The 56147-nt window shown below is 68.3% G+C and carries 51 protein-coding genes and 3 pseudogenes; 26 read left to right on the forward strand and 28 right to left on the reverse strand.

What is annotated here, in order from left to right:
* From Q664_RS58865 to Q664_RS06410, 7 genes and pseudogenes are all read left to right on the forward strand, one after another.
* Positions 1-503, forward strand: a 503-nt coding sequence (locus Q664_RS58865) for a hypothetical protein (RefSeq protein WP_160174351.1), incomplete at its 5' end; no start/stop codon positions are given.
* 37 nt (positions 504-540) lie between these two features.
* Positions 541-1937: pseudogene (locus tag Q664_RS06385) on the forward strand (VWA domain-containing protein).
* A gap of 11 nt (positions 1938-1948) precedes the next feature.
* On the forward strand, positions 1949-2455 hold the full coding sequence (locus tag Q664_RS06390) for a hypothetical protein (RefSeq protein WP_043390974.1): 507 nt from the start codon (positions 1949-1951) through the stop codon (positions 2453-2455).
* A 93-nt stretch (positions 2456-2548) separates the two neighbouring features.
* Positions 2549-3928 (forward strand): tRNA (N6-isopentenyl adenosine(37)-C2)-methylthiotransferase MiaB, encoded by a 1380-nt coding sequence (gene miaB / locus Q664_RS06395; protein ID WP_043390975.1) that lies wholly within the window; start codon positions 2549-2551, stop codon positions 3926-3928.
* Between the two features lie 117 nt (positions 3929-4045).
* A pseudogene (locus Q664_RS06400) lies at positions 4046-4560 on the forward strand (gamma carbonic anhydrase family protein).
* Between the two features lie 38 nt (positions 4561-4598).
* Positions 4599-5054 carry a Crp/Fnr family transcriptional regulator gene (locus tag Q664_RS06405; protein WP_043390977.1) on the forward strand — a complete coding sequence of 152 codons (456 nt, stop codon included), beginning with the start codon at positions 4599-4601 and terminating at the stop codon, positions 5052-5054.
* 271 nt (positions 5055-5325) lie between these two features.
* Complete coding sequence (locus Q664_RS06410; protein ID WP_043390979.1) at positions 5326-6099, forward strand: DedA family protein; 774 nt, start codon at positions 5326-5328, stop codon at positions 6097-6099.
* A gap of 36 nt (positions 6100-6135) precedes the next feature.
* Here Q664_RS06410 and Q664_RS06415 read toward each other — a convergent pair whose 3' ends face one another.
* On the reverse strand, positions 6136-8880 hold the full coding sequence (locus Q664_RS06415) for a TIGR02266 family protein (protein ID WP_235216579.1): 2745 nt from the start codon (positions 8878-8880) through the stop codon (positions 6136-6138).
* A gap of 139 nt (positions 8881-9019) precedes the next feature.
* Here Q664_RS06415 and guaB point away from each other — a divergent pair, with 139 nt between their 5' ends.
* On the forward strand, positions 9020-10477 hold the full coding sequence (guaB, locus tag Q664_RS06420; RefSeq protein WP_043390981.1) for an IMP dehydrogenase: 1458 nt from the start codon (positions 9020-9022) through the stop codon (positions 10475-10477).
* Positions 10478-10512: 35 nt separating this feature from the next.
* Here guaB and Q664_RS06425 read toward each other — a convergent pair whose 3' ends face one another.
* Complete coding sequence (locus Q664_RS06425) at positions 10513-11127, reverse strand: hypothetical protein (RefSeq protein ID WP_043390983.1); 615 nt, start codon at positions 11125-11127, stop codon at positions 10513-10515.
* Positions 11128-11228: 101 nt separating this feature from the next.
* Here Q664_RS06425 and guaA point away from each other — a divergent pair, with 101 nt between their 5' ends.
* Positions 11229-12782, forward strand: coding sequence for a glutamine-hydrolyzing GMP synthase (gene guaA / locus Q664_RS06430; RefSeq protein ID WP_043390985.1), 1554 nt, complete (start codon positions 11229-11231; stop codon positions 12780-12782).
* Positions 12783-12882: 100 nt separating this feature from the next.
* On the opposite strand, the gene Q664_RS06435 is transcribed toward guaA, so the two are convergent.
* Positions 12883-14967, reverse strand: a complete 2085-nt coding sequence (locus Q664_RS06435; RefSeq protein ID WP_043390987.1) for a S46 family peptidase — start codon at positions 14965-14967, stop codon at positions 12883-12885.
* Positions 14968-15378: 411 nt separating this feature from the next.
* Between Q664_RS06435 and Q664_RS06440 the strand changes: the two genes are divergently transcribed.
* Positions 15379-15921, forward strand: a complete 543-nt coding sequence (locus tag Q664_RS06440; RefSeq protein WP_326938673.1) for a hypothetical protein — start codon at positions 15379-15381, stop codon at positions 15919-15921.
* Position 15922: 1 nt separating this feature from the next.
* On the opposite strand, the gene Q664_RS06445 is transcribed toward Q664_RS06440, so the two are convergent.
* The 11 genes from Q664_RS06445 to Q664_RS06495 form a co-directional block, all read right to left on the reverse strand.
* Complete coding sequence (locus tag Q664_RS06445; RefSeq protein ID WP_043390992.1) at positions 15923-17035, reverse strand: serine/threonine-protein kinase; 1113 nt, start codon at positions 17033-17035, stop codon at positions 15923-15925.
* A 141-nt stretch (positions 17036-17176) separates the two neighbouring features.
* Positions 17177-18061: a ribonuclease H-like domain-containing protein gene (locus Q664_RS06450; RefSeq protein WP_043390993.1), complete on the reverse strand. Its 885-nt coding sequence runs from the start codon at positions 18059-18061 to the stop codon at positions 17177-17179.
* Entirely contained in the window at positions 18061-18477 is a 417-nt protein-coding gene (locus Q664_RS06455) for a (deoxy)nucleoside triphosphate pyrophosphohydrolase (protein ID WP_043391037.1), read from the reverse strand. The genes Q664_RS06450 and Q664_RS06455 overlap by 1 nt, the downstream gene beginning before the upstream one ends.
* Positions 18478-18488: 11 nt before the next feature.
* Positions 18489-19649 carry an outer membrane protein assembly factor BamB family protein gene (locus Q664_RS06460; protein ID WP_200883668.1) on the reverse strand — a complete coding sequence of 387 codons (1161 nt, stop codon included), beginning with the start codon at positions 19647-19649 and terminating at the stop codon, positions 18489-18491.
* A 10-nt stretch (positions 19650-19659) separates the two neighbouring features.
* The gene (locus Q664_RS06465; protein WP_235216580.1) at positions 19660-20463 is read right to left on the reverse strand and encodes a tetratricopeptide repeat protein; all 804 of its coding nucleotides are present in this window, start codon (positions 20461-20463) and stop codon (positions 19660-19662) included.
* A 79-nt stretch (positions 20464-20542) separates the two neighbouring features.
* Positions 20543-22006, reverse strand: coding sequence for a ribosome biogenesis GTPase Der (gene der, locus Q664_RS06470; protein WP_043390996.1), 1464 nt, complete (start codon positions 22004-22006; stop codon positions 20543-20545).
* Positions 22007-22017: 11 nt separating this feature from the next.
* Complete coding sequence (gene era / locus Q664_RS06475; protein WP_043390997.1) at positions 22018-22965, reverse strand: GTPase Era; 948 nt, start codon at positions 22963-22965, stop codon at positions 22018-22020.
* 144 nt (positions 22966-23109) lie between these two features.
* A complete protein-coding gene (locus Q664_RS06480; RefSeq protein WP_043390998.1) occupies positions 23110-23670 on the reverse strand; it encodes a peptidylprolyl isomerase in 561 nt (186 codons plus the stop codon).
* A gap of 80 nt (positions 23671-23750) precedes the next feature.
* Positions 23751-24575: a ribonuclease III gene (gene rnc, locus Q664_RS06485; protein WP_052517745.1), complete on the reverse strand. Its 825-nt coding sequence runs from the start codon at positions 24573-24575 to the stop codon at positions 23751-23753.
* A gap of 28 nt (positions 24576-24603) precedes the next feature.
* Complete coding sequence (locus Q664_RS06490; protein ID WP_043390999.1) at positions 24604-25749, reverse strand: acyl-CoA dehydrogenase family protein; 1146 nt, start codon at positions 25747-25749, stop codon at positions 24604-24606.
* A 35-nt stretch (positions 25750-25784) separates the two neighbouring features.
* Positions 25785-27314 carry an acyl-CoA carboxylase subunit beta gene (locus tag Q664_RS06495; RefSeq protein WP_043391000.1) on the reverse strand — a complete coding sequence of 510 codons (1530 nt, stop codon included), beginning with the start codon at positions 27312-27314 and terminating at the stop codon, positions 25785-25787.
* 248 nt (positions 27315-27562) lie between these two features.
* Here Q664_RS06495 and Q664_RS06500 point away from each other — a divergent pair, with 248 nt between their 5' ends.
* The gene (locus Q664_RS06500) at positions 27563-27910 is read left to right on the forward strand and encodes a YtxH domain-containing protein (protein ID WP_043391044.1); all 348 of its coding nucleotides are present in this window, start codon (positions 27563-27565) and stop codon (positions 27908-27910) included.
* A gap of 77 nt (positions 27911-27987) precedes the next feature.
* Here the strand turns inward: Q664_RS06500 and Q664_RS57395 are convergent, their stop codons facing one another.
* Together Q664_RS57395 and Q664_RS06510 are read right to left on the reverse strand one after the other, a co-directional pair.
* The gene (locus tag Q664_RS57395; protein ID WP_043391002.1) at positions 27988-29274 is read right to left on the reverse strand and encodes a hypothetical protein; all 1287 of its coding nucleotides are present in this window, start codon (positions 29272-29274) and stop codon (positions 27988-27990) included.
* Positions 29275-29407: 133 nt separating this feature from the next.
* Entirely contained in the window at positions 29408-30538 is a 1131-nt protein-coding gene (locus Q664_RS06510; RefSeq protein ID WP_052517746.1) for a hypothetical protein, read from the reverse strand.
* Positions 30539-30710: 172 nt separating this feature from the next.
* Between Q664_RS06510 and Q664_RS06515 the strand changes: the two genes are divergently transcribed.
* The 9 genes from Q664_RS06515 to Q664_RS06555 all read left to right on the forward strand — a co-directional run bounded on the left by Q664_RS06515 (position 30711) and on the right by Q664_RS06555 (position 40252).
* Entirely contained in the window at positions 30711-31358 is a 648-nt protein-coding gene (locus Q664_RS06515) for a hypothetical protein (protein ID WP_043391050.1), read from the forward strand.
* Positions 31359-31689: 331 nt separating this feature from the next.
* Complete coding sequence (locus Q664_RS58870; protein ID WP_043391003.1) at positions 31690-32694, forward strand: hypothetical protein; 1005 nt, start codon at positions 31690-31692, stop codon at positions 32692-32694.
* A gap of 164 nt (positions 32695-32858) precedes the next feature.
* Positions 32859-33521, forward strand: coding sequence for a trypsin-like peptidase domain-containing protein (locus Q664_RS58875; RefSeq protein ID WP_043391004.1), 663 nt, complete (start codon positions 32859-32861; stop codon positions 33519-33521).
* A 15-nt stretch (positions 33522-33536) separates the two neighbouring features.
* Complete coding sequence (locus Q664_RS06530; RefSeq protein ID WP_043391006.1) at positions 33537-35885, forward strand: hypothetical protein; 2349 nt, start codon at positions 33537-33539, stop codon at positions 35883-35885.
* A gap of 214 nt (positions 35886-36099) precedes the next feature.
* A complete protein-coding gene (locus Q664_RS06535) occupies positions 36100-36741 on the forward strand; it encodes a DUF2239 family protein (RefSeq protein ID WP_043391007.1) in 642 nt (213 codons plus the stop codon).
* A 132-nt stretch (positions 36742-36873) separates the two neighbouring features.
* Positions 36874-38145, forward strand: a complete 1272-nt coding sequence (locus Q664_RS06540) for a sensor histidine kinase (RefSeq protein WP_063934667.1) — start codon at positions 36874-36876, stop codon at positions 38143-38145.
* 135 nt (positions 38146-38280) lie between these two features.
* Positions 38281-38655 carry a hypothetical protein gene (locus Q664_RS06545; RefSeq protein ID WP_043391009.1) on the forward strand — a complete coding sequence of 125 codons (375 nt, stop codon included), beginning with the start codon at positions 38281-38283 and terminating at the stop codon, positions 38653-38655.
* A gap of 71 nt (positions 38656-38726) precedes the next feature.
* The gene (locus tag Q664_RS06550; protein ID WP_043391054.1) at positions 38727-39377 is read left to right on the forward strand and encodes a TetR/AcrR family transcriptional regulator; all 651 of its coding nucleotides are present in this window, start codon (positions 38727-38729) and stop codon (positions 39375-39377) included.
* Positions 39374-40252, forward strand: a complete 879-nt coding sequence (locus tag Q664_RS06555; protein WP_235216581.1) for an alpha/beta fold hydrolase — start codon at positions 39374-39376, stop codon at positions 40250-40252. The genes Q664_RS06550 and Q664_RS06555 overlap by 4 nt, the downstream gene beginning before the upstream one ends.
* Before the next feature lie 28 nt (positions 40253-40280).
* On the opposite strand, the gene Q664_RS06560 is transcribed toward Q664_RS06555, so the two are convergent.
* The 4 genes and pseudogenes from Q664_RS06560 to Q664_RS06570 all read right to left on the reverse strand — a co-directional run bounded on the left by Q664_RS06560 (position 40281) and on the right by Q664_RS06570 (position 44311).
* On the reverse strand, positions 40281-40787 hold the full coding sequence (locus Q664_RS06560; RefSeq protein WP_052517747.1) for a permease: 507 nt from the start codon (positions 40785-40787) through the stop codon (positions 40281-40283).
* Positions 40784-42976 carry a PEP/pyruvate-binding domain-containing protein gene (locus Q664_RS62075; RefSeq protein ID WP_052517748.1) on the reverse strand — a complete coding sequence of 731 codons (2193 nt, stop codon included), beginning with the start codon at positions 42974-42976 and terminating at the stop codon, positions 40784-40786. Before Q664_RS62075 ends, Q664_RS06560 begins: the two co-directional genes overlap by 4 nt.
* A 19-nt stretch (positions 42977-42995) precedes the next feature.
* A pseudogene (locus Q664_RS62080) lies at positions 42996-43544 on the reverse strand (PEP/pyruvate-binding domain-containing protein); the annotation flags it as partial.
* Positions 43541-44311 carry a TetR/AcrR family transcriptional regulator gene (locus Q664_RS06570; protein WP_043391011.1) on the reverse strand — a complete coding sequence of 257 codons (771 nt, stop codon included), beginning with the start codon at positions 44309-44311 and terminating at the stop codon, positions 43541-43543. The gene Q664_RS06570 and the pseudogene Q664_RS62080, both read right to left, overlap by 4 nt.
* A 172-nt stretch (positions 44312-44483) precedes the next feature.
* Here Q664_RS06570 and Q664_RS06575 point away from each other — a divergent pair, with 172 nt between their 5' ends.
* Complete coding sequence (locus tag Q664_RS06575; RefSeq protein WP_043391059.1) at positions 44484-45104, forward strand: TetR/AcrR family transcriptional regulator; 621 nt, start codon at positions 44484-44486, stop codon at positions 45102-45104.
* A 2-nt stretch (positions 45105-45106) separates the two neighbouring features.
* The gene (locus tag Q664_RS06580; protein WP_152621944.1) at positions 45107-45595 is read left to right on the forward strand and encodes a VOC family protein; all 489 of its coding nucleotides are present in this window, start codon (positions 45107-45109) and stop codon (positions 45593-45595) included.
* Between the two features lie 36 nt (positions 45596-45631).
* Here the strand turns inward: Q664_RS06580 and Q664_RS54600 are convergent, their stop codons facing one another.
* From Q664_RS54600 to Q664_RS06595, 3 genes are all read right to left on the reverse strand, one after another.
* Positions 45632-46384, reverse strand: coding sequence for an Imm52 family immunity protein (locus Q664_RS54600; RefSeq protein ID WP_075207358.1), 753 nt, complete (start codon positions 46382-46384; stop codon positions 45632-45634).
* Positions 46385-46393: 9 nt separating this feature from the next.
* Positions 46394-47851 (reverse strand): Tox-REase-5 domain-containing protein, encoded by a 1458-nt coding sequence (locus tag Q664_RS51665; protein ID WP_052517749.1) that lies wholly within the window; start codon positions 47849-47851, stop codon positions 46394-46396.
* 263 nt (positions 47852-48114) lie between these two features.
* Positions 48115-48297 carry a ribbon-helix-helix protein gene (locus Q664_RS06595; protein WP_043391018.1) on the reverse strand — a complete coding sequence of 61 codons (183 nt, stop codon included), beginning with the start codon at positions 48295-48297 and terminating at the stop codon, positions 48115-48117.
* Positions 48298-48533: 236 nt separating this feature from the next.
* On the opposite strand from Q664_RS06595, the gene Q664_RS06600 reads away from it, so the two are divergent.
* Positions 48534-48722 carry a hypothetical protein gene (locus Q664_RS06600; RefSeq protein ID WP_043391021.1) on the forward strand — a complete coding sequence of 63 codons (189 nt, stop codon included), beginning with the start codon at positions 48534-48536 and terminating at the stop codon, positions 48720-48722.
* Positions 48719-49201 carry a hypothetical protein gene (locus Q664_RS06605; protein ID WP_043391023.1) on the forward strand — a complete coding sequence of 161 codons (483 nt, stop codon included), beginning with the start codon at positions 48719-48721 and terminating at the stop codon, positions 49199-49201. Before Q664_RS06600 ends, Q664_RS06605 begins: the two co-directional genes overlap by 4 nt.
* Here Q664_RS06605 and Q664_RS06610 read toward each other — a convergent pair.
* From Q664_RS06610 to Q664_RS06620, 3 genes are all read right to left on the reverse strand, one after another.
* Positions 49164-50504 carry a hypothetical protein gene (locus tag Q664_RS06610; RefSeq protein WP_043391025.1) on the reverse strand — a complete coding sequence of 447 codons (1341 nt, stop codon included), beginning with the start codon at positions 50502-50504 and terminating at the stop codon, positions 49164-49166. The two genes, Q664_RS06605 and Q664_RS06610, sit on opposite strands and share 38 nt — an antisense overlap.
* On the reverse strand, positions 50501-50977 hold the full coding sequence (locus Q664_RS06615) for a hypothetical protein (protein WP_043391027.1): 477 nt from the start codon (positions 50975-50977) through the stop codon (positions 50501-50503). The genes Q664_RS06610 and Q664_RS06615 overlap by 4 nt, the downstream gene beginning before the upstream one ends.
* A gap of 61 nt (positions 50978-51038) precedes the next feature.
* Complete coding sequence (locus Q664_RS06620) at positions 51039-52259, reverse strand: RCC1 domain-containing protein (RefSeq protein ID WP_084609568.1); 1221 nt, start codon at positions 52257-52259, stop codon at positions 51039-51041.
* Positions 52260-52580: 321 nt separating this feature from the next.
* Between Q664_RS06620 and Q664_RS58880 the strand changes: the two genes are divergently transcribed.
* Positions 52581-52730 (forward strand): hypothetical protein, encoded by a 150-nt coding sequence (locus Q664_RS58880; RefSeq protein ID WP_160174352.1) that lies wholly within the window; start codon positions 52581-52583, stop codon positions 52728-52730.
* Between the two features lie 13 nt (positions 52731-52743).
* On the opposite strand, the gene Q664_RS06625 is transcribed toward Q664_RS58880, so the two are convergent.
* Both Q664_RS06625 and msrA read right to left on the reverse strand, forming a co-directional pair.
* On the reverse strand, positions 52744-53091 hold the full coding sequence (locus tag Q664_RS06625) for a hypothetical protein (protein WP_043391030.1): 348 nt from the start codon (positions 53089-53091) through the stop codon (positions 52744-52746).
* 369 nt (positions 53092-53460) lie between these two features.
* Positions 53461-54084 carry a peptide-methionine (S)-S-oxide reductase MsrA gene (gene msrA / locus Q664_RS06630; RefSeq protein ID WP_200883670.1) on the reverse strand — a complete coding sequence of 208 codons (624 nt, stop codon included), beginning with the start codon at positions 54082-54084 and terminating at the stop codon, positions 53461-53463.
* 149 nt (positions 54085-54233) lie between these two features.
* Between msrA and Q664_RS06635 the strand changes: the two genes are divergently transcribed.
* The coding region (locus tag Q664_RS06635; RefSeq protein ID WP_043391032.1) for a S8 family serine peptidase at positions 54234-56147 on the forward strand (1914 nt) is incomplete at its 3' end.

Consider the following 56147-nt stretch of genomic DNA (forward strand, 5'->3'; position numbering starts at 1 on the left):
AGACAAAGGAGCATCGCGTAGGTGCTCTTCGTCTTCTCGACAAAAAGGTGCGTGCCATCCGCCGTGGCGAAGTAAAATCTATTCCTGCCAATACCCGTATTTTCCCAGTTCTCATTACCTTCGACGAGCTTTGTGAGAATCCGGCCCTGTATCAATGGATTGAGAAGCGATGTTCCGAAATGGGGATCCTGCAGCCCCCAGACACTGCGGCTGTTACTCTGGTGACCCTTGATGAGTTCGAGGCCATGATGTCACTGGCCTCAAAAGGACATCCCGTCTCCTCTTTTCTAGCAAAAAAGACATCGAAGGACTGGAGGTATGCAACTACACAGGCGCTTTTGCGTGATCTGAGCCCCGATGGCAGCCTCCTGCGGCTCAAGCACTTGCAGGAACGGTTCAATCACATCTGTGATCGTGCCCAGGAGCGTTTGTTTGGACTCAAAACGGAAGTAGATATCCTCAAGTCCGACGACGTTCCTGATCTTCCAGGCAATAAGTCCTGATTTTCAAACTCGTTTAGCACTAGGAATACCTGCGCACATGGACGCACGCATCGTCGAATTCGCCGAGGTCCTCCGTCAGAACGGGGTGCGTGTGAGCACGTCCGAGGTGACGGACGCGGCGCGTGCCACCGCCGAGGTGGGCCTCGAGGACAAGGCCATCTTCCGCTCGGTGCTGCGGACCACGATGGTGAAGCGCCACCAGGACGTGGACGTCTTCAACCGGGCCTTCGACTTCTTCTTCTCGGGGGCGGCCAAGACGTTCGAGGCGATCGACAAGTCCCTGGCCCAGCAGATCCAGGAGCAGGGGCTCATCGAGGGCGACAACCTGACGATGCTCCTGTTCCAGATGAACCAGCTCTTCCCCGAGCTGTCCCCGCTGGCCCAGGCGGCCCTCATGGGGGACCGGGCGCGGCTGGCGCAGATCTTCCGCTCGGCCACGCTGCAGCTCGACTTGTCGCAGATGCAGAGCTCGATGCAGACGGGCTTCTTCTCGCGGCGGCTGATGGTGGCGGCGGGGATGGATCGGGCGCGTTCGGAGCTGAAGGCGCTGGAGGAGGAGCTGCGCAAGCGGGGCCTGCCGGCGGAGGGCGTGGAGATCGTCTCCCGGCACGTGGCCGAGGCCATGCGCAAGGTGGAGGACGCGGCGCGGCGCGAGGTGAAGCGTCAGGCCGAGGCGCGCATCCGCAAGCCCACGGGCGGGGTGGTGGACAAGCCGCTGCACCAGCTCAGCCAGGCCGAGGTGAACCAGATGGAGTCCGCGGTGAAGACGCTGGCCGAGAAGCTGAAGGCCCGGCTGATCCGCAAGGCGCGCTCGAAGCGGAAGGGGCGCTGAACGTGCGCCGCACGCTGCGCCGCAACCTGCCGTGGGGGGGTATTCCCATGGTGCCCCAGTTCCGCGCCCGCCGCCCCGAGCGCCCCGAGGTCGTCGTCCTCTGTGACGTCTCGGACTCGGTGCGCAACGCCTCGAGGATGATGCTGCTCTTCACGTACACGCTGCAGTCGCTCTTCGTGCGCGTGCGCTCGTTCGTCTTCGTGTCGGACGTGGGCGACGTGACGCAGTACTTCAAGGAGCAGGAGGTGGACAAGGCGATCGACCTGGCCACCATGGGGCAGGCCGTGTCGCTCACCGCCAACTCCAACTACGGCCGGGCGCTGGCCATGTTCACGAGGGATCAGCTCGGCAGCATCACGCGCCGCACCACGGTGATGATCATCGGGGACGGCCGCAACAACTACAACGCGAACAACGCCTGGGCCCTCAAGGACCTGAAGCAGAAGTGCAAGCGGCTCCTGTGGATCTGCCCCGAGGACCGTCCCAACTGGGGCTTCGGGGACAGCGAGATGCTCACCTATTCGAAGGAGTGCCACCAGACGGTGGTGGTGAACTCCGTGGCCGATCTGTCCCGCATCGCGGAGCAGCTCGTCCCCGCCTGAGAGAGACAGCCATGTCCCGTTCCATGTTCGATGATCTCGATGTGTCGCAGGCCAGTGCCATGGGAGCCGCCGACTCCCGCACGCTGCGATTCGCCGCCCACGCCCTCACCGAGGCCGATCTGCAGGGCCTCCTCCGCTACCAGGAGGCCTTCCTCGCCCACGTGGAGCAGGCGCGGCCAGGGGAGCCCCATGCGCTCACCACCGCACACGAGCTCGGCCTGAAGGCGTCCGGATTGGCGGTGAAGGTGGTGGAGCTGGGCAACTCCATGCTGCGCGCCTATGCCGGCCAGCGGTGGACGGCGCGCCGGCTGCGCACCCGGCTGGCGGAGCTGGAGCAGCAGGCGGATGCCACCGCGGCGGAGAAGGCCGGCAGGGCCCGGGACGAGCTGCACCGCATCGAGGACCTGGAGCCCCTGGCCCGGCGCTACGGCCAGGAGGCGATCGACCTGCTCAACCAGCACGAGGAGCAGCTGGTGGCCCTCCATACCCGGATGCAGAAGGCCCTCACCCGGGCCTAGGGGGGCTCGCCCTCCTGCCCGCCAGGGCGCTGGAACCGTTGCAATCCGCCGGGGCTCGTCGGATAAGAGCCCGTTCTCCGTACGGAAAGACCCATGAAGCGCTACTTCATCCACACCTTCGGCTGCCAGATGAACGTCAACGACTCGCTCCGCATGAGCGAGGTACTCGGCAAGCTGGAATACCGGCCCACGCCGGTTCCGGAGGAGGCGGACCTCATCATCCTCAACACCTGCTCCATCCGGGAGAAGGCCGAGGACAAGATGCTGTCGGCCCTGGGCCGCTACCGCACGGTGAAGCTCGCCCGGGGCACGCTGCTGGGCGTGGGCGGGTGCGTGGCGCAGCAGGAGAAGGACAAGCTCCTCAAGAAGGTGCCCTACCTGGACTTCGTCTTCGGCCCGGACTCCATCGCCAAGCTGCCGGACATCATCGGCCGCGTGCAGGGCGAGCGCGAGCGCGTGGTGGAGACGGCCTGGGTGGACTCGGAGGAGTACGTCTTCCCTCGCGCGGACCCCGAGACGAGCCGCGGCAAGGTGACCGAGTTCGTCACGGTGATGAAGGGCTGCGACAACGTCTGCTCCTTCTGCGTGGTGCCGCACACCCGTGGCCGCGAGGTGAGCCGGGCCTTCCCGGAGGTGCTCGCCGAGGTGGCGGACCTGGCGAAGGTGGGCGTGCGCGAGGTGACGCTGATCGGTCAGAACGTGAACTCGTACCGGGGCGGCATCAGCTTCGCGCAGTTGCTGCTGCGGACGGCGGAGGTTCCGGGCATCGAGCGCGTGCGCTTCACCACGAGCCACCCGCATGACCTGTCGGACGAGCTGATCGAGGCGTTCCGGACGCAGCCGAAGATCATGCCGCACTTCCACCTGCCGGTGCAGAGCGGCTCGAATCCGGTGCTGAAGCGGATGCGGCGCGACTACACGGTGGTGCAGTACCTGGAGCGGCTGGAGAAGCTGCGGGCGGCGCGTCCGGGCATCGCGGTGACGACGGACATCATCGTGGGCTTCCCGGGTGAGACGGAGGAGGACTTCGCGCTCACGCTCGAGCTGACGGAGAAGGTGCGCTACGAGAACCAGTTCTCGTTCATCTACAGCCCCCGGCCGAAGACGGGCGCGGCGCTGAAGGAGGACGAGTGGGGCGCGGTGCCGCACGAGGTGAAGATCGAGCGGCTGGAGCGGCTGCAGAAGATCCAGCGGCGCATCAGCGGGGAGCACACGGCGTCGCAGGTGGGGCAGGAGGTGGAGGTGATGGTGGAGGGCCACTCGCGCTACAACGCGGCGAAGCGTTTCGGGCGGACGCCGGAGAACCGCACGGTGAACTTCGACGGCGACGCGCCGGCGGGGGCGTTCGTGAAGGTGCTGGTGGAGAGCGCGACGCCGAACCAGCTGTCCGGCAAGCAGACGGCGGTGCTGAGCCAGCCGGTGGTGGTGCCGCCCGCGGATCTCCCGAGCCCCGAAACCTGCGTCGTGGCCTGACCAGCTCATCCCAAGAACCCCCTGAGCATCCCTCCCTCTCCCCTCGGGAGAGGGTCGGGGTGAGGGTATCCGTTCCGAGCTGATTCCCCCCTCTCGTTCCCCCCCACTGGAGCACCCATGGCCCTGCGTCGTTTCCGAGATCAAACCCCGCGTGTCCACCCGAGCTGCTTCGTGGAGGACTCGGCGCAGGTGATCGGGGACGTGGAGCTGGGGGAGGACTCCTCGGTGTGGTTCAACTCGGTGCTGCGGGGGGACTGAACCCCATCCGCATCGGCCGGAGGACCAACATCCAGGATCTCACGATGATCCACGTCACGAGCCACCGGTACTCGACGACGGTGGGAGACGACGTGACGGTGGGGCACCACGTGGTGCTGCACGGGTGTACCGTGGGCAACCGGGTGCTGGTGGGGATGGGCGCCATCGTGATGGACGGGGTGGAGATCGGCGACGAGTGCATCATCGGCGCGGGTACCCTGCTCACGCCGGGGACGAAGATTCCGCCGGGCTCGCTGGTGGTGGGCTCTCCGGGCAAGGTGAAGCGGGCCATCACCGAGGAGGAGCGGAGCTTCCTGCTCGAGTCCGCGAAGCACTACGTCCGGACGGCCGCCGACCACCTGACCAGCCGTTAACGTGACGCCCGCCAGCGTGCGTGTTAGGACCACCTCGCATGGAGGTTGCAGCCGCACTCAAGGCATCCCCGCTCTTCAAGGATTTCACCGACGTCGGCATCCAGATCTTCGCCGCCATCGGAGTGGCACGGGCTTTTCCCAAGGGCTCGGCCCTGTTCCTGGAGAACCGGCCCGGCGAGTCCCTCTTCATCGTCGGGGACGGCACGGTGCGGCTGAGTGCGAAGAACACCGCGGGCGAGGAAGTGACGCTCGGGGATGTGGTCGCCGGGGAGCCCCTGGGTGAACTGACCCTCATCCAGAAGGGCGAGCGGCTGTGCACCGCCGTGGCCATGACGGACGTGACGGCGGTGGAGATCCGCCACGCGGACTTCCAGAAGCTCACCATCCAGAAGCCCCAGGCCTGCATGAAGCTGCTGATGGGGATCGTGAGCCACTTTGGCCAGAAGGTCCGAGACAACCGGGAAGCCATGAAGTCGCTCGTGGGAAAGACTTGAAGCACCCCCCCTTGCGCGCCGTGCTACCTTCCTCGCGGACGATGCGACGGATCTTCGAGACACCCACAGAATCCTACCTGGAGCGGCCGGGCATTCGAACGAAGGCCCGGGCGTTCGCGGTTCGAGCAGCGGACGCGCCAGGGGATTATGAGTCGGCGCATGGGGGCTCGGAGTTTTGACGACGCGTACCCGGTTGATGCGGGGGCGCTGGAGGCCAGGGCTCGGATGACGATGCCTGCCAGGTCTCCCCGGACGTGACAGAGAGACGAGCGTGCAAGAATTCCTCACCAACCTGCTGGGCAGTACCCACGGCTTCTTCGCCTATGCCACCGTTTTCGGCATCCTGGTGGCGTGTGGGCTCGGCGTGCCACTGCCCGAGGACATCTCGCTCATCCTGGGGGGCTTCCTGGCCCACAAGGGCGCGGCCAGCCTGTCGATGATGATGCTGGTCGGCTTCCTGGGCATCCTCGTGGGTGACAGCCTCATCTTCTACGCCGGCCGTCGGCTGGGCTCGAAGGTGGGGCGCTCTACCACTCCCTCCGGCTTTCTGGGCAGGTTCATCACCCCCGAGAAGCGGGCCCGGGTGGAGGGGCTGTTCGCGCTGCACGGGCAGAAGATCGTGATGATCGCTCGCTTCATGCCCGGGGTGCGAGCGGTGACGTACTTCAGCGCCGGTTCAGCGGGCATGTCGTATTGGCGCTTCCTCTTCTGGGACGGGCTGGCGGCGCTGCTGTCCGCGCCGTTCTTCGTGTGGCTCGGCTTCCACTTCGGGGACAAGCTGGACTACGCGATCGATCGGATGAAGGAGGGGCAGCTGGTGGTGTTCGGCAGCCTGGCGGTGGTGGGGCTCGGGGTGTTCCTGTGGCGGAAGAGGATCGCGGCCGTGCGTGGGGCGACGCTGGATGCGGCGGTGAAGGCCTCGCCGGTGCCCGCGCACCTGCTGACAGGCGCGGCGGCGGCTTCCGACGTCCAGCCGGCTCCTGCGCCCGTGTTCGAGATGGCGGAGAATCCCTCCGGTACGGATCGTCTGCCGGTCCGCGACTGAGCCCAAATCCCCTCTCGCGGGGTCCCCCTCTCCGGCTCACGCGCGTCCGAGGATCCGCTTCAACCAGCCGACCAATCCACCGGGGGCCACGTCGCGAGCGGTCGCGGCGATGGCGATGGGCAGGGCCACGGGCTGAGCCGCGGTGGGTTTCTGCACGGCGGGCATGCCGGGCAGCGACTGCCTGCGAGGCATGGGCGGCGGCTCGGGCTGACTCGGGTGGTTGGGCCCGAGCTTCGCCTTCACCTGCTCGGGGTTGTCGCGGGTGGAGAAGGCGTTCATCACCTCGATGCCGCTGGTCTGCTCGCGGGCGGTGACGGTGAGGATGCACTCGTTGTCCACGGCGAAGGTGACGGAGACCTTCACCGAGCCGCGAGGCCCACCAGGCAGCCCGGAGATCTTCAGCGTGCCCAGGTACTCGTTCTCCACGGCGCGCTCGGAGTCGCCCTGCAGGATGATGAGATCGAGCTCCTGCTGATCATCGCGGCTGGTGGAGATCTGGTAGCCCTTGTTGGCGGGCAGGGGAGCGTTGCGCTCGAGCACGGGCTTGAAGCGGCCGCCGGGCAGGCCCACGCCGATGGCCATGGGCAGCACGTCGATGAGCTGCACGCCGTCGTTCTGGGCCAGGCTGTGGGCGAGCAGGGCGGCGCCGAGCGCCACGGCCTCGTCCGGGTGCACGTTCTTGGTGGGCACCTTGCCGAAGAACCAGTTGATCTTCTCGTGGACGAGCGGCGAGCGGCTCTGGCCGCCCACGAGGATGACCTCGTCGATGTCCTTGGGGGTGAGGCCCTTGGCGTCGAGCACGTCGGCGCAGACCTGGAGGGTGCGGTTGACGAGCTCCTCGGTGAGCTCGACGAGCTTCTCGCGGGTGAGCTGGACGTCGAGGTCCACGGGCTTGCCGTCGACCATGGCGAGGAAGGCCACGTGGACGCGGACCTGTGAGCGCTCGGAGAGGGAGCACTTGGCGCGCTCGGCGGCGTCCTGGATGCGCTGCATGGCCACCCGGTCCAGCTGGATGGTGAGGCCGGTCTGCTGGCGGAACTGCTCGAGCAGGTACCCGACGATGGCGGTGTCGAAGTCGATGCCACCGAGGAAGGTATCGCCGCCGGTGGAGACGACCTCGTAGAGGGTGTCCTTGAGCTCGAGGACGGAGGCATCGAAGGTACCGCCGCCGAGGTCGTAGACGAGCACGCGCTGGGTGAGCTTGCGGCCGAAGCCGTAGGCGAGCGCGGCGGCGGTGGGCTCGTTGAGGATGCGCTCCACGTGGAGCCCGGCGAGCCGTCCGGCCTCGCGCACGGCCTGGCGCTGGTTGTCGTTGTAGTAGGCGGGGACGGTGACGACGGCGCGCGAGACGGGCTGGCCGAGCTGGTTCTGGGCGACCTCCCTCACCTCGCGGAGGATGAGGGCGGAGATCTGCTGCAGGCTGTAGATGCGATCTCCGAGCCGCACCGCCGCTTCGCCGTTGTCGCCGGGGGCGATCTCATAGGCGAAGCGGTCCTTGATCTGCTGGACGATGGGGGACTCGTAGGGGCGGCCGACGAGCCGCTTGGCGCCGTAGACGGTCTGCCGGGGGTTGGTGAGCATCTGCCCCTTGGCGGGGTGGCCCACCACGAGTTTGCCGCGGGCGTTGAGGGCGAGGATGGAGGGGACGGTGTTGTGCCCTTCGCGGCTGTGGAGGACGGCCGGCTTGCTCTGGCGCACGTAGCCGGCGCAGGAGTTGGTGGTACCCAGGTCGATGCCGATGATGGGCCCGGTGCGCTTGGGCTCCTCGGTGGGGGCCTCGAAGGCAGGGGCGCTCGGGACCATGGGCGTGGCCGACGAGGAGAGCGTCTGGGTGGGCTCACGAGGAGGCGCGGGACGGCTCGATGCCACCGGGGGCGCGGGAGTCCTGGGCGCCGCTACCTGCTGAACGGCCGGGGTCTCCCCGGAGGGGCGCGGGGGAGGCGGCGGGGAAGCCATGACCGCGGGCCGCGCAGCGGCGGGCGCTGCCTCGATGGGCTCGGCCTCATCGATATCGATGGGTTCGGCATCGATGGGCTCGGCCTCATCGATATCGATGGGCTCGGCCTCGGACTGGAGCGCAGGGGCGGGTTGCTCGACGGCGGGCGAGGACTGGGCCGTGGGCGCGGCCTCGAGCGGGAGCGCAGGCGCGGGCGGCTCGGCGGCGGGCGAGGACTGAGCCGTGGACGCGGCCTCGAGCGGGGGTGCCGGCGCGGGCGGCTCGGCGGCGGGCATGGGACTGGACTGGGGCGCGGGAGGCGGGGTGAAGGCGGCGATGGTCCCGGGCCATGGGGTGTGGGCGGGGACCAGCATCTCCTGCGCGGGGTTGGGAGCGGGCGCGGGGGCGACCGCTGGCGCATCCGTCAGCGGCGGAGGCTGCGGCGCTCCGGCGGGGACCGTGTAATCCGCCGGTCCCACCCCTGCTGGGAGTGGGGGAAGGGAAGACTGGGCGTGCGGAAGGGGAGCGATCGCCGAGTCGAGGAACTGCCGGGTGGCGGGGTCCACGGTGAGGAAGCGGAACCCCATGCCGGAGGCTCCCAGCCCGTTCTGCCCGGTGACGAAGTGGATGACGGCAGTGCCGTGGATGATGCGGGAACCATCGGCCAGCTTGAGATCCAGGGTGACCGTGGAACCCGGTGGCTTCACCGTCTTGGCGCGCAGGTAGATGCCGCCGCGCGTGACGTTGGCTCCGTACTTGGCGACGAATTCCTCGGGGGTCGCGAAGGGCAACTTGACGACCAACCCGATGGCTTCTCCCTGGGTCGTGCTGTGTGGCTGCGTCACGAGGTAATCCTAACACCAATCGCCTGCACGCCAGGGAGACGGCCGGTGAAAAGGCGGTTTTGATCGTTGCGCCCCTGGCTTTCACCCCTTATGGAAGCGGCTTCACCGCGGGCATGACCCGCTGCTCCCGGGAGCCCCCATGCTGCCTTCTGAAGTCCGGCTCGCGTTGACCTTCGATGACGTGCTCCTCCAGCCAGCGGAGAGCGCGATCCTGCCCAAGGACGCCGATCTCTCGACCCGTTTGACCCGCAACCTGCGGCTCAACATCCCGCTGCTCTCCGCGGCGATGGACACCGTGACCGAGGCCCGCACCGCCATCGCCATGGCGCAGGAGGGCGGTATCGGCGTCATCCACAAGAACATGACCCCCGAGCAGCAGGCGCTCGAGGTCACGAAGGTGAAGAAGTTCGAGAGCGGGATGGTGGTGGATCCCATCACCGTCGAGCCGCAGGTGCCGCTGGCCCGGGCCATCGAGCTGATGCGGCAGTACAACATCTCGGGCATCCCGGTGGTGCAGGGCCGCAAGCTGGTGGGCATCGTCACCAGCCGCGACGTGCGTTTCGTCACGGATCTGGGACAGAAGGTGGAGGCGGTGATGACGCGCAAGCTCGTCACCGGCCGCGAGGGCATCAACCAGACGGATGCCCAGAAGCTCCTGCACGAGCACCGCATCGAGAAGCTGCTGATCGTCGACGAGCAGTTCGAGCTCCGGGGCCTCATCACCATCAAGGACATGGAGAAGCGGCGGACCCGGCCCAACGCGGCCAAGGACGCCAAGGGCCGGCTGCTGTGCGCCGCCGCGATTGGCGCCTCGGCGGACCGTGAGGCCCGCATCGACGCGCTGGTGAAGGCCGGCGTGGACGTGATCGTCATCGACACGGCCCATGGTCACTCCAAGGGCGTCATCGACGCCGTGCGCGACACGCGGAAGAACTTCCGCGGCTTCGAGCTGATCGCCGGCAACGTGGCCACCGCGGCGGCGACGCGGGCGCTCATCGAGGCGGGCGTGGACTCGGTGAAGGTGGGCATCGGCCCCGGCTCCATCTGCACCACGCGCGTGGTGGCCGGCGTGGGCGTGCCCCAGCTCACGGCCATCGACGACTGCGCGCGCGAGGCGGACAAGCACGGCGTGCCCGTCATCGCCGATGGCGGCATCAAGTACTCCGGTGACATCGTCAAGGCGCTGGCCGCCGGGGCGAGCACGGTGATGATCGGCTCGCTCTTCGCCGGCACCGAGGAGGCGCCGGGCGAGGTGATCCTCTACCAGGGCCGCAGCTACAAGAGCTACCGCGGCATGGGCTCCATGGGGGCCATGAAGCAGGGCGCCAAGGACCGCTACTTCCAGTCGGACGTGGAGGCGGTGAAGCTGGTGCCCGAGGGGATCGAGGGCCGCGTGCCGTACAAGGGCAGCCTGAGCATGAACATCCACCAGATGCTGGGTGGCCTGCGCAGCGGCATGGGCTACGTGGGCTGCGGCACCATCGAGGAGCTGCGCACCAAGGCGGAGTTCGTGCGCATCACCTCGGCCGGGCTCAAGGAGAGCCACGTGCACGACGTGATCATCACCGAGGAGGCGCCCAACTACCGGGTGGAGTAGGGCGCCCGGGCCGGCCGGAGGGCCGTGAGCGCCGGCTACTTGCCGCGCTTGCGGCCGGTGTTGGAACCGCCGGTGGGCTCCTCAGCCGCGGCCGGGGCCACCTTCTTCTCCGCGTTGAGTACCTTGCCCAGGAGCTGCTCCTTGTCATCCGGGTTGAGCGTCTCGATGGCCTGGCGCAGGGTGGTGAAGTCCAGCCGGGCCACGGTGACGGTGTTGCCGCCCTTGACCTCCTGCACGGTGGGCAGGTCCACCAGCTCGCGCACGTAGGTCTCGAACTCCACCTTCACGTCCGCGGTCTGCTGGATGCAGTTCTCGCGGGCGGCGACCAGCTTCTGGCTGCCCTCGGTGTAGTTGAGGTCCGGGTTGCGGTTCATCGCCTCCTCGAAGGTGGCGTTGCGCTTCATCAACGAGGTGTAGAGGTCGATGTAGCTCATCACCCGGTCGGCCTCCGGCCGGTTGACGTTGCGGGCCTGGGTGAGGGCGTCGCCGGTGTCGTCGCAGTGCACCTTGGCCAGTGCTTCGGCGTCCGGGGTGTCTCCGGCCGAGGAACGGCTCGGCGATTCGCGCTCCAGACGCTCTTCCGAGGAGATCTCCTTCAAGCAACCGGTGGCGGACAGCAGCAGGACGGTTGCAACGGCGGGCAGGCGCATCCAGGACCTCTTCGAGTTCGAGCGGGACTTAATGGTTGATTTCCGAAAGTTTGTAGCGATAAGGCCCGCATCCGTCAACGCGCGCCCCTCATGGAGAGTGTGTGGATATTCACGCTGAGAAGATCCTGATCCTCGATTTCGGGAGCCAGTACACGCAGCTCATCGCCCGCCGGGTGCGAGAGCTCGGCGTGTACTGTGAGATCCACCGTCCGGATCTCGCCGCGGAGGACATCCGCCGGTTCGCTCCACGCGGCATCATCCTCTCCGGAGGGCCGGCCTCGGTGGAGGCGGAGGGTTCGCCGCGGTGCGACCCCTACGTCTTCAGCTCGGGGCTGCCGGTGCTGGGCATCTGCTACGGCCTGCAGCTGATCTCCAAGCTGCTGGGAGGCCGGGTGGATCGCTCCGCGCACCGCGAGTACGGCTCGGCCGAGGTGGAGGTGCTGGCGGCGCGCGGGCCGCTGGCGGGCTTCAAGCTGGGCGAGCGGGTGAAGGTGTTGATGAGCCACGGGGACCGGGTGGACATGCTGCCGCCGGACTTCGAGGCCATTGGCCGCAGCGGCAACTCGCCGTACGCGGCGGCGGCGCACAAGAGCAAGCCCATCTACGGCCTGCAGTTCCACCCCGAGGTGGTGCACACGCCGATGGGCAAGGAGATGCTGCGCGCCTTCCTGTTCACCGACTGCAAGGTGAGCGGGAGCTGGACGATGAAGGGCTTCATCCAGGAGGCCGAGGACGCCATCCGCCGCCAGGTGGGCGAGCACGGCCGGGTCATCTGCGGGCTGTCGGGAGGCGTGGACAGCTCGGTGGCTGCGCTGCTGTTGCACCGGGCGCTGGGGGCGCGGCTGCAGTGCATCTTCGTGGACAACGGCCTGTTGCGGCAGGGCGAGCGTGAGCAGGTGGAGGCGCTCTTCGTGGATCGCTTCCACGTGCCGCTGAAGACGGTGGACGCGCAGGCGCGGTTCCTGTCGGAGCTGGCCGGGGTGACGGATCCGGAGAAGAAGCGGAAGATCATCGGCCGCGAGTTCATCACGGTGTTCGAGGAGGCCGCGCGGGACGTGCAGGGCGCCGGGTTCCTGGCGCAGGGCACGCTGTACCCGGACGTGATCGAGTCCGTGTCGTACAAGGGCCCGTCCGTGACCATCAAGAGCCACCACAACGTGGGCGGGCTGCCGGAGAAGATGAACCTCAAGCTGGTGGAGCCATTGCGCGAGCTCTTCAAGGACGAGGTCCGCGCGCTGGGCCGCGAGCTGGGGTTGCCGGACGAGATGGTGTCGAGGCAGCCGTTCCCGGGGCCGGGCCTGGCCATCCGGGTGCTGGGGGAGATCACCGAGGCGCGGTTGGAGCTGGTGCGCCGCGCGGATGCCATCGTCCAGCAGGAGATCCGGGACGCGGGGCTGTACAAGGAGCTGTGGCAGGCGTTCGCGGTGTTGCTGCCGGTGCAGAGCGTGGGCGTGATGGGCGACGAGCGCACCTATGAGTCCACCTGTGTGCTGCGCGCGGTGACGAGCGTGGACGGCATGACGGCGGACTGGGCGCGGCTGCCGTACGACGTGCTCGAGCGCATCTCCACGCGCATCACCAACGAGGTGCGTGGCATCAACCGCGTCGTCTACGACGTCTCCTCCAAGCCGCCCGCCACCATCGAGTGGGAGTAGCCGCGGGGGCAGGGTGAGAAACAACGAAGGGGCTGCCCGGATTCTCAATCGGGCAGCCCCTTCGTCTTTTCAGCGGGATGTCAGGGGACGGCGGGCCGGACTACAGGTTGGGCCTGGCCTTCAGGGTGGGCGTGGAGCCCGGGCGCAGCTCCTCGAGGACGCGGTCGGCCTTGTAGACCTTCTTGAGCGCCTCGATGAGGGCCTCGCTGTGGACGGAGACGGCGCGGTTGACGCTCTCGTCGAAGCCGTAGTCTCCGCCGAGCGACTGGATGTTGCCGTCGAACACCAGGCCGACGATCTCGGCGTCCTTGTTGATGACGGGCGAGCCCGAGTTGCCGCCGATGATGTCGTTGGTGGTGACGAAGTTCATCGGGGTGGAGGCCGTCAGATCCTTCTGCGCGGCGAGCCAGCTCCTGGGCAGGGCGAACGGCTCCTCACCGGTGTGGCGGTCGAAGGTGTTGCCCATGGCGGTGATGGGAGCCACCTGCTTGCCGTCCTCGGTGTAGCCCTTCACGGAGCCGAAGGACAGGCGCAGCGTGCCCGTGGCGTCCGGGTAGATGCCGGTGCCGTAGACCTCGAACTTCGCCTGGGCCACCAGCTCGCTGTTCTTGCGGATGACGGCGTCCACCTGCTCCTCGTACGTCTTGCGGATGGCGCGGCCGTCCGGGTCCACCAGGGCCGCCAGCTGGATCATCGGATCCTTGGAGGCCTCGATGGCCTGCTTGCCGCCCTTGTAGAGCTGATCGCGCAGCTTGAGGTCGGCCAGCTTCGTGCCCTTGATGAGGCGGGTGGCCAGCGACGCGGGGGACTCCTTGCCGAGCACCTTCTTGACGAACGGGTGATCCGGGCTGAGCTCCTCGCGGATCTTCGTGAGGGCGAACGTCAGCTGGGCGATCTCCAGCTCGGGGTAGATGGGCGCCTTGCTCATCAGCTGGTTCTCGAGCGAGCGCAGGTTGGCCTCGTTGAAGCCGCGCAGCCGCTCGGTGTCCGGCCTGGTGCGCTCCTCGGCGGCGCGCACCAGGGTGCGGGCCACGTAGAAGAGCTGCGAGTTGAAGCCGTTCTCGACGTTCTCGTAGTCCTTGCGGATGTTGCGGAAGGTGTCCTGGGCGCGGGCGATCTCATCCCAGGCGTTGCCGTACCTGGCCTTCATCTTCGGGTCCGCGTTGACCTTGGCGCGCAGCTCCTGCTCGGCGGCGACCTTCTGGGCGAAGAAGGCCTTGTCGACCAGCTGCTCGTGCTTGCCCTTGGTGGACTTGAGGGCGTTCTCCACGCCGAAGAGCATGTTGTTGGAGATGCGCTTCTGCTCGGCGCCGCGGTTCTGGAACTCGGTGACCATGCCGCGGACCTCCGAGAGCTTGAAGATCTGCTTGGGCAGGCCGGTGTCGCGCAGGTACTCGAGCTGCGCCACCGTCAGGCCGCGCGAGGTCCTTCCGGGGTGGCCGGAGATGAAGGTGAGATCGCCTTCCTTGACGCCTTTCTCGGACCACTTGAAGTAGTTGGGGGTCTTCGCGGGCTTGCCGTCCTTGGTGTAGGCGCGCACGAAGGTGACGTCCAGGTCGTACCGGGGGAACTCGAAGTTGTCCGGGTCGCCGCCGAAGAAGGCGATGGCGTGCTCGGGGGCGAACACGAGCCGCACGTCCTGGTAGCGCTGGTAGCGGTAGAGGTTGTACTTGCCGCCCTGGTAGAGCGTCACCACGTCACAGCGCACGTCCGAGGCGCCGGCGGTGCAGGCCTTCTCCAGCTTGGACATCTCGGCCTTGAGGGTGTCGGCGTACGCCTTGCCGGTGAGGCCCTGGGTGGCGGTGTTGAGCTTGTCGGTGACGTCGGTGATTTCCACGAGCTGGCTGAGCTCGAGGGCCGGGCACTGGATCTCCTCGGCCTGGGTCTTGGCGTAGAAGCCGTTGGCGATGAAGTCCTTCTTGGCGGTGGAGAGCTGCTGGATGCAGCCGCGGGCGCAGTGGTGATTGGTCATCACCAGGCCTTCCGGGGAGACGAAGCTGGACGAGCAGCCGCCGCCGAACTTGGCCGAGGCCAGACGGACCTTGTTGAGCCAGTCCTGGGAGGGCTCGAATCCGTACTTCTCCTTGACCTTGGCGGAGGGGAAGTTGTTGTAGGTCCACATGCCCTCATCGGCGAGCGCGGGGGCGGCGCCGAGGAGGGAGGCCACGATGAGAAGACGCTTCATGGAGTTGAAGTTCCTTTCCGGGAGCCGGAAGAGATGCGGCGGGGTTGTCCTGGGAACAGCCGGTCCCGGTCAAGCGGGGAGAAATTCCCGGCCCCTGAACTCATGAGTGGGGCTTTGATTTCCGAAGAGCAGGCGAGCGTGGCGATTGACGCGACCCGTCGCGATCCGACCTGGGGATTGGGGGATGGGGAGACACATGCCAGTACGGCCGCCGGACCTGGATTGGGAACCCCTTGGACGGCCCGTGGGCTGAGTTTACATAACGCACATTATCAGACCCCATGTCAGAGGGAAACGGGGTGGAAACCGGCTGCCCCCGGGCCTGTTCCCCAGCCTTCGGAGCCTGGCTTTCGCGCTTCTCGGTCCGGTCGTTGGGACATAGGGTCTGCGCGCCCTATGCGACTCCTCCGTTTGAGCTTCGCCGTATGTGCGGCTGCCGCGCTCGCCGTGGCCGGATGTCCCAAGCCCTCCGCCCCTACCGATGACGCGGGCGTTCCCGCCGCCGGAGCCGCCGAACCGGCCGCTGAAGCCGACGCGGGTCCGGGCCTCGCGTCGTTCTCGCTCCAGTACACGCTCCCGGATGCCGGCCTGGAGGCCATTCCCCTCGTGGGCGAAGAAGAAGGCCGCCCGCTCATCGATCCCACGTCGACGCTCGAGCTGCGCAGCACCCTGGCGCTCCGCAACCACCGCGTCCGCCTGTTCGACGAGGCCGATCGCGCCATGGTCTCGGACGACTCCGCCGAGGAATCCCCTGACGGGCTGCTGTACCGGATCTCCCTGCCCACGCCCCTCAAGAGCGGCCACAAATACACCCTGGTCATCGACGCGCAGACCGGCACGTCGATGACGGATTCCCAGGGCCGCGAGGTTCCCGACATGCGGATTCCCTTCCAGGTCTCCGGTGAAAAGGAAAAACCGCAGCCACCGCCCACGAAGAAACGGCGCCGGCGCTGACTCAGTGCTCACCACGCCGAGGCGCCGCGTCCGGGAACACATCCGGCTCCAGGACGTCCGCGGACTCGCGCAGCAACTCCGCCTCCTTCACGGCCACGAGCGCCTCCCGGGCCGCCTCCGGGCGCCCGTACGAGCGCCCCTGGACCACGAGGAACTCCCGGAGCGCATCCCGCAGCTCCAGGCCGGACTGGTAGCGCTCGGCCGGCTCGCGCCGCAGCGCCCGGTGCACCACGGCCCGCAGGGACGCTGAAATCCTTTGGGTGGCCCTCTCCACGTCTTCCGGTCCGAACCGCTGGATGCGCGCCGCCATCTGCGCGATGGGCACCCAGCTGGGCTCCTCGCAGTGCGCCTCGGTCAGCGCGACCGGCCCGGACGCCTGGGCCGCCTGCTCCACGTCTTCCAGGTCGAACAGGTGCTTGCCCGTGAGCAGCTCCAGCATCACCAACCCCAGCGAGAACAGATCCGAGCGGTGGTCCACCTTCTCCAGCCGCATGCGCTCGGGAGACGCATACGCGATGTCCCCGCGCAGCACGTTGGCCGTGGTGGCCTCGCGCCCGGGCAGCAACGAGTACGCCACGCCGAAATCCACCAGCTTCACCTCGCCGCTGCTGCCCACCCGGATGTTCTCCGGGCTGACGTCCCGGTGGACGATTCCCAGGGGCCGGCCGTGCTCGTCCGTCCGCGTGTGGGCATGGTGGAGCGCGTCCGCGACCTCGGAGATCACGTGGCACACGAAGGCCTCGGACATGGGCCGCTGACGCATGGCCGTGACGCTCAAGACCGTCTCCAGGGAGCGGCCCTCCACGTACTCCATCACCACGTACGGCAGGCCCCCATGCAGCACCAGCTGGTACACCTTGGCGATGCCCGGGTGGTCCAGCCGGTATGCCAGCTGGACCTCTTCCTTCAACCGCTGCTTCTGCGTCTCACTGAGCGGCCGCGACAGCCGCTTGATGATCACGGAGCCCGCGGGCCCCTTCGCGTAGCGGCGCTGGGCGAGCAGCAGCTCGCCATTGCTGCGCCGTCCCAGCCTGCGGACGAGCTCGTAACGGGTCCCATCCACGGAGAAAAGCAACCGGGGGTGGTTCGAGGACTCGGGCCTGTCGATGGACACTCGGGCTCTCCTTCGCGACGCCAACGCCGCGCCAGTGAAATGCCGGAGGTAGGGCCCAGACGCCGAACCTCCAGCGTCAGCCACCCTACCAGACCGGGCTGACACGGCCGCCCGACCTCTCCCCTCGGGTCCGAAAGGGCGTCAGTCCTGGTGCAGATCCCTGTCCTGGGCGCGCACCCGCTCGAGCACTCGCAGATCCCTCTCCGTGGGCCCCAGCTCCATGATGAGCCGGCTCACGTCGTAGAGGACCTCGCCCCGCTCGAACACGGGCACTCGAGGTTCGTCGTCCAGGTTCAGGTCGTCCAGGGCGCGGTTGTACGCCTTGTCCATCAGGGACCGGAGCTGGAACGAGTCATAGAGGTTGTACTCCACCAGGAAGCGCAGGGCCTCCACGTCCCCACGCGCCAGGTACGCGCGCCACAACAGCACCGCGTCCCACCCGTTCACGCCCTTCATGTGCGGCGGCCGCCCCAGCCCCAGCTTGTCCTCGAGCTCCTTCAGCCCGCCGCCCATCCCCAGACGCCGGCATACGAAGCGCAAGTCAATGTGCGCGTCGGGTGTCGGGAAGCGCTTGCCGAAGTACTCGCGCAGCACCGGCACGTCGAAGCACGAGCCGTTGAACGTCACCCACAGCCGCCGCTCCGCCATGGCCTCCGGCAGCTCGTCCATGTTGCGGCCCTGGATGAAGACGCGCAGCCCCGAGTCATCGAACAGGGCCACCACCGTGGGCGCCTGCTCCTGCTTTCCGTCCGTTTCGATGTCGAAGTAGACCGCGTCGCGCGCGAACTCGGGGTACAGCCGCCAGTGCTCCCTCGGCGGCACCATGGCGGCCAGGCCCTTCAGGTCGCGCCGCTCCAGGGCCTCGCGCGCCAGCGCCAGCCGCCCGCGGGCGCCTTCGTCCAGCTTCTGGCCGAGCACCGAGCCGTTGCCCGGAAAGTCGTCCCAGGTCTGGATGCCCCGGGCCCACAGGTCCTTCTCCTTCCAGGGACCCACACCCGGAATGAGCTGGAACGTGCGCCGCAACATCAGCCCAGCGGACCCAGCCTGCCCGCCACCAGGTCCTCCAGGGGCGGAATGTCCGCCTCGCAGAACGGTAGCGCCAGCATCTCCGCCGGCGTCAGCCATGCCAGCGCGTTGGCCCCCAGCGTCTTCGGCTCCCCCGACTCCAGCCGGGCCAGGTACAGCACCAGCTCCACCGTCAGGTCCGAATACTCGTGTCTCCCCGCCCATAGCCGCCTCCCCACGTGGAGCCGGACATCCAGCTCCTCCTGGCACTCCCGGGCCAACGCCTCCGGCTCGGACTCCCCGGGCTCCACCTTGCCGCCCGGAAACTCCCAGAGGAGCCCCCGGCTACCGCCCGGTAGCCGCTGCTGCACCAGGAATCGCGACCCGTCCCCGGGCTGGTGAATCAGGGCGGCCACCACCCGGACCGTTCGCTTCACGGCCTCCTGCGTCAACCGCTCCTCCCATCCAGCCGGAGGGAGTACAGGTAGCCGTTGTTGGACAGCACGTACACCTTGCCGCCCACCACCCGGGGCGGAGCCGAGATTCCCTCACCCGGGTTCCACGCCAGGCGCGATTGGCCCGTGCGCGGGTCCACGAAGAGCAACGAGCGCTGTGCGGGCACCAGGAGCATCCCCTTGACCAACACCGGCTCCAACCCGGCCCTTTCCTCCAGGGTTTGCGACCAGAGGAGCTTTCCGCTGTCGGCCAGGTAGGCATCCAGGCGGTCATCTCCCGTGGCCACCAGCACGTTGCCGTGCAGCAGCAGCGAGGTGATGCCCTGGGCCACCGAGTTCCACACCACGTCGCCCGTCTCCGCGTCGAGCGCGTAGAGGCCACCGGCGTACGAGGCCGCGTAGACATGGCCCGACTCGTCCAGCACCGGCGAGGTGTCCACGTCCACGAACTGCGTGGCACCGCCCGGCGCCAGCACCTTCTCCCAGCGCACGCCGCCGTCATCCAGGTCCAGCGACACCAGGGAGCCGTCGGAGAAGCCCACCCAGGCCGTCTGCCCGCGCACCGCCGGCGTGGACGCCCGGTGGATGGTGAAGCCCGCGGGAGGATCCCTCCGGTACAGCCATGCCAGCTCGCCCGTGGCCCGCTTCACCGCGAACAGGGTGTCGCTCTGCGAGGCCACCAGCACCAGGTCGCCCGCGAGCACCGGCGCCGTCGCCAGCGCCTCGCCCGCCGCGTACTTCCACTTGAGCGCGCCCGTCTTCGCATCCAGCGCGTGCAGGGCGCCGTCGGTGCCCGGCACGTAGGCGATGCCGTCATCCACCGTGGCACCGGCGTAGAAGCGGTTGCCCACCGTGTAGTGCCAGAACTCCGTGCCCTCCGGGTCGAAGCTCCGGACCAGGCCGTCCCGGGTGAGCGTGAGGACGCGCTCGTTCTTCGCGTCATACGCCGGCTGCGCGTGCTCGCGAGGGGCGTACTCGAGCAACGTGGGACTGACGAGCTGCCTCCACCAATCCACCGTGAAGAAGTGGTGGGGAGGCTGCACCGGCGCGGCGGTGACCGGGTTGCCATACACCGGGACCGTGGTGCAGGCACCGAGCAGACCCGCCGCCGCGAGCCCACCCACCCAACGCTTCCACCCGCTCGCGGTGCGCATGGTCAGGCGGTCACCCCGCGTCCGTCTTCTGGGTGGCCGCGGGCGTCGGCTCGGGCACCTTCACGCCCTGCGCCGCCAGCACCGCCAGCCGCTCCGTGGCCAGCCGCCCCGCGGCCGCGTTGCCCTGCGAGGCCTTCAGGTCCGCCAGCAGCTGCGCCGCCTCGTCCTTCTTGCCCTGCGCCGCGAGGATGCGGGCCTGGTGGTACTGCCCCATGCCCTGCATGAACTCACCGGAGGTCTCCGCCTTCGACATCTGCTTGAAGGACTCGAGCGCCTGATCCAACTGACCCTTGGCCTCGTGGGCATAGCCCTGGCCCTCGTAGGCCGCGGTCAGCAGCGGAGAGCTCTTCGGGGCGTCCTTCGTGTACTCGCCGAAGGTGGCCACGGCGTCGTCGTACTTGCCCAGGCGGTACTGGGCCTTGCCCAGCGGCAGCGCCGCCGTCAGCGCGGCCTCCGTGCCCTTGTGGTCCGTCCGGAACTTCGTCAGCTCCGTGACGGTCGTCTCGTTCCGCTCCTGCTCGGACTTGAAGGGGGGCAGCTCGCCCGCCGCCGGCTGCAGCTGCACGCCCTCCACCACCGGACGCTCCAGCGACTCCAGCGCCTGGCCGAGCTGCTTGGCCGCCGCCTCCTCGCTCCGGTTGCTGAAGTACTGCACCAGCGCGGCGATCAATCCGCCCACCACGAGCACGACCGCGATGGTGCTGATGATCTGACTGCGCTTCATCAGCCAGTCACTGGCCTCGGCGCCGTACAGCTGGAAGGCATCGGGAGCGCTGAGCTCCTGCTTCGTCATCTTCTCTGACTTCTCGGCCACGGTGGTTCGCACCTCTGTACAGGGTCGAAGGGCGCGCAATCTACGGAGCGCGCACCCGCAGTGTCAACGCGGACATCCCTCAATGCTTCGACTTCCCGGCCAACTTGGGCCGCTTTCGCGCCGCCCGCTTGGCCTGGCCCGGGCGCTCCCGGAACAGCAACCGGATGGGGACCCGAAGGTCGAAGGTCCCTCGCAGCTGGTTGGTGATGTACCGCTTGTACATGTCCGGTACACCGTCCGGCCGGTTGCAGGTGATGGCGAAGGTGGGAGGCGCCGTCCCCACCTGGGCCATGTAGTACAACCGCAGCGGACCCCGCCCCACGATGGGCGCCGGGTGGTTGTCCGCCATGTGCTCCAGCAGCCGGTTGAGCTGCGGCGTGGGCGCCCGGTACCGGAACTGGACCGCCAGTTCCACCGCCAGCTCCAGCACCTTCTCCACCTTGGAGCCCGTCAGCGCCGAGGTGAACACGATGGGCGCATAATGCACGAACTTCAGCGCGTGCTTGAGATCCTCGCGGAAGAGCTCCTGCTTGCGCTTGTCCGTGCTGATCAAGTCCCACTTGTTCACCACGATGACCAGCGCGCGGCCCTTCTCCTCGGCGATGCCGGCCAGCTTGGCGTCCTGATCCACCGCCGGCTCCGTGGCGTCCATCAACAGCACCGCCACGTCGCTGCGCTCCATGGACTTCAGCGCCGCCACCACGGAGAACTTCTCCACCCGGTGGGCAATCGTCTTCTTGCGCCGGATGCCCGCGGTGTCCGTGAGGATGACCTTGCGGTCCTTGTACGTCAGCTCCGAGTCGATCGGATCCCGCGTGGTGCCCGGCACCTCGCTGGCCACCACCCGCTTCTCCTTCAGCAGCGCGTTGACCAGGGTGCTCTTGCCCACGTTCGGCCGGCCGATGATGGCCACCCGGATGGGACGCTCCTCCTCCTCCTCGGCCGGGGCCGCCTCCGCGCCCTCCTCTCCGCCCTCCCCCGCCTCCGCGGCTTCCTCCGCCCTGTCGGCCTGCTCACGGGCCGCGAGCTCCTCCGGAGACGGCGGGGGCAGCTTGCCCATCACCGTCTCCATCATCGAGCCCACCCCCAGGCCGTGCTCGGCCGAGATGGGGAACACCTCCCCCAGTCCCAGCTTGAAGAACTCGCCGGCGAGGGCCTGCAGGGTGCCCGACTCGCTGTCCAGCTTGTTGGCGGCCACCACCACCGGCTTGCCGCTCTGGCGCAGGTAGTGGGCCACATCCTGGTCCGCCGAGGTCATACCGACCCGGGCGTCCGTCACGAAGATGATGGCATCACACTCCTCCACGGCCAGCTGCGCCTGCTCGCGCACCTGTTGCAGCAGGGAGTCCTTCTCGCCGGGCACGAAACCGCCCGTGTCGATGATGGTGATGTCCCGGCCGTCGTAGTCCACGTCCCAGTAATGCCGGTCGCGGGTGACTCCGGGGATGTCCTCCACCAGGGCGATGCGGCGCCTGGCGAGGCGATTGAAAAGCGTGGACTTGCCCACGTTGGGACGGCCCACGATGGCGACCAGAGGCTTCATGCTCGTACTTCCTACTCGTAACCCAGCTTCTTGAGGCCCTCGGGACGCTCGCTCCAGCGAGGCTCCACCCGGACCCGTAACGAGAGGTACACGTGCGCCCCCAGCAACCGCTGGATGGCCTTGCGCGCGTCCGTCCCGATCGTCTTCAGCATCTGCCCCTGCTTCCCGATGATGATGGCCTTCTGGCTGTCGCGCTCCACGTAGATGGAGGCGGCAATCCGGATGAGGCCCGCCAGCTTGCCAGGGGGCGTTCCTGGCGGTGGCTCGCGCTCGGACTCGTCGAAGAAGTCCACCAGCACCGCCGTGGAGTACGGAATCTCCTGCCGGCAGTGCCTCAGCACCTGCTCACGGATGTACTCGGCCACCAGCGTCTTCTCCGCCTGGTCCGTCAGCACATCCTCGGGAAAGAGTGGATCGCCCTCGGGCATGTGCTGGAGCACCGCCTGGAAGAGCTGTTCCACGCCATCGTCATCCTTCGCGGAGATGGGCACCACCTCGGCGAAGGGAAACTCCTTTCGGTACAAGTCGATGAGCGGCAGCAGCACCGGCTTGAGCACGGTGTCGATCTTGTTGATGACCAGGAAGGTGGGCTTGCCCGCCTTCTGCAGCCGCTCGAGGATGAACCGGTTGCCCGGACTCACCTCGGGGTTCTCCGTGGCGGCACCCGGCTCGATGACGAAGAGGACCAGGTCCACGTCGTCCACCGCCTGCAGGGCCACGTCCACCATGTAACGGTTGAGCTCGCCCTTGGCCTGGTGGATGCCGGGCGTGTCGAGGAAGGCCACCTGCCCCTCCGGCCGCGTCACCACACCCAGGATGCGATTCCGGGTGGTTTGCGGCTTGGGGGAGACGATGGCGAGCTTCTCGCCTGTCAGTTGATTGAGCAGCGTGCTCTTGCCCACGTTCGGACGGCCAATGAGCGCGGCGAACCCGCTGCGGTGTGTCTGCTGTGGAGCCATCTAAAGCTTCGAAGGTCGAAGGTGATCAGGGAGCCCCCTCTGGAGGGCGCGCCCCAAGAACTACTCGGAACGACATGGAACATCGGACCCGCCGTGAAATGTGGCAACCCGGCGGGCAACCGCCTCCAGGGCGGCTCGGGACGCCTAGGCCGGCGCGCTGGTGGAGATGGTCAGCTTGTTGATGACCACATCCTTCATCGGACGGTCCTTCGGGCCCTTGGCGATGTCATTGGCAACGCGATCGGCCACCTCCTGGCCCTTGAGGACCTCGCCGAAGATGGTGTGCTTGTTGTTCAGCCACGTCGTCGGCGCCACCGTGATGAAGAACTGGCTGCCACCGCTGTTCGGAGCGGCCGTCTTGGCCATGGCCAGCTTGCCCTTCTTGGCGAAGTCGTAGCCGTTGTTGAACTCATCCTTGATGGTGTACCCCGGCCCGCCCGAGCCCTGGCCGAGCGGATCCCCACCCTGGACCATGAAGTTGGGGATGCAGCGGTGGAAGATCGTCCCGTCGTAATAGGGCTTGCCCGTCATCTTCTCGCGCGTCCCCGGGTGCACCCACTCCTTCTCGCCCGTGGCCAGCCCCACGAAGTTCTGCACCGTCTCCGGCGCGGCCTTCGAGAAGAGCTTCACGACAATCTGTCCCTCGGTGGTGTCGAAGGTGGCGTAGAGATCCTTGCCCGCCCGCGCCTCGTCCAGCATTCCCATGGCTACCTCCCAGATTCAATCCCACCACCAGCGGATGGGCGCGGGACCTTATGCTCCACCCCCCAGGCGGCCAAGCAGTTTCAGGCCGGGGTGTCGTCCTTCGGACCCGGAACGGCCACCGGCGCCTGCTCGGCTGCCCCCGGAACCCCGGGATTCGCCGTCCCCGGAGGCGCCGCGGCCACCTGCCCCGGCTTCTCGCCCCGGTCCAGCAGCACCAGGGCCCCGTGGGCGGCCGTCTGCTCGGCGTCCTTCTTGCTGCGGCCCGTGGCCCGCGCGTACACCTCCGCGCCCAGCATCACCTCCACCTCGAAGATCTTCTCGTGGTCGGGGCCCACCTCGGAGACGATCTGGTAGCGGGGCGTCAGCTTGAGCCTGTCCTGGGCCGCCTCCTGCAGCTTCGTCTTGTAGTCCTGCCGGCTGAGCGCCTGCGCCACCCCCTCCAGCGCCTCGGCGAAGTGCCGGTCCACCAGCCCCATCACCGGCTCCAGCCCCGAGCCCAGGTACACGGCGGCGAACACCGCCTCCAGCGCGTTGGCCAGCAGCGAGTTCTTCTCCCGGCCGCCGCTCAGCTCCTCGCCCCGTCCCAGTTGCAGCAGCTCGCCCAGCCCCAGCCGCCGGGCGATGCGCGACAGGCCCTCCTCGTTGACGATGCGGGCCCGCAGCGGCGTGAGCTCCCCCTCCTTCATCTGGGGGAAACGCTCCATCAGCCGGTGGCCCACCGCCAGGTTGAGCACCGCGTCCCCGAGGAACTCCAGCCGCTCGTTGTCCTGGAAGCCCTCGCCCCGGTGCTCGTTGATCCAACTCTTGTGCGTCAGCGCGGTGAGCCCCAGCTCGGGACGGGGAAACGTCGTCCCCAGCCGCTCCTCCAGGGCCTTCACTCGCTCAGCGGGTTGCAGGGTCGCCACGGCCTCTTTCCAACTCCAATCCTTCCGCCTACTCCTTCTTGAAGACCTCGCGCGCGATGATGGTGCGCTGGATCTCGCTCGTCCCCTCGCCGATCTCGCACAGCTTGGCGTCACGCAGGTAGCGCTCGACCGGGAACTCGCGGGTATAGCCGTAGCCACCGTGGATCTGCACCGCCTTGTTGCAGGCCCGCGTGGCCACCTCGGAGGCGAACAGCTTCGCCATGGAGGCCTCCTGGCTGTAGGGCTGGCCCATGTCGGCCAGGTACGCCGCCCGGTGCACCAGCAGCCGCGCCGCGTCCGTCTCCGTCTTCATGTCCGCGAACATCCAGCGCAGCCCCTGGAACTCGGAGATGGGCTGGCCGAACGCCGTGCGCTCCCGGGCGTAGCGCACCGACTCCTCCAGCGCGCCCCGGGCCAGGCCCACCGCCAGCGCGCCGATGGTGATGCGGCCCTTGTCCAGGATCTTCATCGTGTCGATGAAGCCGTGGTCCACCTCGCCCAGCCGCTGCGAGTCCGGAACCTCCACGTTCTCCAGCACCAGCTCCGCCGTGTCCGAGGAGCGCATGCCCAGCTTGCCGTGGATGGCCCGCTGGCTGAAGCCCGGCATCCCCTTCTCGAGGATGAAGGCGGTGACGCCCTTCTGCTTCTTCTCCGGCGACGTGACGGCCAGCACCACGAAGACGCTGCCCACCGTGCCCTGGGTGATGAACATCTTGGCGCCGTTGAGCACCCACTTGTCACCCTTGCGCACCGCCGTGGTCTTCATGCCCGCGGCGTCCGAGCCGCTGCCCGGCTCCGTCAGGCCCCAGGCGCCCAGGTGCTCGCCCGTGGCCAGCTTCGGCAGGTACTTGCGCAGCTGCTCCTTGTTGCCGAACACGCGCAGGTGGCTGGTGCCCAGGCCGTTGTGGGAGGCCACGGTGAGAGCCAGTGAGCCGTCGTAGCGGGCGATCTCCTCGACCGCCACCGCCACCGCGAGCGAGTCCATGGCGGCGCCGCCGTACTCCTCGGTCACCAGCATGCCCATCACGCCCAGCTCACCCAGCTCCTTCACCACCTCCATCGGGAACTTCTCCTCCTTGTCCCACTCGCGGGCGTAGGGCTTCACCCTGCGCTCACAAAAGTCACGGAGGGAGGACTGGAGGGCTCGATGGCTTTCGGGAAGTTCGAAGTCCATGGGGGGATGTATAGCAGAGGGTGGAGGGAGGACCGTCAAACCGGGTAGACGCCGTGCTTCTTCGTCTCCCGGGGCTGGAAGCGCCGGGAATACAACTCATAACGCTGGAGCAACTCGGCCCGGAGCCGGTCGCCCGGGACGATCTCGTCCACCACCAGCTCGCTCGCCAGCTTGTAGATGTCCACGTCCTGGCGGTACTCGTCCCGGAGCTGCTGGACGTAGGCGGCCCGCTCGGCCTCCGGCTTCTCCTGGATCTTGTTGAAGTAGACGGCGTTCACCGCCGCCTCCGGGCCCATCACGGCGATCATCGCCTGGGGCAGCGCCAGCGTGGCGTCCGGCGCGAAGCCCGGCCCGCTCATGGCGTACAGGCCCGCGCCATACGCCTTGCGCACCACCACGCAGATCCTCGGCACGCTCGCCTCGGACACCGCGGAGATCATCTTCGCGCCCGCCCGGATGATGCCCGCGCGCTCCACCTTCGTGCCAATCATGAAGCCCGGCACGTCCGCCAGGTACAGCAGCGGGATGTTGAAGGCGTCGCACAGCCAGATGAACCGCGCCGCCTTGTCCGCCGAGTCCACGAAGAGCACGCCGCCCTTGTACTTGGGCTGGTTGGCCACGATGCCCACCGGCCGGCCATCGATGCGCGCCAGGCCGGTGATGAGCTCCTGGGCGAAGAGCTTCTTCACCTCGAACCAGCTCCCCTCGTCGATCAGCTCGGCGATGAGCGCGTGCATGTCGAAGGGCTTGTTCTGGTCCGCGGGGATGATCTCGTCCACCCGCTTGCCGCTGGCCTTGGGGGCCTTGGGCTCGGCCCGGGGCGGCGCCTGCGTGAAGTTCTCCGGGAAGAAGGAGATGTACTTCCTGGCCGCCTCGATGGCCTCCTGCTCCGTCTTCACCAGCACGTCGCCGACGCCGGACACCGAGCAGTGCATCTTCGCGCCGCCCATCTCCTCGAGCGTCACCTTCTCGCCGATGACCATCTCGGCCATGCGCGGGCTGCCCAGGTACATGGAGGCGTTGCCGTCCACCATGATGACGATGTCGCAGAAGGCGGGGATGTACGCGCCGCCGGCCGCCGAGGGCCCGAAGAGCAGGCACACCTGCGGCACCTCGCCGGACATGTGCACCTCGTTATAGAAGATGCGGCCCGCGCCCCGCCGGCCGGGGAACATCTCCACCTGGTCGGTGATGCGCGCGCCCGCCGAGTCCACCAGGTACAGCAGCGGGCACTTCAGCCCCTTGGCCGTCTCCTGGATGCGGAGGATCTTCTCCACCGTCCGCGCGCCCCAGCTCCCCGCCTTCACCGTGGAGTCGTTGGCCATGATGGCCACCGGGCGCCCCGCCACCTTCCCCACTCCGATGATCACGCCGTCCGAGGGCAGCTCCGCGTCCAGGTTGTTGGCCAGCTTGGAGTCCTCGACGAACGAGCCCTCGTCCACCAGCAACCGGATGCGCTCGCGGGCGAACAGCTTCCCCGTCTCCCGGTTCTTCGCGTGGTACTTCTCGGCCCCGCCCTTCTCCACCTGGGCGATCTTCTCGAGCAGCTTCTGATCGAATGACATGGCGCCGGGGGCATACCAGAAAGGTGCTCGCCTGGCCGCTGTCTCCGTTCACTCCCTACCTTGGACACGGCGCGTCATGGCCCCACTCTGACCGACAGCCGACTCCCACCCCCTCCTCCGCCTCCAGGACATGGCCCAGGGGGTTCCCCCCTCGCCCGCCCTCCCTACCTTCACAGCCAGCAGGGGTGGGCTGCCCGTGGGGGGAGAGCACCTCTCGGATTGGCTGTGTGGCCAAGGAGGAGGACGGAATGTTGTTCGCGAAGAAGGCCAAGTGGGCGGTGAAGAGCAACCTCTATCGGCAGTTGCTCGCCCGGAAGATCATCAAGGACCTGCCCAGGTTCGCCAAGAATCAGTGGGACGACTTCGATGCCGATGACGTGCTGCGCTACGTGGGCCTCACCACCTACAAGCCCGCCCGGAGCTCGTTCGCCGGCATCGGCGCGTTCGTCATCGGCTGCGCCGTCGGCGGCATCGCCGCGCTCATGCTCGCGCCCAAGCCCGGCACCGAGCTGCGCACCGATGTGAAGGACAAGGCCCTGGGCTACCTCGGCAAGCAGGGCATCAACGTGGGCCAGGAGAAGACCGCCAACGCCTAGTTGCTTCCCGGCCGTCCAGCGGGAATCGAGGCCCCGGAGGCGCGCACACCGCGCGCTTCCAGGGGCCTTTCTTCGTCTCAGTACACGCGCAGCAGCCGGGTCCGGATGTCGAAGTGCGGCCGGCGCAAGTCCGGGATGATCACCTCGCCCCGCGTCTCCTCGAAGTTGCCCGACAGGATCCCAAACGGCATCATCGCCGAGATGTACGCCACGTCGTCCGCCCGGAGCTCGTCGAGCTTCGAGAACCGGATGGTGCGCGAGAAGCTCACGTGCCCGTCCACCCCCCAGACGCTGCGCACGTTCCCCGTCGATCTCGCCGCGAAGTGCTCCGACGCGGGCCCGAGCGCCTCCAGCGACGAGGGCACGCGCTCGACCACATAGGTGTCGAAGAGCGGATTGCCAGAGCTGTCGATCAGCTTCACCCCCAGCACCTTGCCCGTGCGCGACTGCTCCAGCTCGATCGTCACGTGCAGCGCTCCGGCGGCCTTGTTGTACGTCTCCAACATGTCCACGTTCGAGGGCCTCGACCGGGCCCGCGCTCCCGCCGTTCCCGCGCGCGCCACGTCCTCCAGCCGATCCGTGCCCGAGGGACCACCCACTCCTTCCGGGCTGCCCGTCGCGCCATATTTCCCGTAGGTCTCGATCAGAGAGCGCAAGCCCTGGCCACGTTCGGGGGTGGCCTTGAAGAAGTGCTTGAACACGCCCTCGTACGTGAAGAGCGGCGCGCCAGAGAGTCCCTTCTCCAGCGCATGGCCCATCTCGCCGAAGTAGGTGTCGACGAGGCCATTCTGGACGCGCAGGCTCGCCATGCCGTCATCGAGGAGGCCCTGCACGCGGCCCTGGACCCGCGCGTGCTCCTCCGCACGGAGTTGCTCGGGAGAGGGTCCATCCCCCGGCTTCCACGTGCGTCCGGTGGAGGCTCCCGGGGTGGCGCCGGTGGAGGGCAAGGGTCCCACCGCCATGCCATCGGGGCCCGGGAACAGCCGGATCTGGCGCGGGACGTCGGGCATCTCCGCCACCTCGGGGGGCTCCGTCATGGCGGGCGGCGTGGCCGGTGGCGTGGCGGCGGGGGGCGGCGCTTCGGCCGTGGCGCTCGGAGGGGGCGGAGCGGGAGGCGGCGCGGCGCGTGGGGGCCGCGGAGTGCCACGTGGCGGCCGGGGGGGCTCCGCGACCGGGGGCTTGGGTGGGGGCGGCTCCTCGCGAGGGGGCGGCGTGCGCTCGAACACCTCGAACTGGACCGGCTCCTGGCGGCTCATCAGGAGAGGTTGCTCGCGCTTCGGCGGCGCCAGGTACAAGAAAAGCCCCAGGCCCAGGTGCAGGGCCAGCGAGAGAATCAGGGCCTGGACCAGGCGGGAGCGCCGCATCGGCCCCCCACGCTGGCAGAGATGCACCCTTCAGACAAAGGGTGAAGGTGGGTGTCCGTGCGGAACCGGTCGGCTCGTCCCCTCCCCTGTCAGCCCAGCGTGTCGCGCAACAGCAGGCGGGAGTGCGGCGTTCTCATGGCCTCGTACCTCGCGTCTGCTCGAACCAGCGGCGCCAGGCCGCCATGTCGTCGCCGAAGTCCTGTCCCGCCAGCATCCCGAGCACCTTGCGCGAGGGCTCGCGATCGAGGGCCGACCGCATCCCCGCCATCTCCAGCAGCACCTCCCCCGACTTGTCGAGGATCCGCTGCCGCTGGACGGTGCCCTCCGCCTCCATGATGTGCACCAGCGTCCAGCCCGCCTTGTTGCGATCCGTCGCCAGCGGGTACCAGAGCGCCTCGAGCACCGGCTCGAGCGGCACGATGCCCGGCTTCTTCGACACCTCCTGGGCCGACCCGAGCCGGCGCAGCACTTCGTTGCGCACGCCCTCATATGGATCACGCACCGACGGGAGGATCGCCTTCACCAGTTGCTCCGGCGAGGACAGGTAGGTCATCAACATGAGCGCGTTCATCCGCTTGCCGCTGTCCTTGTCCTCGCGCAGCACGCGCACGAGCGCATCGGCATGGCGTGGCACCCCGTCGATGAAGCGCTGCTCCAGGGGCGCGAGCTCGGGGTGATCGAAACCTCCGTAGCACCCCAGGAGCGCACGGCAGGTGCCCATGCCCCACTCCGGCACCGCCCCCTGGCTCCGTAGCTTCCAGAACGTCTTCAGATAGTCCGACCAGGCCGCGATCAGTCCTTCCGGATCGGCGACATCCCCCTTCGGCTCGGGGTTGAAGGGCATGCGCCACTCGTCCCCCGTGTCGACCAGATCCACCGTCACGCCCATCGTGTGATCCTGGTTCTGGCCCACCGACATCCGGATGAACGCGAAGGAGTACGTCTCGGAGAGGCGCTTCTTGCTCTCCATGAGGTTCGCGATGAACTCCTTCTGCTGCTGCTCGTTCTTCGTGTCGAGCCGCGTGCCCGGAGCCGGCAGCGTGATGAGCTCCAGCAGCTTCTCCCGGGGAATCTTGCGCGAGCCGAAGACCTCCACCCCCTTGAAGACGTAGACGGAATCGGGCTCCCGGGGCGCCTCGGTCTTCGCTGTCGGCGCTTCAGGCGCGGGCGCGGCGGTCTGCTGGGTGGTGGTGGGCGGCTCGGCCTGGCGGGTCGTAGTAGTGCAGCCAGCGAGCAGCGCGAGACTGACGACGATGCGTTTCATGTTGGTCCCCCAGGTGCCTGGAGCAGGCACAGGCCTCCGCGACTGTAGTGGCGCGCATACCGGCTGGCGAGGCGAAGTGCCGGACCCCCGCGGTTCCGCCTCTCCCCTTCCTGGAAGTTTTCACCGGGCGTGAGCCATGATGCGCCGCCCCTCGCAGTCCCTGAGGCTCCTCATGCACTCCGCTTTCAAGTTCCGTGTGTGGCCGCTCGTCGCGGCGCTGCTCTCCACCGGTGTGGTTGCCCCGGCGTTCGCCTCCGAGCCGAAGAGGCCCACTCCCGCGCCTGCCCAGGCGCCCACTCCCGCGCCCGCGCCCGCCCAGGCGCCCGCGACCTCCCCTGTTCCAGCTCCGGCCGCCCCCGAGGCGAAGCCGGAAGACGTGGCCACCCCGGAGGCCATCGTGGCCGCGCTCTATGACGTCATCTCCGGACCGAAGGGCCAGGCCCGCAACTGGGATCGCTTCCGCTCCCTCTTCGCTCCCGGCGCGCGGATGATCCCCGCCGGCAAGCGCAAGGACGGCACCTCGGGTTACCGGCTGATCACTCCCGAGGAGTACATCACCTCGTCCGGGAAGCTGCTCGTCGAGGAGGGCTTCCGCGAGCGGGAGATCCATCGTGTGAAGGAGCAATTCGGCGTCATCGTGCACGTCTTCAGCACCTACGAGGCCCTGCGCGGCGACGAGACGAAGCCCTTCATGCGCGGCATCAACAGCATCCAGCTCTTCAACGATGGCAAGCGGTGGTGGCTGCTGACGGTGGCCTGGACGGCCGAGACGCCGGAGCAGCCGCTGCCCGCGATGTACCTCCCTCCCTCCAAGGGCTGAGGTCAGCGCGGCGCGAACAGCACATGCGTCCGGACTGCCCGCCTCACAGTCTTTCCAAGCCATCGGACCAAAGTCCTTTCAGGGGTGAGTGAGTCCGCCTTCCGGGCGCGCTCTTCACGAACTTGTCCAACTGTTGGACAAGTCTGGCGAGACCGTACCCGGAGGGGTCCCTCCTGCCGCTCCCGGCCGCTCCACGTCCAAATCCGAGGCCCCCTGACGCCCTTGTCGCGGTTCCGCGTCACACCTCACCACGGGGTGTCCCTCCGCGCGCACGTGTGGTTCGTGCCTTGCACAGCCGCTCCGGCGCAATCCTTTCCCACCGGGAGCTCCGATGCGCTTCAACCCCTTGCTGTTCTGTTTCCTCCAAGCGGCCCTGGTCCTCACGGTGTCGCTGCACGCGTCACCCGCCGAGGCCTGCTCGCCGCCAGCGTCGCCGCGTAGATACTACACGCTCACCGGGAGCTTCCCCGCGGATGGGGCCTCGAATGTGGCCCTCGACACGGTGGTGCTGATCGATTCGCGCGCCTGGCAGATCCCAGGCTCCTTCGAGGACGTCTATGTCAGCGTCCACGACCTCCTCTCCGTCACCGTGACGGACTCCGTTACGGGTGAGCTCGTTCCTGGACGCAGGCCCCCGGGTGAAGCATGGCGGCCCGATGCCCCACTGCTCCCGAACCGGCGATACACGTACGTCGCGACCCTGCAACAGAGTGGGCCCCGGCCCGAGGAGGCCCAGGGATCCACGGAGCTGCGCGGCTCGTTCTCGACCGGAGAGCAGCTGTCTCCACCGCTCGAGCTGCTCGGCGGGCTGGACGTGGCGCTCGAGTCCTTCGAGACGGACAAGCTCGACTGCTCGTCCGGCGGGTGTACCTGCGACAAGGTTGGCCGGGAGATGAGCACCCGCGCCCGGATCCGGGTCCCCGGCGTCCAGGGCGGAAGCGCCATCGGCTCCTATCGATTCGAGCTCTGGGTGACGGACAACACGCCCTACCGCTTCGGTGGGACGAACCAGCATCTGGAGCACCAGGTCCTCTGGGGCGTCTGGGGGGTGAATACCTCGGGCGAGCCCGCCGACACCTCCTTCGAGATGCCCCGGAATCATCACAACGCCAACGCCAGTTACACCCCGTGCTTCTCCTGGCGCGTGATGGATCCCGCGGGGAACGTGCGCGAGGGGGCTCCCGTCTGTCTGAAGGAGAGGGTCGATCCCCCGGGCTTCTCCTTCTTCGGGTGCTCGGTGGCTCGGGATGCCCGGGGCTCCCAGGGTACGGCGTTCCTGGTGCTCCTGGGCGCGATGCTCACCGTGTGGCGCGTCCGCCGCCGGCCCGTGGCCTGAGCGTCCCGGATGATGTGAGGGGGAGGAGCGGTCTTCCCTGCCCCGTGTCCGGGCCGACGGCTATAGTCGTCGCGACCAGACACGGGGCGAGACATGGGCACCAGCGGCACCCTGGAGACTCTCGGCGGCAACGGAGGCGTCGAGCACTCCATCCCGGTGACGAAATGATTGGCGGCTGGTCGGCGGCCCAGCTCGGCTTCTTCTTCCAGAACCAGCCGCTCGAGGGGGCCTTCTCCCCGGTGGTGGCGATCGAGGCCTCCGCCTGGAACCGCTCGCAGGTGGCCAGTGGCCTGCTGGTGCACCCGCGGCTGGTGCTGACGGTGGCCCACGCCGTGCTGTTCCGCGCGGGAGCCCGGCTCTTCGCCGCGGCCCAGGTGAAGGTCGAGCTGGGCAACGTCCGCGCCTGGGCCGATGCCGTGGTCATCCCCTCGCGCTTCCTGGCGCACGCCGGCTTCCTGGCCACCGCGGATCTGGCGGTGCTGCGCATGCCCATGGAGGTGAGCGGACCGCTCGATCCGCCCCTGCTCGCCGACTCGGCGAGGGACGGCGAGGCCATGCTGTGGGGCTGGACCCTGGTGCGGCCGCGCACCCAGGTGTCCATCCCCGTCACCGTCACCCTTGGCGAGGATGGCTGCCTGCGCTACCCCGCGGCCAATCTCCCCGCCTTCAGCGGAGGCCCGCTCCTGCGCAGCACCGGCCCGGGCCAGCCGGACGAGCTCATCGGCCTCCACCGCGCCTTCCACGCCGACACCCAACAGGGTGAGGCCATCCCCTTCTCCAGCGATGACGTGCTCGAGGCCATGCACTCGCTGGGTTTCGACGTCTAGAAAGAGAGAAAGGACATGATGCGTAGGCATTCGCATGCACCGGGGGGCGCCCTCCTGGCCCTGCTCCTGCTGTCCACCGCCGCGCTCTCCCAGTCCAGGTCCGTCCCCCAGACGATGGGTCCCGCTCCTGGAGCCCCGGTGGGGGCCGCTCCCGCGCAGCTCCCCACCGCCGGGCCTGGGGCGGGCCTGCTTCCCACCCACGACACGACGAGCGCCTTCGCCCTGTGGTGGGGGGAGATCCGCGGCAGCCTCCCCGGACGCATCCGCACGGCCTGCACCCCCTCTCCCCAACCCGTTCCCGAGATCGCCACCTGGTGCCAGCGGTACCAGGGCCCCTCCGCGACGGAGTTCGACCTGGAGGCGCTGCTCGGCTCGGACGCGCTGGTGCTGGCCGCGTACTTCAGTGAGCGCAGGGCCTTCTTCCAGGCGCTCGACGAGCTGGACTCGGCGCTGGAGGCCGTGCGGCGCTCGAAGACCGCTCCCCGCGAGCAACAGGAGGCGGCGCTCACCACGTCGGAGATATTGGACGCGGCCCGGGGCCACACGTCCCTCAACGCGGGCGAGGAGGCCGCCACCAGTCTGCCGGGCCTGCTGCCGGGGATCGATCTGAACGCCTTCCTGGACCAGGTCTTCACCGGGCTGGCGGGGGCGCTCCAGGAGCGGGCCGAGGCCGAGGCCGTGCTGTACGTGCTCGTCGAGTTCGACCAGCGCATCTGCAAGCAGGAGGTGAAGGATCAGTGGGGCCAGCGGCAGGGGCACATCCGGGACTGGCTGCCCGCCACCTGCACCGCGGCGCACAACAACGCGTTCGCCTCCACGCTCGGCGCCGGCGGAGCGGCCTCGCTCGCGCTGCTGCGCAAGACGGTGGAGCAGGATCTCCGCTCCATCCCCTCGCACCTGGTCTTCGAGGTGGTGTCCCAGGCGGATGGCCGCCGGTACGAGCGGGCCGCGCTGCCCGTCCGGGAGATGGTGGACTCGGTGGTGACGGGCGTGCACCCGTTGCGCGCGCTGGACACGCTGTCGCGCCGGCTCGAGACGCTCCCCCTGGAGCCGGGTCTGCCCGCCGACGTCTCGCGGCTCTACACGCAGCTGGCGTGCGTGAGTGGCATGCCCCCCTCCTTCACGCGCTACACCCGGTTGGTGGATGACGCCAACCAGGGCCTCGTTCCCCAGATGGACGCGAACGCACGGGGACTGGCCGTGTTGCTGCTCTCGCTGCAGAAGGAGAGCTGCGGCTGGGTGTACGCGCCGGCCGGGAAGCAGTCGCGGTTGAAGATCTGGGCCGCGCTCGCCCCTCCCCTCTCCGACTCGGCCGAGGGAGTCTTCACCGTGTCGGCGGACCTCCAGCGGCTGGTGGACCTGGCCGGGCGCCTCTCCTCGGAGGGAGCCCAGGACGGCAGCCCCGCGCGGATCGCCGAGGCCACCCGGTTGCTGGCCCAGCAGGGCGTGTCCGCGCTCGATGCCGCGCAGGTGGCGCTGGACGGGCTGCTGAGCCTCAACCGGCTGATGGGGACATGGCTGGAGTCCTCGGGGTCCGGGGCTGGCGCCGCGGAGCAGGTGGCGGCGAACCAGAAGGCCCTGCTCGAGGCCCGGGGCTTCCTGACCTCGTCCCGCGACGTGCTGCGCATGGTGGTGGCGGCGATCGCGAGGGATCTCTCCACCGTCTACCAGTTGCTGCTCGAGCACCAGGCGCTCTCCAGCAGGACGGATCGGTACAACGACAGCGTGGCGATGCGGTGCGTGCAGGAGGAGGCGTGGAAGGCCCCCGCGGCGGCGGACCCGGAGGCCCGCACCTCCGAGTGGCGCTGCGAGCGCCGGCCGTGCATCTGCCTGCCGGAGGGCTTCGGCCGGTACGGCGGCCTGCTGGTGTCGCTCGCCGATGCGAAGGACGCGCAGGAGGTGAAGGCCGTGGTGCTCGCCTCGGCCTCGCCGGTGGGCAGCTGGCGGTGGCGGAGCGATCCGGACGTGCACCACTTCGTCTCGCTGGGCGGCCTGGTGGGGCTGGGCGCCTCCTACTCGCTCTCCGGCCCCCGCGCGGACAGCGTCACGCCCCGGTTGCTGGTGCCCGTCGGCATCGACTACCAGATCGGCGGCGCCGGCCTCACCTGGAGCGCGTTCTTCCAGATCATCGATCTGGCGGGCTACACCCAGTTCGTCGGCGTCGAGGAGCGCAAGGCCCCACGGGTGATGGAGGCGGTCAGCCCCGGCCTGTGGCTCAAGGGATTGATCCCCAGGACCCCGGTCTCGCTCTCGGTGGGCGCGGCGTATGACCTCGACGCGGGTGGCGTGACGCCGGCTCCGTCCTGGCGCTTCAGCGCGGGCGTCTCGATCGAGGCGCCCCTGTTCCTCCTCTACCGGAACTGAGGCCGCCCGAGGCCCCCTCCCCTGCTCCCCGAGGGGGCCATTCCACCCGGGCAACCCCCCCAAATCACCCGGGTAGTATCCAAACAGCCGGATATTACCCGGAGAATATCCCTTGATGCTTTATTTTGCCCGGGTGATATTCGGATTCATGGATTTCACCCTGTGGGAATTCTTTCTACCCGGGTGGTTTTGGGTCCAGACAAAGGAGCCGGGTATGGGCGAGGAGAAACAGAGGAATTACACGGGCTTCGCGGGCCACCGGCTCCTCGCGTCGGGAGAGCTGACCGAGGTCGCCCTGAAGGCCAAGGAGCGGCTGGACCGGGGAGACAGCGCGCCGATCCTGATCTTCGAGGACGAGACGGGCACGCCGGTGGACCTGGACTTCCGGGGGTCGCTGTACGAGTTCCTGGACAAGCTGGAGAAGAAGCGGGCCCGGCGGGTCGAGGCCGAGCAGGCCGTGGAGGAGACCCGGCGGTCCGGTCCGGGCCGGCCGAAGCTGGGAGTCGTCTCCCGGGAGGTGTCGCTCCTCCCCCGCCACTGGGACTGGCTCAACTCGCAGCCGGGTGGGGCCTCGGTGACGCTGCGCAAGCTCGTCGAGGAGGCGAAGCGCAACAGCGCGGGCGCGGATCGGGCCCGGCGCTCCCAGGAAGCCGCCTACAAGTTCATGACCCTCATGGCGGGAGACTTCCCCGGCTACGAGGAGGCCTCGCGGGCCTTCTTCGCGAATGACTCCGAGCGCCTCGAGCAGCTCATCCAGCCCTGGCCGGAAGACGTCCGGGAGCACCTCCGGCGATTGGTGGCGATCGCCCGGAAGGATCTGGAGAATGCCGCCCGTGAAGATCGGGTGCGCCGGTGAGACTGCTCACCTGAGCGCTGTCCGGAGGGGACCCGCTTGGCCGGCGGGGCCATGTCCCTCCTATGATCTCCTCTGGTCGCCAGCCGCCAGAGGGGGAGCGAGATGGAAACCCGGCCCAGCGTCGCAAGCCACGTGGCGGATTCGGAGCGGGTCCAACGCGGCATCCAGGGTGTCGCGGGGATGGGGGCGTCCGTCGCCAACCTCGCGTTGCTCCTCTCGGTCTGGGGACAGTGGTCCGCGGTCCTCGCCGTCGCGGGGGTGAGCGTGGTGCTCACCCTGTTCAACGCCGTCCTGGCCGAGCGGCTCGTGCCGCGGATCGGCCGCGCCCGGGCGGAGGCGATCCGGATGGGCATCAACGCGGCGGGCATCTGCCTCATTGGCATCCACACCCGGTGGCACGTGCTGCTCTGGGTCTTCGTGCCCTACAACATGCTCTGGTACTTCGGGCTCGACTCGTGGGTCCGTCCGCGCATGGCCATCTATCTGATGTCCATCGACGGAGTGGCCCTGGCCACCGGCGCCGAGCCCGCCACGGTCCTGTCCTTCTCCATCATTGGCATCTTCGGATACCTGGTGTCCGAGAAGCGCGGGGCCCTGCTGACGGAGAAGAACCTGGAGCTGGGGCGGACCCACCAGGAGTTGCAGCAGCTGCACCAGCGGGCGCTCGAGCAGGAGCGGCTCTCCAGCCTGGGGCTGATGGCGGCGAGCGTGGCGCATGAGATCAACAACCCGATGAGCTACGTGACGAGCAACGTCGACTCGCTGCTCCAGGACATGAGGGACGAGCCGAACCTCTCCGCGCCACTGAAGGAGTACGTGGACGACGTGCTCCCCGCGACGCTGGACGGCATCAAACGGGTGAACTCCATCGTCTCGGATCTGCGCCGCTTCTCGCGCGGGGATTTCGAGGGCTACAGCTCCTACGACTTCAACGCCGAGGTGCGGACGGCGCTGCGCATCGCGCGGATCCAACTCGGCCATGTGCGGGTGGAGCAGGCGCTGGAGGACGTGGGAGCGGTGGTGGGCCGTCCGCGGCAGCTCGTGCAGGTGTTGGTGAACCTGCTGGTCAACGCGGGGCAGGCCACCCCGGCGGGCGGAGTGGTGCGTCTGGCCTGCCGGAACGAGGGCGCCCTGGTGCGCGTGGAGGTGCGCGACACCGGCTCGGGCATGTCCGAGGAGCCGAAGCGGCACCTCTTCGAGCCGTTCTTCACCACCAAGCCCGCCGGGTTGGGCACGGGGCTGGGGCTGTCCGTGGTGCAGGGCATCATCAAGGCCCATGGCGGCCGCATCGAGGTGGAGAGCGAGCTGGGCAAGGGCACGTGCTTCACCATCGAGCTGCCGAAGGTGCCGACGGTGCCTCCGGAGAAGGGCTCGGGCGGGGACCTGCGCGCGGCGGGCCATTGACCGGAGACAGAGGCCTGTTCGCCAGGAGGCACTTGGGGGCCCGGACCACCGGTGGGGGTTAGCGGACTCCCCTGCTCCGCGCCAGCTTGTCTCCCGAGACGGATTGGGGCACGTGTATCCGCGGGAGGAAGAACCATGAGACAGGTACTGATCGCCACCGTCCTGGCCGCGACGCTGCTGGGGACGGGCTGTGTGAACCGGCGGCAGGCGGCGGGCGTGTACGTGGACGAGCCGATGGTGGAGCTCGGCGTCTTCACCCGTGTGAGCAAGAAGGAGGGAAATGCCTGGGTGTTCGACCCGATGGCTCCCTGGGAGAAGAAGGTGCGCGTCTGGGTGACGCCCGACACGAGCGTGGTGGAGAACGGCATCCAGACCGAGCTGAGCGCGGTCAAGGCGGGCCGGAAGGTCCGCCTCGTCTACGAGCTCCGGCGCGATGGGACCGGCGTGGCCGAGCGCATCGACATCATCGGCAAGGTGTCGGGCGAGGAGCTGCCCGACACCGACACTTGAGGCTCGGCGGAGGCGTGGATGCCGTTTCGCTGGACCCGGAACCGGAGATTCGTTAAACATGTTCATTGAACGTGTCCAACGAATCGAAATCCCAGAAGCAGACGGGCGTCCGGGCGACGCAGAAGGCGGCCACCGGCCAGGCGGTGCTGGAAGCGGCTCGCGAGGAGTTCGAGCGCGTGGGCTTCGAGGCGGCGAACCTGCGCGCCATCGCGGCGCGGGCCGGGGTGTCCGCCGGGACGGTGCTCCACCACTACGGTGACAAGCGGGAGCTGCTCCACGCCGCCCTCTTCGATGACCTCGAGGAGACGCTGCGGCAGGCCTTGGAGGGGCTCGGCCCGGGGCCGCTGGAGAAGCAGCTGTCCGCGCTGACGCGCACCGTGTTCGGGTACTACCAGCGGAGACCGAAGCTCTCGCGCACCCTGCTCAAGGAGTCGCTCTTCGCGGACGAGCCGTGGGCCGGGAAGTTCACCGCCCAGGTCGGCGGGGTGCATGGGGCGATCGCTCGGCTGGCCCAGGAGGCGAGCGCGCGAGGCGAGCTCCGGCCCGGCGTGGATGGCGCGCTCTTCGGTGCCGCGTACTTCTCGTTCTTCTATTTCGCCCTCATCTCGTGGGTGCAGGGCGCGCACCCCGCCCCCGTCGCCATGGTGGAGCGCCTGATCGGCCAGCACCTCGAGGGCCTTCGTCCCCCCAGCAGCCTGTCACCCCGGAGGAAAGAGCGATGATGAAGTCCGCGTTCAGAGGCGAGCAGGCCAAGGCCGTTCTCTCCCAGTGGTTCGATCGCTTCCGTGATCGGCTGAAGGTGCCGACGGAGAGCCGGACGGTGAAGACCCGTTTCGGAGACACGCACGTGCTCGTCGGCGGTCCCGAGGGCGCTCCGAACCTGGTGCTGCTCCATGGGGCGCTCGCGAGCTCGGCGCACGTGCTCAGCGAGCTGGCCCCGCTGCTCGAGCGGTTCCGGATCCACGCGGTGGACATCGTCGGGCAGTCGGTGAAGAGCGCGGATGCACGGCCCTCGGTGACCAACAACGAGTACGGCGAGTGGTTGAAGGACGTGCTCGATGGGCTGTCGCTCGAGCGCACGCACGTGGTGGGCGTGAGCTGGGGCGGCTTCGTGGCGATCCGGCTCGCGGCGTACGCGCCCGAGCGCATCCAGCGGCTGGCCCTGCTCGTTCCCGCGGGCATGGTGAATGGCTCGCACTGGGAAGGGTTCACCAAGGTGGGCCTCCCGATGATGCTGTACCGGATGTCCCCGACGAAGCGGCGCCTGGAGGCCTTCGTCCGCTACATGCTCACGACCACGGATGACGACTGGGTGCCCTACCTGGGCGATGCCCTCCGCTCGTTCAACATGGACATGCGGGTGCCCGCGCTCGCGAAGCCGGAGGAGCTCGCGCGGTTGAAGGCGCCCACGCTCGTGCTCGGAGCGGACCTGGACGTGAGCTTCCCGGGACAGCGGCTCCTCGCCCGTGCGCCCGAGCTGTTCTCCACCCTCGCCGACACGGAGCTCATCAAGGATTGCCGGCACTGCCCGCCGACCACGGACGCCTTCCGGCACTGGCTGTCGGAGCGCATCAGCGGCTTCCTGCTCGCGAGCTGACGCGCGCCCGTCTCTTCCATGATGGGACTCAGGTGCGTCCCATCAGCAAGGGCCCGAGCGCATGCGCCAGCAGCCCGGCCACGGGGGGAAGCACGAGTGACGCCAGCAGCCGCAGCCCCGTCAACCTGCCACCGTACATGGCGACCTCCATCGGCAGGCGGATGAAGGACAGCATGGACAGCGAGGTCAGGTAGGTGACGACCACGCCAAGCCCCGCTCCGGAGCGCACCAGCGCCGCCGCCAGGGGCATGCCAATGGGTCCTCCCCCCGGCGTGAGCGCACCCGCCACCCACGCCACTCCGATTCCCTTCCATCCCGCCTCGTCGGACAGCCAGTTCGCCACCAGCTCGCGCGGCAACAACACCTGCACGAAGCCGGTCAGCACGAAGACCACCACCAGCAGAGGCAGCAGGGTCACGCTCTCCTGCCCTCCCCGCTTCAGCCCCTCGTAGACCAGCGGCCAGCCCCCTTTCCAGGCCGCCAGCCCCACCACCCCCACCAGCATCAACCCGATGACGAGCAGTGCGCCCTTCATGCCGCACCTCCATCCAGCACCTCCACGAAGCCCCGTGTGCCGTCCACGCGGATGCGCTGGCCGGTGCGGATGCGCTGCGTGGCTCCCGTCACGCTGACCACGGCCGGAATGCCGTACTCGCGGGCCACGACCGAGCCGTGCGTCATGAGCCCTCCCACTTCCGTCACCAGGCCCGCCGCGTGGACGAACAGCGGCGTCCAGCCCGGATCCGTATGCGGGGCCACGAGGATCTCCCCGGCATGGAGCACCTCGCGCGCCGGATCGAGCACCACCCGCGCCAACCCCTCCACCACCCCGGCCGAGGCCGCCGTCCCCGACAAGGCCCCCGGCGGCAGATCCGCTCGCGCCGCCAGCGCGGGAATCTCTCCATCGCTCGCCATCACGAAGGGCGGTGAGCGTTTCGCGTCACGTCGCAGGGCCGCCCGCCGCTCCCCGGCCAGGGGACGCAGATCCGGCGTCTGGGCGGCCTCGAGCGCCGCGATCAACTCCTCGAAGCGGAACAGGTACACATCCTCCGCCGCGCCGAGCGCCCCGCGCTGGACCAGGAGCGCCCCGGCCTCGCGCACCGCGTCGCGCACGAGATCCAACACCCGGACGAGCAGGTACTTGGGGTGCTCTCGCAGCCCCATGCCCGTGCGGGTCACCTTCGCCCATCGGCGTGCCAGCCTTGCTCGCAGCCATCCGAACAGTCCGCCTCGTGATGCGGCGATCACGCGCTCCCCCGCGGCCTCCGCCTTGGCCGTCAGCGCCGCGTGGTGGGCCCGGTGCTCGCCCGCCGCCCGGTTCGCCGAGGCCGGCCCGAGGCCTCCGACGATGGCCGCGATGAGCGGCGCGGGCTCGTCCTTGTAGCGGGGCCGGGACAGATCCACCTCGCCAGGTCCCCGCATGCCATACCGCTCGAGGAAGGCCCGCCACGCATCGAGGAACGCGGGTCCTCCGTCCACGTCGCGCGCCGCGGCCAGGGCCACGGTGGCGGGACGGCTTCGCAGCAGCTCCGCCAGGGCCGGATACGGACGGACCCGATCCGTCAGATCGCCCACGGCCAGATCCATCTCGGTGGTGACGTTGCCGGGCAGGCCCCGCTCCAGCGCGGACAGGTCCTCCTCCGAACCGCCAATCACCCCGCGCCGGTTCAGATGGTGGAGGATCCGGTTCCCGAGGATCCCCACGCCGATGTTCGGCGCCACGAAGAGGACGACCTGGGTGAAGAGCTCCGAGAGTGCACGCCGCGCCTCGCGCAGCCGCGCCGCGCCCGGGGCCGCCGCCGCGAGCCGGGCACGCACCCCGGCGACCCGCGATTCGCTGAAGGACTCCACTCCGGGCTGGAGCCGGGTGGGATCCACGATGAACAACCGGGCCAGCACACGCGCCAGGATGGGGACGGCGAAGCGGCCCACGCCCCTCATCGTGGCCCTCTCGCCATTCACGCCGTGCTGGAAGGCCGGCCGGCCCATCAATGTCTCCAGGCCCTGGCCCACCTTCTCGTAGACATGGCCGAGGATGCCCGTGAACACGTGCCGCAGGATGGGATGGCGCAGCACGGGCGTCAGATCCAGGAAGAGCCGGCTGCCCGCCACGGTGACGATCCGCGACTCGCCGGGAGCGCCCCCCGGGCCTGGCGACGCCCGGTCGAACGGAAGCAGCAACTGCCACACCTGGAGCGCGAGCGGCGGCATGGCGTCCGTCATCATCTGCACGTGGCCGAAGCTGGCGTAGGCGTGCAGACCCTCGTCTGAGGGCGCGGGCTCGGGCAGCGGGTACAGGCTCGTGATGGGCCGCGTCTGGACCACGTAGAGCCGCCCCGCCTCGATGCACCACTCGATGTCCTGCGGCTTGCCGTAGTGCTTTTCGATCCGCACGCCCATCGCGACCAGCTCCCGCAGGGCCGCGTCATCGAGCGCCCGCGCCTGGCGGACGGCTTCGGGCAGACGCTCCTCCCAGGTGCCACCCTCGGGCCGGGGGCGGATGGCCAGGGCCTTGTCACCCACCCGGACCTCCAGCAGCGCTCCGGTCTCCTTGTCCACCTTGTACAGGTCGGCGTTGATGAGCCCGCTGACCAGCGCCTCGCCCAGGCCGAAGCCCGCGTCGATGGACACCGTCCGCCGCCGCCCGGTGATGGGATCGGCGGTGAACAGGATGCCGGACACCTCGGGCAACACCATGCGCTGCACCACCACGCTCAGCTTCACCCCCCGACTGGCCGAAGCCGTTCCGGGCCCGGTACAGCACCGCGCGATCGGTGAACAGCGACACCCAGCACCGCCGGACGGCGTCGATCAGTGCCTCGGCTCCGCGGATGTTCAGATAGGTGTCCTGCTGGCCCGCGAAGCTGGCGTCCGGCAGATCCTCCGCCGTGGCGCTGGAGCGCACCGCCCACGAGGCCTCGGCTCCCAGCGTTCTCCAGGCACCGAGCACGGCGTCCGCCACGGCCTGGGGAACGGGCGCTCGGCCGAGCACGTCGCGCGTGGAGCTGGCGACATGGCGGGCCGCCTCCACGTCCGTCCCATCCAGCGCCTCCAGTTCCGCGTACAGCGCCTGGAGCTCCTCACTTCCGGCCAGGAACGCATCGAAAGCGGCCGTCGTGACACAGAAGCCGGGAGGCACCGGGAACCCGGCGCGAGCCATCTCGCCCAGGTTGGCCCCCTTCCCTCCCACGCGGGGCAGATCCGCCGCGGAGATGCACTCGAAGGGAAGGATCAGCGGTTCCGTTCCCACGGACAGGGAAGCGGACAGGGGGACGGATTCAGCTGCGCTCATGGAGTCCTCCGAGCAGTGGACGTGAGTCCATCGAGGAACACGTGGGTGATGAAGCGGGCGGTCTCTTCCGGGTCCGGCAGGGGTCCGCCTTCCAGTACCGGGCCCGCGACGAAGGCGAAGATCATTCCGGCGAAGGCCTGGGCCATGCGCTGGGGCTCGTGCGGCCCGAGCGCACCGCTGGCCGCGTAGGACTCCAGCAGCCGGGTGAGGATCGTCCGGGCGCGCATCGGGGGCGTGTTCAGGAACTCGGCCCAGGGCCCACCACGCATCCGCTCCAGCATCGCCAGCTTGAGCAGATCCAGATCCTCCGCCGCGTACCGCATCACCGTGGCGGCGACGCGCTCCAGATCGGCCCGCAGATCTCCCGTGGGATGGAGCGCCACCTCGCGCATGGCGCGGCGCGGTCCGATATGCCCGGCGAACGAGCTGATGAGTCCCTTCTTGTCTCCGAACTGGCGATAGACCGTCGCGGGACCCACGCCGGCCTCGCGGGCGACGTCCTCGAGCGTGGCCGCCTCGAAGCCGGCCCGGGTGAACACCACGCGGCACGCCGCGAGGATCCGCTCCCGCGCATCCACCCGCTGCCCCACCTCCACCCCCTGCTCCGACAGCGCGGCGAGCACCGCCTCCCGGCTGCCCGCCTGCCGGTACAGCGTGGCGCGTGACAGCCCGGACTCCCGGGCCAGGTCATCCATGGTGAACCCGTCCGGCCCATGCAGGGCGACCAGGCGGGCAGCGGCGTCGGCGATGTTCTCGGGCAGGGGCATGGCTCGCTGAATCAGTACGAGAGATAGATATCTCTCTCGTCTCATCTCCGTCAAGACGGAGTGAGAGACAGCCCTCTCGTGACGTATCACCCGCTCGGGGCAGGCTTTTTCAGAGGGGGATTGACGCCATACCGACTGGTTGGTACCTATAAACCAACCAGTCGGTATGCCCATGGACCCCTCCGAGCTCCAACACCAGTCCAAGACGAAGTTCCTCGACGCGGCCCTCCAGGTCATCCGGAGCAAGGGCTACACGGCGACGCGGGTCGAGGACGTGTGCGCGGTGGCGGGCCTCACCAAGGGGAGCTTCTTCCACCACTTCAAGAGCAAGGAAGAGCTGGCGATCGCGGCGGCGGATCACTTCGCGGCCATGGCGGATCGCCTGTTCGCCTCGGCGCCCTATCAGCGCGCGGAGGATCCCCTGGAGCGGCTGCTGGGCTACGTGGACTTCCGCATGGGAATTCTCCGGGGCACGCTGCCGGACTACACGTGCCTGCTCGGGACGATGGTGCAGGAGGCGTACGACACGCACCCGGCCATCCGCGCCACCTGTGACAAGCACCTGAGCTCGCACGCCACGATGCTGGCGCGGGACATCGCCGAGGCGAAGGCGCGCTACGTGCCGGACGCGCCGTGGACGCCGGAGAGCCTAGGGCTGTTCATGCAGACGGTCATCCAGGGCGCGTTCATTCTCGCCAAGGCGAAGCAGGGCCCCGAGGTCGCGGCCGAGTCCCTGCGTCACCTGCGCCGGTATCTCGAAACGCAGTTCACCCCCGCAGCACAAGGAGCATGACCATGGCGGCCATCGAGCAGAAGATCACCCCGTTCCTGTGGTTCAACACGGAGGCGGAGGAGGCGGCGAACTTCTACGTGTCGCTCTTCAAGGACTCGAAGATCCTGAGCGTGTCGCGCTATGGCGACGCGGGGCCGGGCCCCAAGGGGTCGGCCATGGTGGTGGACTTCCAGCTGGCGGGCCAGCGGATCCAGGCGTTGAACGGCGGCCCGATCTTCAAGTTCACCGAGGCCATCTCCCTGATGGTGAGCTGTGACTCCCAGGAAGAGGTGGACATGCTGTGGTCCAAGCTGACCGCGAACGGGGGGCAGGAAAGCCAGTGCGGCTGGCTCAAGGACAAGTACGGCCTGTCCTGGCAGATCGTCCCGAAGCGGTTCGTGGAGCTGATGCAGGACAAGGACCCGAAGCGCACGCAGCGCGTGGTGCAGGCCATGATGACGATGAAGAAGTTCGACATCGCGCGCCTCGAGCAGGCGTACGCGCAGGCCTGAGTAGGTGACCAAAACAAGTGCGGGGATGCCGGAGCATCAGCGGTGCGGGTCCTCCGGCTCGGGCGCGGGGCGTTGGATGAACCCCGCGCGGTCGAGCATGTCGCGGATGCGCCGGGTGAAGGCCACGTGCTCGGGGTTGCTGGCCGTCATGGGCTCGGGGGAAAGGATGAGGAGCCAGCCCAGGGTCCCCACCGGCTCGATGAGCACGGGCGCGGGCAGTGGGGGCAGGGTTCCCAATTGGCGCGACAGGTACGTCAGCCAGCCGATCCGGACGTCTCCCATCTTCCTCTCCACGAGCGCCACCATCTCACTCGAGGTAGCCACTGCGAAGTCAGGGTCCCAGGCGGTGGCCATGCTGGTGAGCATCTCGGCCAACACCGGGGGCTGCAGCAGCAGGCGCTGGAGCACGGCGCCTGTTCTGGCCAACTCCAACAGGCACACGTTAGGGCCTCCCCACGGTGAGTATTTGCCGCAAGTCAGGTGGATGTCAGTGGCATCTTTCTTCGCATTCCACATGCTCCGGCTGAATCCCAGATCCTCGACGGGTTCCTTGCCAATGGCGGTACGGCTCCTGCTCTTCAGAAAGAGTTTCTCCAACTCCTTTGCTTCCGGGACAACCGGCGAGCCCGGCAGCCCGCGAGGAAAGCTCCGGCCCGCCATGTACCACTGAGCGAACGATGGCTCGCACCGCGCCAGCATGTGGAGGAAGCGTTCCATGCGCCCAGCGCACTCCTGTGCCGTTTCCCGACGGGGTCCCCAGTACGCCCCCACATAGTAGTTCTCTGCCACGACTGCTCCTCACCGGGCTGGCGATAGATGGTGGATGGTGATTTTCCATCCTCTGTCACCGAAGAGTTTGCGAAGGAACTCCGCGACTTTGGGATCGGCCACATACCAGGCCAGTGGCAGCTTCACCCGCTCGGCGGTTTTCGACTGATTGAGGGCCTGGTCCATCATCTCGTCGAACTTCCCGGAGTTCTTGTACCAGTACTTGGGGGTGCCATCTTCGTTGAAGAAGCTGACGTAGTTGGGTCCCTTGGCTTCCTGCAGCTCCTTGCCGGTGAAACCGTCGAACTCCACTCCGTCCACGTCGTACACTCGCCATGCGGGTTGCCCCGTCACCTGCTCCTGATAGTCCAGCGCGTCCTCGGAGCGGGTGGTGGGCTTCTTGTAGATCCACTTCCCAGGCCCTTTTGGAGGGGGCGCCTTGCCCGCTTCGCCGCTCCCGCCTCGGGTGTTGCCCTTGGCGCCGCCCGCCATGTGGAGGATGGAGAGCGAGCCCAGCTCCACGCCCACGGTGGTAGTCATCGTGCCCGCCGCCACCACTTCTCTGGCCAGCAGTAGCTCGCCCTGGGCCGAGAGCGACAGCACCGGCAGCTCCGCCCCCAGTCCGCCCATGCGCCCCATCGTGCCCACCGCGCCCTGACCACCCCCCAGCAGCATGAGCACGTGCGTGGACAGGCGCGCCGCCTCGCGTATCTGGTCCTGCAAGGACATGGCGCCATAGCGGGCGAAGTACTCGGGAGAGGAGGCGATGAGGAGCGCCACCGAGGAGGGAAGCTGGATGAGGTCCTCCCAGGTGCGGATGGGATGGAGGACGGAGTGGGCGAGCGCCACGGCCATTTCCCCCATGGCATCCTGGGAGCCGTCCAGCGCGGCGTTGAACCAGTCGCGCTCCAGGCCCAACTCGGCCCAGGGAGGGGTGTTGGCGCGGCGCAGGACGTCGTTCACCGGGTAGAGGACGCCGCCGTGCGAGAAGTAGAAGTCGCCCACGATGAGCCTGCCCACCCTCCACTCGCCCTCCTCCAGCTTCACCTGCCCCAGACGCTGAAGTGGCGCTCCGGTGAGCGCGGCCACCCCGTAGCCATCCGGGCGCACCATCACCAGGCGCGAGAAACGCCGGGTGCGGCGCACCAACTCCGCGTAGTCCACGCGCTCGCCGTCCTCGAGCACCTCGCCCAGCAGCCAGCAGAGGGCCCGGCGCGGAGCGAAGCTCCTCGGCGTCACGGGGGTCTTCGCCAGGCGGCCCAGGAGTTGGTGCGCCTGCTCCAGTTGGAGCGCCGCGCCCACCGGGTGACGCGACTCTTCCTGCAATCCACTGGCCTCCTGCACCACATGGAAGGAGTCCGCCTTCTCGAAGAAGCCTCCCGCGCTGCCCGCGGAGCCGGCGCGTCCCGTAGCGCACCCGCTCAGTACCACCAGTACCGCTAGGGCCAGGATGGACGGACCGCCGCTGTTCTTCGTGGTAGGGTTCATCCAAGACATTTCGTTTCCTCGGGCTGATTCACATCTCACGTGGGCCAAGAGCCTGCGACGGCGAAGCCAGCGCCACCGGTTGAATTGTAAGCGGATGACTCGGCTCTCGAACCGGGGGCTGCCGCCCGTGAAGGCCCGGCATCCCTGGCCCGAAGATATCGATTCTACGCCAAGACCCAAGACAGGATCCCAGTGCGGAAATTCCGCTTGCTGGGCTCCGGTGCGGACGGGAGCGGCCTCAGCCGAAAACGGTGAAGGGCCGTCTACTTCGACCGGTTCTGCTGGACCTTGAACCTTCCGTCGAGCCAGCCATTCAGTAGCTCCTCGACAAGCTGCTGGAGGCTGATGTCCTTCTCGGCGGCCTTCACCTTGACCCTGGTAAAGAACTCCTGATCGACCTTGATATTAATCTGCCGCTTTGTCTCTACGTCTTCCTTCATGCTCATGCGAACAGTGATCCTTTTGTCAATTTGAGTAGAAGGGTACTCCAGTACCTTGGTATCAAAGTAGCTTCGTAGGTGTCAAGGCGTAGCCCCTGAGACATACTCTCGCTTTCACAAGCCCTCTTGATTTCGGAGCGACCCGGGATTGAGCGAAGGACATCGCGCGCCTCGAGCAGGCATACGCACAGGCTTGGCGGCCCCCACCGGGAGCGAACTTCGCGGTAGACTTGACTTGTGGGGTGCGACTCCTTGCCCGTGTAGTCCTCGGTCTGCTCCTCCTGGTCGCTTCCGTGTCCTTCGCCGCCGAGCCTCCGGCGGAGGGAATGATCCTCGGACAGGTGACGGACGCGGAGACCAGCAGACGCCTCGCGAAGATCGTCGTGACCGCGACCCCGACCCAGGCCACGCCGCAGGTCGGGGCGGCATGAGCCGCTCCTTCGATGGCCTCGCCACCCTCGCGCTCGGCACCTGGGCGGAGGCGTACGGCATATCCATCTGGGGCGCGTCTGCCTTCGAGAATCGCTACGTGCTGGATGGCTTCTCCGTCCAGGATCCGTTCCTGGGCATCAACGCCCTGCCGCTGAGCCGCGAATTCATCGAGGCGCTGGAGATCCACACCGGGGGAGCCATGGCGGAGGATGGCCACACGTCAGGTGGCACCCTCCTGGCGAGGACCCGGAAGAACATCCAGTCGAGTCCTGGTGGCTCGCTGTTCGGCACGTGGATGCCGGATCCACTGCAAGCCACTCCCACGCCCACGTCCGGGTCCACCTGGAGCATCCGGGGGCGGAACCGCGTCTCGTCCCAGGCGGACGTGGGAGGCACACTGGGCGGCCCGCTGGTGAAGGACAGTTTGTGGTGGAGTTTCATCACCGGTGCCGCTCGGCCACGCGGTAGAGATGGGTGAGGGAGCAGTCCAGGAGTGACTGGCGCGAGCGCATGTAGTTACGGGCCCGGACGAAGGGGAGCCAGACGCGGTTGCCCACGAGGACCTGTGTCTCCTCGAGCCTCCGGCGCGGAATCCACCGGCCACCGAGGTTGCGCACCAGCACCTCACCCAGGTACGCGCCAATGGCGGGCACGGCGTGCTCGTCAATGACTTCCCGCAGGCGGCTCTTCGGGAATTCCTCTCGCCAGAAGTAGAAGTCGGCATCCGTGAGCGACTCGGGCGTGGCCTCGAGGACAGAAGGAACCTCCGAGTGCAGCAGCGCCACGAGGTGCTCGGCGAGGGTGCTGAGATGCTCGCGAGCGCGATCCATGTCCTCTACGTCCGGAGGCAGGGCGGAGTCGGCGGGGCGCCACTCCTCGGGCTCGGGGGGTTGCCACGCGTTGAGTTCGGCGATTCTGCGCTGGCGCTCGTGACTGGCGGCGCGGTCCACCACACGTGAGAGGAGCGGAGCCAGGTCCGGGTGGAAGCGGGGCTCCACAGGGGCCAGCCTGGCACTGCGCTCATGCAGGGCTCGCAGGATGGCGTCGAAGTCGAGATCCGGCCGGAGGTGGGCGTGGGTTCGGGCCTGAGCAAGCCGTGCCTCCTTGGTGGCGAAATCGGCTGCGGTGGGCCACGTCACCAGGAGGATGGAGCCGTTGGGGAGTTCCTCCGCCCGGTGGGCGGGGGTCGACAGCATGCGCTCGCGGCCCACGGTTTCCACCAGCTTGGGGCCGAAGACGTTGAGCCAGAACACTTCGTAGATCTTGTCGAAACCGTCCCTGTACTCAGTCTCGTCATCGCGGCCGAAATTGGGAGAGCCCGCCAACTCCCCATCATCGCTGCTATGGGCCATTGCATGCGCGACCAGATAGCGAGAGGCCCAGACCCGCACCATCTCCACGAATTTCCGGCACCGATCCGCCTCCGCGAAGAAGGAGAGCGGCTTCACCTTGATGATGATGCCCACTTCGGGTGGAAGAAGAGGTGGGAATGAGAGCGAGAGCGACATGTCCAAGGCGGGCCACGCTGTTCGATAGAGCCCGAGCCCCGATGTTCTTTCGCTGCGCCGCTCCTCCAGTGCCCTCCAGACGGACGCAGGGGAGTACTTCCGTTGCCGACTGCCATTGACGACATCCGGCATCCACCCGTCGGCGTACTCCTCGAGCGCCTGGAGAAAGGGCTCCAATTCCCGCTCCAGTGCCGTTTGTGGATTGAATGCCCCGTTGAACGATAACCGGAGGTAGTCCTCGCTCCTCGAACCGTAGAATTCCAGGACCTTCATCGGAACAGCACCTCCACTCCCGGAACCTCCTTCCGGGTTTCGTTCACGGCTGACCTCAAGTCGTTTGCGTTCTCAGGCTTGAGCTCGCCTCCCTCGTAGACGAGGCGGACCCGTTGGATGGGCACCTCGCTGCCTTCTGGGAGAATGCGCTGGAGGGAGTCCCGGCGGATTCGCAGCGTCTCGCCATACTTCGTCAAGGCTTCCTTCGCATCCGTAACGAGCTGCGCCTTCAGCTCATCATACTTCAGCCCCGAGAGGTTGCGGCTCTTGAAGCTGAACGTCTCCACGCGCCGCGGCCCTCCGCCGAGCCCGCCTTCCTCGATGACGAGCACATCCGCGTAGCGCAGGCCAGAGAGCGAGTCCTCGCCAAAGCGGACGAGACCTCGGACCGCCTGTCCGAGCTTGGAGTCCCGCTCCACACGGGCCGTGGGTTTCAGCCCCCTCTTCTCCAGCGCCACCTGGAAAGCGGGCAACAGCTCGAGGATTTCCTCCAGCCGCTTCTCCTGGGCCAGCAGGAAGAGAATCTCCCTCAGGTCATTGTTGTGGCTCGTGGTGGCTGTCGTCCAGCGTGGGCTGGCTCATGGAGGGGCACGGCAGCAGGACGCGAGTCGGAGTGAGCCGTGGCTCCGACGTTGCGGTCCCATCACCCACCGAGCCGAACAGGTTGTAGCCCCAGCCCCACGCGGAGCCATCCTTGCGCACCGCCAGCGAGTGGTAGTGTCCGGCGGCGATGGACACCACCTTGCCGAACTGGGGAACCGGCACGGGCGTGAGCCGGTTGATGCTCGTCCCGTCCCCCAGCTGTCCGCTGGAATTGTTACCCCAGGCCCAGAGGGTCCCGTTCTTCGCCAGGGCCAGGACATGGCCACTTCCGCCCGCGAGGGCCTTGAGCTTCGGGAGACCTGTCACCTGCATGGGAGTGGACCGGTTGGCCGTCGTCCCGTCCCCCAACTGGCCGCCCCAGTTGTCGCCCCAGGCCCAGACGCTCCCATCCAAGCGCAGCACCAGGTTGAAGGAGCGGCCGGCTTCGATGTACTTCACATCCGAGAGTCCAGGCACCTGCACGGGTCCTAAGCTCCAATCGCCAGCCATCGCACCTCCAAGCTGGCCGAAGGCGTTGTCGCCCCAGGCCCAGACGGTCCCATCCGCGCGCAGCGCCAGGGCATGCGCCTCCCCCGCGCTGATGGCCACCACGTCCACGAGGCCCGGTACCTGGACAGGCCTGAGCACATACCACTCGTAGGGCTCCACCAGCCCGAGTTGGCCACTCCAGTTCGCGCCCCAGGCCCAGACGGTCCCATCCGCGCGCAGCGCCAGGGAGAACCCGTAGCCCGCTGCGACGGACACCACGTTCGTGAGCTCCAACACCGGTGCCGCGGTGCTGCGCCATTGGTAGGTGCCATCTCCCAGCTCGCCGGACCCGTTGTTGCCCCAGGCCCAGACGGTCCCATCCGCGCGCCGTGCCAGGACGTGCTCGCCACCGGACGCGATGGCCACCACATTCGTCAGCCCCGCCATGGGTCTCGGGGCAGGCTCCTGGAAGAAGTAGAAGTACGGGCTGCCCCAGACCCAGACGGTGCCGTCCTCACGCAGCAGCACGGAATCGTAGGCATGGCTGTCGACCCCGGTACTCGCGAGAGGCTCCCAGGGATTGCCATGCCGGCCCCGGGCAGCGGCTTCACCCCCCATCCCCAACAGCACCGAGAGCAGCGCTCCCAACAGCACACTTCCCCAACGGCTCTTCATTCGAAGCATTCGTCCCTCCACGTGTCCAATGGGTTGTCACGCCCCGGGCACACCCCGGCCCCGGCGGTCACCGCGACGGTGTCCGTCTGAAGCTCGAAGCTGGATGTGATCCGTGGCACCCGGCGCGTAGCAGTGGACGTGCCAGCGTCCCTCTGTCCGCGGAAGTGACTGAAATGCCTGAGCGCGCGCCGGGGCCTGTCCGGCCGGATGACGTTTCTCGCGCATGCGGGTGACGATTTTTGGAACTCAACACGTCAGCGCCCCGGTGGTGACGGGTACGAACTCCCGGCCCGCTCGCGCCCCACCCGGCGGGAGATTCCCCGGGTGGAGGTGACGGGGAATCCGGCGGTGGAGCGCGAGCCGCAGGTCTGGGTGTATGGCTGGGGAGTCCAGGCCACCCAGGGACTGCTGAAGCTGCTGGACCAGGCGATCCGCGAGCAGGTGGACGCCCTCCCCTGGGAGTGGCGCAGGGCGGGCTGAGGGGCCAGGCCGTCTATTGCGAGCCCTCGCGCGTCGGGCCTTCGTCGATGATCACGGACTGGGCGCCGTCCGTCTCTTGCAGACCCCGCCAGGTGTCCGACTGGGTCCTCGTCACGGTATTTCCCGGAGCGATCTCGGGCGCCCAGATCCGGCCGTCGCCCGTCGTCACCGTATGGCCCGCACCTCCCGTGGCCTCGCCGTTGTAGACGGTGGGGGCATCCGCGCGGCTCCGCTGGGCCACTTCCGTCTCATTCATGAGGTCTTCCAGGGGCAACTCGCCCTCCGCCAGCGCGCCTGAGCTGCTGGCGCAGCCCGATAGGCCGAGCACTCCGATGGCAATCAGGGCAGGGAGCTTTTTCATGGGGGAACTCCTTGTGAGGGGTCACCCCAAAAGTGCGGCCCGCTGCTGCAGGAGCAAAGGGGAGACTGGTAGCGAGCAGGGAGCACCGCCCGCTCCCCTCCCCCACGAGGGCCTTTCCCCCGGCTCCCTCCACACGGAATGAAGCTCAGCATCAGCTTTCCTGACGGGAGAGATCCAATTCCTGGGAATTCCTTCGATCCACCCGGACCATGCGGACCCTGGTGACGTTGCTCGTGGCGGGACGGGTACTCACGGCCTGTGAGCGCCCCGCCGAGCGGGCCGCCGCGACGACGGCGACCGGCTCGTTGGCCACCGGCCGGAGCGGCGGCGGGCCCCAGGAGACGGGGCCCGCCGTGCGCCTCGCGCTGCTCAGTCCCGCATGTAGTGGCAGGTGTAACCGTTGGGGTTCTTCACCAGGTAGTCCTGGTGATACGCCTCGGCCGGGGTGAACTCGCCCGCGGGGGTGATGGCGGTGACGACCGGGCGCGGCCACTTGCCCGACTTGTCCACCCGGGCCTTCACCGCCTCGGCCACCCGGCGCTGCTCCTCCGAGACGTAGAAGATGGCGGAGCGGTACTGCGTGCCCACGTCATTGCCCTGCCGGTTGAGCGTCGTCGGATCGTGCATGCGGAAGAACCACCTCTCCAGCAGGGTCTCGTACGTCAGCACCTTCGGGTTGAAGACGACGCGCACGGACTCCGCGTGCCCCGTCTTCCCCTTGCTCACGTCGGCATAGGTGGGGTGGGAGAAGGTGCCGCCCGTGTAGCCGACCTCCGTCTCCACGACGCCCGGAATCTTTCGCAGCAGATCCTCCATTCCCCAGAAACACCCTCCGGCCAGGTAGGCCGTCTCCGTCAGGGCTTCCTTGACGGTGGGGGCAGGCGTCCGGGTGGCGGGCGGAGCGCCATATGCCTCGGTCAACGCGCTCGACACCACGAGCAGGGCCAGGGCCACGGGCAACCAGGGGAGAGCAACACGGCGGGTGGGTGACATGGGGTCGGACTCCAGACGCCCGGAGTGGGCGCTCCTGGCGGATACGCGGGACCCTCCCGTGAGGTTTCCGCACGGGGGCGGATCCAATTTCCCTGCATTTGTTCAATTCAAGGAAAACGGATTTCATTCCTTCGAGGGGGAGAAGACCCATGCGGACCCTGGTGCCACTGCTCGCGGCGGGACTCGTGCTCGCGTCCTGTGAGCGGACGAAGCCTGTTGAACCCACGCTCGACATCGAGGCCACGGTGAAGCCGCCGAGGTCCTTCGTGGCGGGAAGCCGGCTGCTGAAGACGGAGAAGGCGGTCCCGGGCCGGTACATCGTCGTCCTCGACGAGACGGCCACGAGGTCCATGGACAAGGCCGGGGGGGAGCCGCTGGCGAAGCAGCTCGCCACGCTCCACGGGGCCTCCGTGAAGCACGTGTACTCGCGGGCCCTCCAGGGCTTCTCCGCGACGATGACCGAGGCCGCCGCGCTGAAGCTGAGCAACGACCCGCGCGTGCGCTACGTGGAGGAGGACGCCGAGCTCTCCCTCCAGGGCACGCAGGCGAACGCGCCCTGGGGGCTGGACCGCATCGATCAGCGCGAGCGGCCACTGGACGGGACATACACGTACGACGCCACCGGCAGCGGGGTCCACGTCTACGTCATCGACTCGGGCATCCGCTTCACCCACGCCGAGTTCGGTGGGCGGGCGGTGCCTGGCTTCAGCGCCATCGCGGACGGCAACGGCTCGGGCGACTGCCATGGCCACGGCACGCACGTGGCGGGGACGATTGGCGGTGCGACCTACGGCGTGGCCAAGGACGTGACCCTGCACTCCGTGAGGGTGACGGACTGCGTGGGCGGGGGCAGCGCGTCCACGCTGATCGCGGGCATCGACTGGGTGACCGCCAACCATGTGAAGCCGGCGGTGGCCAACGTCAGCCTGTCCGCCTCCACGTCGACGTCCCTGGACGAGGCGGTCACCCGCTCCATCAACGCCGGAGTCACCTACACGGTCGCGGCGGGCGACCAGCAGCAGCACGTGTGTTACCGGTCTCCGGGCCGGGTTCCCGCCGCGCTGACGGTCGGGACGAGCGACGCCAACGACACGCCCTACCTCTTCACCAACTCCGGCGGCTGCCTGGACTTCTTCGCGCCGGGCGTGGACATCCCCTCGGCCTGGAGCACCAACGACACCAGCACGTACACGCTCACCGGCAGCTCGTCGGCGGCCGCGCACACGGCGGGAGTGGTGGCGCTCTACCTGGAAGGCCATCCCCTGGCCACGCCGGGTGAGGTGTCCACCCGGCTCACCAGCCGCGCGACGCCCGGCGTGCTGCCGCTCTACCCGAACGCCGAGTCCCCGAACCGGCTCCTGTACGCGCTCGGCAACGGGGCGGATCAGACTCCGCCGCAGATCACCCTCACGGGGCCCTCCGCGGGCGCGACGGTGAGCGGCACGGTGACCCTCACCGCCTCGGTGATGGATGAATCGGGGATCGCCCGGGTCGAGTTCTACGCCGACGGCCGGAAGATCGGCTCGGATGACACGGCGCCCTACGCGCTGAGTTGGAGCAGCCTCGATGCCATCAACGGCCCGGTGGTGTTCACCGCCCGGGCCTCGGACGTCCACGAGAACCAGGGCGTGAGCGCCCCGGTCGAGGTGACGCTCGCGAACGCCGGGCAGGCGGAGTTCGATGCCACCTGGGGGGCGCCCTTCTGCGCGGCCGTGGGCAACCGGTGCGACTCGGGGCGGCTCCTGGAGGGCCGGGGAATCGCCGGTCCCGAGGCCGGCGCCGAGCCCCACCAGCCCAACACCCTGGGCGGCACCTGCCCGGACGGACAGGGCGGGACGTACCTGGATGATCCCTCGCTGGAGCGGCTGCTGATCTTCCCGAGCGATGGCACCACCTTCCAGGCGGGCAAGGAGGTGACGGTCCAGGCCACGGTCTTCGCGGAATTCAGCCCCTATCTCGGATACGAGCGCCTGGAGCTCTTCGCCGCGGCCGACGCGAGCAACCCCACCTGGATCCGGGTCGCCACGAGCATCTGGGCGACCCAGGCGGGCCGCCATGTCCTC

Source organism: Archangium violaceum Cb vi76 (assembly GCF_000733295.1).
Lineage (GTDB): Bacteria > Myxococcota > Myxococcia > Myxococcales > Myxococcaceae > Archangium > Archangium violaceum.

Excerpts from the sequence above, each read along its gene's own strand:
- Q664_RS06390 (WP_043390974.1), top strand. The coding sequence starts at position 1,949 with ATGTCCCGTTCCATGTTCGATGATCTCGATGTGTCGCAGGCCAGTGCC.
- miaB (WP_043390975.1), top strand. The coding sequence starts at position 2,549 with ATGAAGCGCTACTTCATCCACACCTTCGGCTGCCAGATGAACGTCAAC.
- Q664_RS06405 (WP_043390977.1), top strand. The coding sequence starts at position 4,599 with ATGGAGGTTGCAGCCGCACTCAAGGCATCCCCGCTCTTCAAGGATTTC.
- guaB (WP_043390981.1), top strand. The coding sequence starts at position 9,020 with ATGCTGCCTTCTGAAGTCCGGCTCGCGTTGACCTTCGATGACGTGCTC.
- Q664_RS06425 (WP_043390983.1), bottom strand. The coding sequence starts at position 11,127 with ATGCGCCTGCCCGCCGTTGCAACCGTCCTGCTGCTGTCCGCCACCGGT.
- Q664_RS06435 (WP_043390987.1), bottom strand. The coding sequence starts at position 14,967 with ATGAAGCGTCTTCTCATCGTGGCCTCCCTCCTCGGCGCCGCCCCCGCG.
- Q664_RS06450 (WP_043390993.1), bottom strand. The coding sequence starts at position 18,061 with ATGTTGCGGCGCACGTTCCAGCTCATTCCGGGTGTGGGTCCCTGGAAG.
- Q664_RS06460 (WP_200883668.1), bottom strand. The coding sequence starts at position 19,649 with ATGCGCACCGCGAGCGGGTGGAAGCGTTGGGTGGGTGGGCTCGCGGCG.
- der (WP_043390996.1), bottom strand. The coding sequence starts at position 22,006 with ATGAAGCCTCTGGTCGCCATCGTGGGCCGTCCCAACGTGGGCAAGTCC.
- era (WP_043390997.1), bottom strand. The coding sequence starts at position 22,965 with ATGGCTCCACAGCAGACACACCGCAGCGGGTTCGCCGCGCTCATTGGC.
- Q664_RS06480 (WP_043390998.1), bottom strand. The coding sequence starts at position 23,670 with ATGGGAATGCTGGACGAGGCGCGGGCGGGCAAGGATCTCTACGCCACC.
- Q664_RS06490 (WP_043390999.1), bottom strand. The coding sequence starts at position 25,749 with ATGGACTTCGAACTTCCCGAAAGCCATCGAGCCCTCCAGTCCTCCCTC.
- Q664_RS06495 (WP_043391000.1), bottom strand. The coding sequence starts at position 27,314 with ATGTCATTCGATCAGAAGCTGCTCGAGAAGATCGCCCAGGTGGAGAAG.
- Q664_RS06500 (WP_043391044.1), top strand. The coding sequence starts at position 27,563 with ATGTTGTTCGCGAAGAAGGCCAAGTGGGCGGTGAAGAGCAACCTCTAT.
- Q664_RS57395 (WP_043391002.1), bottom strand. The coding sequence starts at position 29,274 with ATGCGGCGCTCCCGCCTGGTCCAGGCCCTGATTCTCTCGCTGGCCCTG.
- Q664_RS06510 (WP_052517746.1), bottom strand. The coding sequence starts at position 30,538 with ATGAAACGCATCGTCGTCAGTCTCGCGCTGCTCGCTGGCTGCACTACT.
- Q664_RS06515 (WP_043391050.1), top strand. The coding sequence starts at position 30,711 with ATGCACTCCGCTTTCAAGTTCCGTGTGTGGCCGCTCGTCGCGGCGCTG.
- Q664_RS58870 (WP_043391003.1), top strand. The coding sequence starts at position 31,690 with ATGCGCTTCAACCCCTTGCTGTTCTGTTTCCTCCAAGCGGCCCTGGTC.
- Q664_RS58875 (WP_043391004.1), top strand. The coding sequence starts at position 32,859 with ATGATTGGCGGCTGGTCGGCGGCCCAGCTCGGCTTCTTCTTCCAGAAC.
- Q664_RS06530 (WP_043391006.1), top strand. The coding sequence starts at position 33,537 with ATGATGCGTAGGCATTCGCATGCACCGGGGGGCGCCCTCCTGGCCCTG.
- Q664_RS06535 (WP_043391007.1), top strand. The coding sequence starts at position 36,100 with ATGGGCGAGGAGAAACAGAGGAATTACACGGGCTTCGCGGGCCACCGG.
- Q664_RS06545 (WP_043391009.1), top strand. The coding sequence starts at position 38,281 with ATGAGACAGGTACTGATCGCCACCGTCCTGGCCGCGACGCTGCTGGGG.
- Q664_RS06555 (WP_235216581.1), top strand. The coding sequence starts at position 39,374 with ATGATGAAGTCCGCGTTCAGAGGCGAGCAGGCCAAGGCCGTTCTCTCC.
- Q664_RS06560 (WP_052517747.1), bottom strand. The coding sequence starts at position 40,787 with ATGAAGGGCGCACTGCTCGTCATCGGGTTGATGCTGGTGGGGGTGGTG.
- Q664_RS06570 (WP_043391011.1), bottom strand. The coding sequence starts at position 44,311 with ATGCCCCTGCCCGAGAACATCGCCGACGCCGCTGCCCGCCTGGTCGCC.
- Q664_RS06575 (WP_043391059.1), top strand. The coding sequence starts at position 44,484 with ATGGACCCCTCCGAGCTCCAACACCAGTCCAAGACGAAGTTCCTCGAC.
- Q664_RS06580 (WP_152621944.1), top strand. The coding sequence starts at position 45,107 with ATGGCGGCCATCGAGCAGAAGATCACCCCGTTCCTGTGGTTCAACACG.
- Q664_RS51665 (WP_052517749.1), bottom strand. The coding sequence starts at position 47,851 with ATGAACCCTACCACGAAGAACAGCGGCGGTCCGTCCATCCTGGCCCTA.
- Q664_RS06595 (WP_043391018.1), bottom strand. The coding sequence starts at position 48,297 with ATGAGCATGAAGGAAGACGTAGAGACAAAGCGGCAGATTAATATCAAG.
- Q664_RS06605 (WP_043391023.1), top strand. The coding sequence starts at position 48,719 with ATGAGCCGCTCCTTCGATGGCCTCGCCACCCTCGCGCTCGGCACCTGG.
- Q664_RS06610 (WP_043391025.1), bottom strand. The coding sequence starts at position 50,504 with ATGAAGGTCCTGGAATTCTACGGTTCGAGGAGCGAGGACTACCTCCGG.
- Q664_RS06620 (WP_084609568.1), bottom strand. The coding sequence starts at position 52,259 with ATGCTTCGAATGAAGAGCCGTTGGGGAAGTGTGCTGTTGGGAGCGCTG.
- Q664_RS06625 (WP_043391030.1), bottom strand. The coding sequence starts at position 53,091 with ATGAAAAAGCTCCCTGCCCTGATTGCCATCGGAGTGCTCGGCCTATCG.
- msrA (WP_200883670.1), bottom strand. The coding sequence starts at position 54,084 with ATGTCACCCACCCGCCGTGTTGCTCTCCCCTGGTTGCCCGTGGCCCTG.